The following is a 53,582-nucleotide window of genomic DNA, read 5'->3' on the forward strand; positions in this document are numbered from 1 at the left end:
GATTGGCGGACTCAGTCACCCCACCGCGGAAGACGCTCACAAGCTGTTCACCCCGCGTAAGCGAGACCGAGACCGAGAGATCAAGGAGGGGTGGACGGTGCGCGGCGCAACCCGCTCCGAGCTCGACAACCTTGCCGAACTGTTCACCACGAAGTGCCCCCACAAGGACGACGAGGTTCCCGCATGATCCCCCTCGGCTGGAACAGATCCGACCCGTCCGAGTGGGCCACCCTCCCCGGGCCGTTCACCCGCTGGCTAATGCTCCGCCAGTGGAAGAAGGAGATGCGCACATGGTGAACACACCCACGATCCGGCTGGACATGCCGGACACCGAGTACCACGCCCACCCGGCGCTCAGCTCGACCGGTGCGCGACGCATCCTCGACTCGCCCGCCCGGTTCGACTACTGGCAGAAGCACCCGCAGCCCGGCAAGCAGTCGTTCGATGTCGGCACCGCAGTGCACACGAAGGTGCTCGGTATTGGGGCGGGCACGATCGCGTACCCCGACGAGCACGTCACCGCATCCGGTGCAGTCAGCACGAAGGCCGCGACGGTCGCATGGGCGGAAGAACAGCGGGCACTCGGGCTCACCCCCGTCGCACCTGCACAGGCCGCCCGCATCGACGGGATGGCCGAAGCGGTCCTCAAACACGAGACCGCCGGCCCCCTCTTCGAACGCGGCGGCCACTCCGAGACGTCCGTGTTCTCGACCGACGAGGACACCGGCGTCGACATGCGGGCCCGGTTCGACTACCTGTCGCTCACCGGACAGCCCGTCGCCGTGGACCTCAAGACCACCGCGAAGACCGCATCCGTCGACGGCTTCACCAGGACCGTCGCCGACTACGGCTACGACGTGCAGCAGGAGCACTACCTCCGTGCACTCGGTCAGCGGATCCCGTTCGTGTTCGTCGTTGTCGAGGCCGAAGCACCCCACCTCGTCGGCGTCCACACGCTCGACATCGAATGGGCACGCATGGGTGAAGCGCGCGTGCAACGAGCCCTCGAGCTCTACGCCACCTGCACCGCATCCGGCACCTGGCCCGGCTACCCCACCGAACCGCAACTCATCAGCCCGCCCAACTGGCTCGTCTACCAACACGAAGACGAGTACGGGCCCGTCGAGACCACCACCGTGAGGCACCTATGAACATCTCCAAGCTGCGGCAGTCCAACAGCCAGCAGATCAACGCCGACGACATCCTCGGCGCACCCGTCACCGTCACCATCACCGGGGCCGCCGAAGGCACCGCGGAACAGCCCGTCCTCGTCAGCGTCGCCGAAGTGCAGGGGAAGACGTACCGGCCGTCGCTGACGATGCGCAAGGTGCTGGGGGCCGTGTGGGGCGACGAGACCGACGTGTGGATCGGCAGACGCCTCACCCTGTACCGCAACCCTGACATCAGGTTCGGCGGACAGGTCGTGGGTGGCCTCGAGATCTCGCACATGAGCGGCATCGACCGCCCCGTGGAGGTGTCCGTCCTCGAGAAGCGCGGCAAGCGGAAGACGTTCACCGTTCAGCCCCTCCCCGATGCCGCGCCCGCCCGCGACTGGCTCGGAGAACTGCAGCTCGCCGGCAGCAACGCAACCGCGATCGGTCAGCTCGGGCAGGCAGCACAAGACGCCGGCGCACCCGCCAACGTCATCGCCGCCATCCGCACCGCCTTCAACGAAGCGCAGGCCCCCGCATGAGCCGCAGCAAGCAGAAGGGCACCGCGTTTGAGCGGGCCATCGCCGACTACCTCGCCGAGCAGATGTCCGACGACCGCATCGACCGTGCGCCCCTCGCCGGCGCGAAGGACAAGGGCGACATCTCCGGCGTCGTCTCCCCGTTCGGCCGCGTCGTCCTTGAGCTCAAGAACCACAACCGGCAAGAACTCGCCGTGTGGGTCGACGAGGCCGAAGTGGAACGCGGAAACGCGGACGCGCTCGTCGGTGTCGTCGTCCACAAGCGCCGCGGCAAGGGGCAGCCCGGCGACCAGTACGTCACCCTCACCGTCGATGGGCTCGTGAAGCTACTCGGAGGACCGCTCAAGCTGGCGACACCGCCGGTCGACGAGTCCCTGCCGCAGCCGATCGACCTGTGGGACGGCACCGCGTGAGCAGCGTCGGGCCGGGCGACTGGCTGGTCAGCAAGTCCGACCCGTCCGTGTTCCTCGAGGTCCTCACCGTCGCCCCAGACGGCGGCGTCCGGGTGCGGATCGCCGGGCAGGAAGCGAACACCACGAAACGGTACCTGCTCAACGGGTACGCACACCTCGAAGACGACAGCGCATGAGCGCGGGAAGGAGGAACGATGCCGTGGTTCAGAGTGGACGATGGATTCTGGTCCCACCCGAAGACACTGCAGCTCTCTGATGGCGCTCAAGCGTTGTGGATGCGGGCCGGTTCATGGTCGATGCATCACCTCACCGACGGCGTGATTCCCGCATATGCGCTCCCACTTCTGCGCGCAAAGCCCCGGTTTGTGAACGAACTCGTGGCGGTTTCGCTGTGGTTTTCAGACGAAGACGCGTACCGATTCCATGACTGGGATCGGTACCAGCCGACACGTGAACAGGTTGAGGCTGATCGTGATGCTGCTGCCGAAAGGAAGCGTAGGTCACGGGAGAAGTCACGGCGTGACAGGTCCGGGACGGACGGGCGGAGTTCGGACGACGCCGCGGTCCCCCCATCCCAACCCATCCCAACCCATCCCACTTCTACCTCTAACGAGGTAGAAGAAGACCGTCCGCGCAAGCGCGGATCACGGCTCAACTCGGATTGGGTTCCTGACCGATCAACGATCGAGAAGATGCAATCCGAAGCGCCGGGAATCGACTTCCAGGCCGAGCATCCATCGTTCGTCGACTACTGGATCGCACAACCCGGGCAGAAGGGCGTCAAGACGGACTGGGACGCGACCTGGCGCAACTGGATGCGCCGTGTGGCGAAGGAGTCGAAGGGCCCAGCGTCGCGGCCGTCCGCAGCTCAGCGGGCTTCATCTCTCGTCGGCACGTTCGGCGACGACCAACCCGCATTGGAGGCGGACGGATGGACCTGAACGACACCGCGAAACTGCTCACCGTCATCGCGGCGTACGACAACCGGAACGTGCAACGCGAGACCGTCGTCGTCTGGCAGCAGGCACTCGCGCACCTCACGCTCGACGTCGCACAGGAAGCCGTGGTCCTCCACTTCACGGAGTCGACGGAGTACCTGAAGCCGGGACACGTCAACGCTGCAGCACGACGGATCATCGACCGCCGCGAACGGCAGCAGCGGATGTCACGGCCCGCGTTGGAACCGGCCGCGGTGACACTCGACCGGGCAGCGCATGAAGCCGAGTTCCAGGAAGCGCTCGCCAAGCACCGGAAGGAACGAGCAGATGGATGACAAAGAGCCAGTTGTCGCGCGTGTAGGCGACAGCATTACCTGCCCCGGTTGCAAGGAGCGCGTGACGCTGGACTGGGCCGATGGGTGGCGCAACGACAACGGATTCACGTGTTGGCCCTACCGCACGACACATAGCGACCACATCGAGACGATCACGGTGCGGCAATGACAGGCAAAACGCGTGTCCCTGTACAGATCACCTCATGGCCGGGTAAGCCGACATCGGGCCGGTTCGTGTACCCAGGGCGCGAGTCCGGCGTCTGGTATTGGCAGTGCGACCTGCACAGCGAAGACCCGGTCCTGGATGACCAGTGGGGCATGACGGACACATGGGCTGCAGCGATGTCCGGCGCACTCACGCACGCCACAGCTTGCCCGTTCGTCGCTGTACCAGCAGGTGGCCCGCGTGAACGATGACGCCTGGTCGAATTTCATCGCATCCATCAACCCGGTTGAACTCGAGGCGGAACGGTACCGGCCGCCTGGCCCCGAGGAACGCCCCGGATCCACCACCGACCTGCGGATGAAGGCCGCGCACCAGTTCCTCGCCGACGACTACTGGGCCCGCGTCCGGTCAGGTCACGCACCGCCGCTCCCGGACGACGAGTGGTTGGTACGTCGGGCAGCGCAGAACGCCGACGCGGACGCCGAGATTGCGCGCCGCGGCTACGGCCAGCCGGCAGCAGACGACGACATCGAGGCGGCCATCCGGTCGTACTCGCAGAGACAAGCGGCAACCGCCGCAGAACGGAACGCAGCATGAGCAAGCGCATCGAGCCTGCACTGCAACTGGGACAGCACGTCCAGTTCAGCCACACCCTCAAGCGGCTCCGCGAGAAGCGAGAGGACACCCGCACTGGCTCCAGCAGGAACGTGTCCGGGTACGCACAGTGGCGATTCTGGCGTCCGCAGGCCGCCGCTGTCGACAACGGGGTGATCGTCGGCAAGCGCACGCTGTCGAACGGCTGGTACGAGAACGGCGGATACGAGGATCCCGCGTACCTCCACAGCATCGACTTCTTCCCCGTGTACCTCGTCGCTTTCGACATGAACCAGAACCCCGCGTACGTGCTCCCCGAGCACATCACCGCCGAGGAGGCATCCGTATGAGCGGCGAGACCGTCATCACAGTCGTCGGCAACCTGACCGCCGATCCGGAGCTCAGGTACACGCAGAACGGGCTCGCGGTCGCGGGCTTCACGATCGCGTCGACCCCGAAGGTGTTCGACAAGCAGGCGAACGAGTGGAAGGACGGCGACGCCCTCTTCCTCCGCGCGTCCGTGTGGCGTGACTTCGCGGAACACGTCGCCGGCTCGCTGACGAAGGGATCCCGTGTCATCGCGCAGGGTCGCCTCCGTCAGCGGTCCTACCAGGACCGGGAAGGCCAGCAGCGGACCAGCATCGAGCTCGAGGTCGACGAGATCGGCCCGTCGCTGCGGTTCGCGACCGCCACGGTGACCCGATCGCAGGGCGGCCAGCGTGGCCAGGGAGCGCCGAACACGGCTCCCGCGCCCGCCAAGCCGACCGAAACATGGAACGCACTGCAAGCAGGCGCACAGGACGCATGGTCCACCGCGCCGATCAGTGACCAGGAGACCCCGTTCTGATGGCTGACATCACAGCAGCAACCCGCCGCCGCCTAGACGCGCTACTCCGCATGCTCACCGACTCCGGCGACATCACACCCCACGGCGTCCACATCATCGAACACACCCTCAACGAAGAAGGGATCACCACATGAGCACGTACTGGTACTTCGAGTGCCTGGACCACACGCCAGCGCTGCAGTCGGCCGACGAGTTCACGCAGCACACCGACGACGGCGCGTACCGAGCGGGTGTCGAGCTCGCGCAGCAGCGCCCGGTCGACGCCGACGACTACTCGACCGGCACTGGGCACTTCGAGGGCAACGCACGCTCGTTCCTCGTTCAGCACCCGTCCTGCAGCCTCGGACTGGTCAACGAGTACGGCGAACGACGCGCGCTCCCGGGCCTACAGACGCCGAGCATCGCCGACATGGCACCGGGGACGACGTTCACGGCCTCGGAAGTGTCGATCCGCGACGTGACTCCACCCACCCCGACCACGTGACACCCACCCCGAACAACCAACCCACCCCACCACGGCGAGCCCTCCGACAACGGAGAGCTCGCCGTGGTCGTTCCCAGAGGAGGAACACGAGATGACCGACACCGCCATCGACGCCCACGTCAGCCGATTGGTTCTCGAGGAGCGCTCCCGCCAGGACGCCCGGTGGGGCGAGCCGAAGGACCTGCCGAACGGAACCGGCCCCCGCTGGTACCCGATCAAGGGCATCCACGACGACTACTCGATCAGCGAGGACAACCAAGCCGCTGAGATCGCCGACTGGGCAAAGAGTGAGTGCGACCTCGCCACTGCGGCAGGGGACGTGACCTACCGCCACATCCTCGTAGAGGAGCACTTCGAGGCTCTGGCTGAGGACGACCCAGAGAAGCTCTTCGACGAGCTGATCCAGGTGTCCGCGGTCGCGCAGAAGTGGTGCCGGGCACTGATCGAGCACCAGGGGGTGCAGCGATGACCGGCGGCGTCACGATCTGCTCGATGGAGTCAGGGTCCGGTTGCCCCGGCTCCGACGGCGGCCCGCACTACTTCGCGCACATCGGCCCGACGAAGGACACCCGCATCTGCATCGACTGCGGCGTGGACGAACCAGAAACCAGCGGCAAGCGCCGCGGGAAGGAATAGCCATGACCGACACAATCACCACAGCGCGGCCCCTGGACGCCGACGTGAGCGTCGATCCCACCGTCCTGCTGTCCCTGTCGGCACTACGAGCACGCAAGCGGCTCCACGAGGCTCCTGGGCTCGTCGCGTACGTGCGCACCCTCATGGTCCCCGCCGGTGCGCAACGCAGCGATGGGCAGCCCCGAGGCGGGTCGAAGGAACCACCCGCACCGTTCCGCATCGACGCTGTTGACGAGTCCGACTCCGTGTACGCGCAACTGCTCAACTGGATCGGCTACTGGTCCGTCGAACTCGTCATCCCGGCACCCGTCACCGCGACGTACGCCTGGTCCAACGAACGCGAAGTGCAAGGCTTCCGCGCCGGCGTCACCGCGGAAGGTGCCGGGCTCCTCGTGCAGAACCTCACCACATGGCTGCTCCTGCACCAGGACAATATCCTCCGCCACCAGCAAGCCGGCGAATACTTCACCGACGTGTCGCAGATCATCCGCGACCTGCACGGCAAGTTCCCCCGCACCAGTCGAGGGATGCGCCCCGTGCTGCCCCGCCCCTGCCCGCTGTGCGACGAACCCGAGATGGGCGTCGACTGGTCATCTGACCAACTCGACGACTTCACCCTCACCTGCAACCACTGCGGATACGAAGGCGACACTGCTGCGCTGCTCCGAGACAGAGACGTTCGACGCATCCTCGGCGACATGCGCGTCGAGTACGCACCCGAACCGTCCGAGTGGTGGACGAAGAAGCAAGCCGCCAGTGAGTTGCGCATCACACCGCAGACGCTGAACCGGTACATCCAACACGACCACCTGCCCACGCAAACCGCGGACGGCATCGTGTACGTCAACGCCGACGAGCTCCGAGGGCTCTGGCGTCAGAAGCGCATCCGGGACCACGAACACCGAGCAGAGAAGAGCACACCATGACCGCCCCCACCCCGGAGCAGTACGAGAACCTGGCCGAAGCCGTGGACATGCCCGACACGTGCAACGAGGGCATCACGTTCCACGGCATGTACGAACCATGCGATGTCGTCGCAGTGGCTGTACGCATCGACCCCGACCAGCGCACCGCATACCCGGTGTGTGCGAAGCACTGTCGCGGCGAACTCGTTCCCCTTTCGGCAGTCGTATCGACGGCGAAGGAGCTGGCATGACCCCGGAGCAGATGCGCGCGCTGGCAGACGATGCCGAAAAGCTGCAAGGCGACAGTGACTACGACTACGTGTTCGTCACGGACGTGATGACCGCTCTCCGCGCCGCCGCCGACCAACTCGAAGCGGTGCGGGCCGAGTTGTTCGGTGTGCTCAGCAGCACTGAGGACATGCCTGCTAACGCGTATCGACGTCTGTATGAGTTGCACGCCATCCTCACCGCCGACATCGCACCCCACTCCGACCGAATCGAAGACGTGATGCAGCGCAACTGGAACCGACGCTACGGAGCCGACACCGCACCCCAGGAGGACCGTGATGAGTGACCGCAAGAAATTGGCAGAAAGTCCCGTGTTCGCACTCGGGCTGGTTGCGCTCGTATGGGTCGTCATCTGCGGACTCGCGCAAGCTGCCGCCGAAGTGTGGGGTGCTTCATGACTGACCCGGTGGACACGGACGCGCTGCGAGGCGACGGCGAGACGATGAGGCGGTCCGCTGACGTACTCGACGCAATCTCCGACATCGGCCCACAGCAACGAGCGCGAGCCGAACGCATCATTGCCGCCGCTGACGAGGTGGACCGGTTGCGGAAGGAGCTCGCGAAAAACGATCCGTCGTTCTGGCAGGAACAGTCAGACACCTGGAAGCGGCTCGCGAACGATGAACGCGCCATCACCGACCGGTTGAGTGCCGTGATCGCCGCTCAGCAGCACGACGACCTCTGCGCCGTCTGGGACCTGAACGGCGGGACCAGCGACGAGGGCTGCACCTGCTGGAAGGCGGACGCGCCACCCGACGCCACGCCGATCCGCATAGATGCGCGGATGTTCAAACCGTGCCTATAATGACCGTGACATCGCATGCCCGCCCGGTAGAACCGGCGGGCATTTTGCGTATCCGGGAGCAGGCCAAGAGCCACCCGGATGCTGAGCGAGGCTGGCAGATGCGCCGCCCGCGACAATCAAGGCCGCCAGGGATGGCGCACTGACGCGTCGTCGCGTCCAGGCCTGAACGGCGACCGGACTAGCCCACCGTCAGCGGGGCCCCACCAGCTACCTGGCGCGATGCCAGGTTGCCCCGCGTGATGCGGGCTAGCGAAAGGGGTCAATATGCCCAAGGAAACCTTCTACGGACCGACCGGCACCGAACCCGCCCTGACCATCACCTGGTGGGGAGGCGGGGTCAACAGCGAGTTCATCGAACAGGACGAGCCGGTCCTGATCAACGGCGTGAGCTACGACCGGTCAGGACTGAACCGGCTGATCCGCACGTTCCGACGAGCACGCGACCAGGCCTACGGGTCCGACGAGTAACACTTCCCGGTCGCCGGGAACCACGCCGGCAGGCTGCCGGACCACCCACCCGGTCTGTACTGCTCCCGGGTCACCAAAGAGCGGTTCGACTTCCCCGGCCCGCAGACACGCACCTCATCGTCTTGCTGCGTCGAGCTCGGGGATCCCCTTCCGCATCGAGTCCATTCGGGTTGGCGCTCGATGCGGGACCACTCAGGCCGAGACCCCCGAGGTTAGCCGCGCTGGCATGCGGAGCCCGGACGAGGACGGCCGACCACGTCAACCAGGAGCGTCAACGTGGACGACCCCGGCATCAGCGCACACCGAACCCGATCCAACCGCGCACCCGAACCCATCGGCTACGACAACCACGGCGCACCCATCTACCCCTGGCAAGTCAACACACCAGCACCACTCATCGCCGCAGTCGAAGCCGTGTACGACGCACTCGAAGACAGGAGCTGAGCGTGAAGCTCTCCGAGATCCGCGCGCTGCTCAAGGCCAACGGGTACAAGACCACCGCTGAGGTCGATCGATTCGACGTCAAGCGAACGGCAGGCAAGGTCATCGGCGTCGACGTCATGCTGACCGACGGCACCGTCGCGTACCTGCCGGTCGAGTAGCCGTCATGCCGTGGTCCACCAGCGACCGCCGCTTCCGTCTCCCGCGCAACTGGCCACAGCTCAAGAAGCAGGTCAAGGCCAGGGCTGAGGGCAAGTGCGAAGCGTCGCCCCACGATCGTCGCTGTGACGGCATCGGCACCGACTGCGACCACGTCGTGCAAGGCGACGACCACAGCATCGACAACCTGCAATGGCTGTCCGGACCATGCCACCGAGCGAAGACCGCACGCGAGTCCGCCGACCGCAACCGTGATCGTGCTGAGCTTCGGCACCGTCCCACCGAACGACACCCCGGAAGGAAGTAGCCCGATGGCTGCACCACGCAAGACCACCCAGCCCGTCAACACCGAGAGCGGCGACAACACCACGCCGATGACCGACGAGGAGAAGGCGCAGGCGATCGAGCGGTTCAACCTCGTCGCACCGTCGACCACCGAAGAGGTGACGCTCAGCAAGGAAGTCGGCGGTCACAAGTCGGGTGCCACCATCACCGTCACCCCCGGTGCGGCCGAGTACCTGCGCCAGCAGGGCTACGTCGACAGCGAGGGCGACGACGAGGACTAGCCCTCGGCCGCCTCGGGTCGGTAGGATGGCGCACAGGTCGAAGTGCACGAGCCCCCTCACAGGTCACTCGAAGCGCTCCCTGTGCCCCATCTGCCGCCTCTCTGAGCAGGGGTGGGGGGTACTCCCCTCGCGGAGTTGGCGCAAACCGCCGGATAGCAATTCTCGTCCTGCGTGCGCCGCTTCTCTGTTTTTCGCGACGGAAAAGCCCCGGTCAGAGCCGAAATGGCCCCGAAACTAGCCCCCGACCGGACCCGATCGAGCCTCGGCTCGGGTGCACTCCTTCCGCTTACTTCCGCCATTTATCCGTTTCATCGGGTAGAATCGGAGCATGGTGATCACCGGGTGCGAGGAGTGCGGCGCTTCGCTGCGACTGCTGCGCGAGGGTGCCCGTTTCTGCGGGTCAAAGTGCCGTCTTCGGGCACATCGGCGGGCCAAGAGCGCCGGTGAACTGCCGGCGGAGATGAAGCAGCAGCACCGCTTCGTCCGCTTCACCAGCACCAAGCGACCCATCACCGTCACCGGCCGCGCGGCATCGTCAACGAACGCCGCAACCTGGTCAACACACGCCGAGGCGGCAGCCTCCGCCAAGGGTGAGGGCATCGGCTTCGTCCTCGGTGCGGGCATCGGCTGCATCGACCTCGACCACTGCATCACCGACGGTGGTCTCGCTCCCTGGGCGCAGGAAGTCGTGGATGCCAACCCCGGCACCTACATCGAGGTGTCCCGGTCCGGTCACGGACTCCACATCTTCGGCCGCCTCGACGAGGCCGCCGGCCGCAACTTCCGCGATGGTCAGCGCGCGATCGAGTTCTACTCGACCGGCCGCTACATCGCACTCACGGGCAACCGCTTCGGCACCGCCCCGCTGCGTCTCGCCGCACTCCGCGTGCCGACGCTGTAGCCCGCGCCCTGGTGGCGCACACGCGTCCCCGGAGGGCACCATGACCGCACCAGCCAAGCCTGCCGTGCCCCGCAGTCTCAAGACTGCCGGCCGGAAGCTCTGGAAGGAGACGGTCGCGGTCTACGATCTCCGCCAGGACGAACTCGAGGTGCTCCGCTCTGCGTGCGCCGAAGCGGACCTCATCGTGAAGATGGAGGGTGAGCTCGACGGGCAGCCGATGGTCGTCTCTGGGTCGATGGGGCAGATGGTCACGCACCCGTTACTCCCCGAGCTGCGTCAGCACCGTGCCACGCAGGCGTCCCTCCTCCGCGCGCTGAAGCTCCCTGACCTCGACGTCCCCGCGGGGGCGGAGTCGGCACCGAACCAGAACCGTGCTGCGGCGAACTCGCGATGGGCCGTGCCGTATGGCACGACCGCGTAACGCCGCCGCCCAGCTGACCACCGAGACCAGCGAGTACCGAGAGATCGAGGCTTGGTACCGCGACATGCTCGAGCGGACCCCGCCGCCGGCGGACCTCGACTGGGAGCCTACGAAGATCGGGCCGACCTGGGACTGGACCGACAGCGGCTGGTCGTTGCCGCCGGTGACGCTCGGCTGGGAGTTCCTGTCCTGGTGTGGCGTGTGGCTGCGCGGCAAGAAGGGCCCGTGGCAGTACACGCCTGAGCAGGCTCGGTTCCTGCTCTGGTTCTTCGCCCTCGATGAGCAGGGCGAGTTCAGCTACCACTCCGCTGTGCTGCAGCGCCTCAAGGGCTGGGGCAAGGACCCCGTCGCCGCAACGCTCGGCGTCGGACATCTCTTCGGCCCGACGCTGTTCGACCGGTGGGAGGGCGACCGACCGATCGGCCGCGAGAACCCCAACGCGTGGGTGCAGATGGTCGCCGTCTCGCAGCAGCAGACGCAGAACACGATGAAGCTGTTCCCGTCGCTGATCAGCGCCGAAGCGCGTCGCCGCTATGGGGTCCAGGTCGGCCGGCAGAACGTCTGGGGCATGGGCGACACCCGCCAGATCGAAGCGGTCACCGCGTCGGTCATGGCGATCGAAGGTGGCCGTCCTTCGCTCATCGTCCGGAACGAGACGCAGAACTGGAACAGCTCGAACGGCGGCCACGCGATGGCCGGCGCAATCGAGGGCAACGCGGCGAAGTCGGAAGTTGGCTCGCCTGCCCGCATGCTGGACATCTGCAACGCGTACCGACCCGGTGAGGACTCGGTCGGACAGCGCGCCCGCGAGGCGTATGAGCAGACCGTTGGCGAGAACGCATCGTTCGAGGACTTCGGTGTCCTGTACGACTCGCTCGAAGCCCCGCCAGAAGCGCCGCTCACCCTCGACGCCGCTCCCTCGGTCGTCAAGGCTGTTCGCGGTGACGCGGTCTGGCTCGACGCCGAAGGGCGCATCAAGAAGTCGATCGCGAACCCGGCGAACACCCCAAGCGAGTCCCGGCGCAAGTGGTACAACCAGATCGTCGCAGCCGAGGACGCATGGACAGAGCCGGCGGAGTTCGACCCACTCGGCGACCCGGAAGTGGTCGTCGAGCATGGCGACGAGGTCGTGCTGTTCCTCGACTGCTCGAAGTCCGACGACGCGACTGCGCTCGTCGGATGCCGCATGACCGACGGGCACGTGTTCACGGTCGGCATGTGGCAGCGCCCGCCCGGCAAGCGTGGTGACGGCTGGCTGACTCCCCGCGAGGACGTCGACGCGAAGGTGCAGTTCGCCTTCGATCGGTACCGGGTGATCGGCTTCTTCGGAGACCCCTCGCACACGCTCGACGACGAAACGATGGACCGCTACTGGGACCCGCTGTTCGACGTCTGGCACCAGCGGTACCGGCAGCAGCTGCGCCACTGGGCCTCCGGCACCGCCGGCGGCAAGGGGCACTCGGTCATGTGGGACATGTCCGCCCGCGACAACTCCCGCGACTTCGCCTCCGCCGTCGCGTTCACCCTCGAGGAGATCCGGTCGGCGACGTTCACTCATGACGCCGACGCCCGCCTCCGCCGACACGTCCTCAACGCTCGCCGCTACCCCGTACAGGGGTACGTGTCGATCGCGAAGGACGGCCGCGAGTCCAAGAACAAGATCGACCTCGCCGTGTGCATGGTCGGTGCCCGCATGGTGCGGCGACGCATCCTCAACAGCTCGAACCAGAAGAGAGGCGGACAGGTATGGTGATGGCCCCCGCCAGCGTCGTCGAACTCGCGCAGGGCACCCTCATCCCGGGTGCTCAGCTCGAGTGGCAGCGACTCAAGACCCTCGACGACTGGCTCCGCTGGTCTCCCGAGCAGGTGTCGCTGCCGAACCAGGCGAACAAGGAGCACAAGGAGCTCCGCGACATCTCCGAGACCCCGTGGCTGTCCCTCGTCGTCACCACCGTCGCGCAGCAGCTCGTGGCCGAGTCCGCGCGGTCCACCACGGGCCGCAGTCTCGAGGCGTTCTGGACGCCGTGGCAGAACAACCGCATGCCGTCCCGACAGCGGGCCGTCCACCGTGCCGCGCTCGGCTACGGGTACGCCTACACCACGGTCATGCCCGGCGTCCTCGACGCTGAGAAGGGCAATCAGCAGGCAGCTGTCATTCGTGGCCGCTCCCCTCGGGACATGTACGCGGTGTACCAGGACCCGGTCGAGGACGAGTACCCGATGTACTACCTGCGCAAGCGGGGCGCGCACTGGATCGTCGTCGACGAGGAAGCGGTCTACACGCTCGGCCAGGAGAACACCGGCCTCACCTTCATCGACTACCAGGTGCACGACGTCGGCGTCGCCCCCGCGATCCGCTACTCCAACCAGATCGACCTCGAGGGACGCACCCCAGGTGAGGTCGAGCCGTTCATCAACCTGGCGAAGCGCATCAACAAGGACAGCTTCGACCGGATGACGGCGCAGCACTACAACTCGTGGAAGGTGCGCACCGCCACCGGCCTCGAGGACCCGAAGACGCCGGAAGAAGCCGCCCAACGGAAGCTGGTACTCCGCCAGAACGACATCCTCACCGGCGGGACGGGCGTGGAGTTCGGCACGCTCGACGAGACGAAGCCCGACGGGCTCATCGCCTCCGAGGAACGCGACATCGCCACCCTCGCTGCGGTCTCGCAGACGCCGACGCACTCGCTCACTGGCGACATGATCAACCTCTCCGCGGACGCCATCACCGAAGCCCGCGCGATGCTCGATATGAAGGCCAGCGAGCGGAAGGTCGGCTTCGGCGACTCCCACGCCCAGACGCTGCGGCTCGCCGCACACGTCGAGGGTCGTGCGGACGACGCGGCCGACTTCTCGGTCGTCGTCGACTGGACGGACTTCCAGTCCCGGTCCATGGCTCAGGCCGCCGATGCCCTCGGCAAGCTCGCCACCCAGCTCGGGATCCCACCGGAGAAGCTCTGGGACCGCATCCCAGGAGTCACGCCAGACATCGCTGATTCCTGGATCCGGTACAAGCAGGAGAACCCGTCCGCTGAGGCACAGATCGCCCAGGCGCTTCGAGCGCAGGGCGGAAGCTGATGGCGCTGACGGCGGAAGGGGTCGCACTCACCGAAGCGAACCGCCGCCGTCAGCTCGCCATTGCCGCGCGCGCCGCGTCGGTCGGCATGGTCCTCTGGAACGACCTTGACCCGGCGGACCTCGACAGCTCTGGTATCCGGTGGCTTGCAGAGAACGTTGCCCTCGCGAACCAGTTCCAGGCGCAGTCCGCCACGGCGACCGCGGCGTACATCGACCGCTACCGAGACGCTGAGGGCGTTCTTGGTGCTGGACCGGTGCTCATGCCGACCTTCGACGCTGCACTGACCGCGCAGATCCTCCTCGTCGCTGGGCCTCTCCGGGTGAAGAACCTGGTCGGTGCCGGAATGAGCGGATCCGCGGCCCTTGCCTGGGCGAAGAACGGCTACGGCGGCATGCTGCGCCGGCAGGTGCTGATGGGCGGCCGCGAGACGGTCGACCTGACCACCGGTCAGGACCAGCAGGCGGTCGGCTGGCGACGCGTCTCTGATGGCGACCCCTGCACTTTCTGCGCAATGCTGTGCGGCCGCGGACCCGTGTACCGGTCCTCCGGCACGGCGAATGGCTCTGTCGAACGCGCCAGCCGCGGCGGCGGCACCGGCATGCACTTCCACGCCCATTGCGGCTGCACCTCCGAGATCGTCTACGGCTCCTGGCAGCCGAACGAACAGGAGCAGGGCTTCATCGATGCGTACGACCGCGCCGCGAAGCAAGCCACCGCCGCCGGCGAAGCGCGCACTCAAGAATCGGTCCTGCCACGAATGCGCGCGAACAGCACCTTCCGCGATTCGCCAGCGATCCGCAATCAGACCACCCAGCCCTGATCAGGGCTGGGTACCGCTGCCCTGGTGGCAGCCCGACCGCCCCAGGAGGGCACGCATGAAGAGCACCACCGGAACGACGCTCGCCCCGTGCACGATCGACGGCCTGGCCCGCATCGGCCAGTCCCCGTTCGAGCTGCGCGGCATCCGGTTCATCGACGGCGACGAGGGCGCGAAGCCCGGCGACCCCGCGGATCCTGCGGACCCGGCGGACCCCGCGGATCCTGCAGACCCGGCCGAACCGGCCGACCCGAAGGATCCCGAGGACCCGGACGAGAAGGGCGACAAGTTCGACTCCGACAAGGCGCTCGGCAAGATCCGCAAGCTCAACTCGGAGGCCAAGAACCTCCGTGACCGAGCGACGAAGGCGGAGCAGGCAGCCGAGGCGAACAAGGACAGCGCTCAGAAGGTAACGACCCTGGAGGCCGAGAACCTCAAGCTGCGTGTCGCCGTCAAGCACGGCCTGCCCGAGTCCCTGATGAAGCGCCTCTCCGGCACCACCGAGGAGGAGCTCCTGCAGGACGCCGAGGAGCTGCTGGAGATGTTCGGCAAGGACGGCGGCCGCCCGCCGTCGGGCCAGCCGCGCGAGCAGCTGCGCCCCGGCAGCGGCAACAGCAACGACGCCGGCGACCCGACCGCGGACCTCGACAAGTTCGCCGCGGACGCCTTCCGCCGGTAACCACGCACCCACCCCGGGCGGCGTGACCAACACCACCAGAAAGGGGCCATCGTGGCCAACACCCTCTACACCCCGGAGCAGGCCGCCCGCGCCACGCTGGCGTCCCTGCGCTACCTGACGCTGCTGCCCCGCACCGTCCGGCAGGACTTCTCCCAGGAGTTCGTCGCAGGCGTCGGGCAGACCGTCAACGTCCTCGGCCCGGTCACCGCCGGCAAGGCGAAGGTCTACACCAAGGCCAACCGCACCGCCCGCGACGCGATCCAGTTCAACGACCTCGACCAGAAGTGGTTCCCGGTCACCCTCGAGAACCAGGTCTACAACGCCGTCCGTCTGCCGGACGACTTCGCGACCTTCACCCTCAAGGACCTCACCCAGCAGGTCCTCATCCCGCAGGCCGAGTCCGTCGTCGACGAGCTCGCGGCCCCGCTCGTGGCGGAAATGGTCGCCATCGCCACCGACGCCGCGATCCCGACGGTCGCGCAGGACGGGTCCAACTTCCGCACCGCGCTGATCAAGGCCCGCCAGGTCCTCAACGACCGGAAGGTGCCGGCGGCGAACCGCACCTTCGCCGTCGGCCCGGGCATGGAGGCCGCCGCGCTGCAGGACGAGCTCCTGCAGAAGGTCAACGAGTCCGGCTCCGGGGACACCCTCCGGAACGCGACCATCGGCCGCCTGTTCGGCTTCGAGATCGTCGCTGACCCGACCCTGCCGGACGACTTCGGCATCGGCTACCACAAGGACGCGTTCGCTCACGTGACGCGCCCCTCGCGGCAGCCGGAGGGAGCGGCGAAGTCCGCCACCGTCGCGCAGGACGGCTACTCCCTGCGCTGGATCCAGCACTACAACCCGCTGCAGCTCGAGGACCAGTCGGTCGTGGACACCTTCTACGGTGCCAAGACCCTCGACGCCAAGCGGGCTGTCTCGGCGACCCTGGCCGCCTAATGGGGACCCCGGCGACTCTCGCCGGGGTCTCCGACCTCGGCGACTGGCTCAACGAGACGATCGCCGAGGGCACCGCCGACGCCAAGCGCGCCGCGCTCTGCCTCCGCCTCGCGTCCTCCCTGGTCCGCAACGAGACCGGGAGGACGTGGGCGAAGGAGGACGGCACCCTCGTCGACGACATCCCCGACGACGTGCAACTGGTCACGCTGTACTGCGCCGGCCGTGTGTACGACAACCGCGAAGCGCAGACCACCGGCGGCATCGACGACGCCACCGACGGGTGGAAGGTCGACGAGGCCGGCGCATACCTCACCGCATCAGAACGTCGTCTACTCGCCGCCCACCGCGCCGGGCAGGCTTTCGGCGGACTCGGCACGGTGAGCACCACCCGAGAAGCAGCACCCGCTGCTCCCGGACGGGTACCGACCCCCACACCTGGCGTCGAGTTCCCCTGGTACTGAACGGAGCCCGCTGTGCGCACGACACGGATGACCAAGCGCGGCCGCAAGATGGCCGAAGACCGCATGCATTCCACCTGCCGCGTACAGCGGGCCTCCGGCGACCCCGTCAAGGGCCCCGACGGGGAACTGCACACGCCCCTCGTGACGATCTACGAGGGCAAGTGCCGCCTCCGCAGCAACTCCGCCGTCACCTCCGACATCGACGCCGCCGGACAACTCCTCACCGGGCAGGCATCCGTCCTGTCGCTGCCCGTCGCCACCTCCACCGAGATCCGCATCGGCGACCTTGCACTCTTCATCCCCTCGGCCGACCCCGGCGACGACCTCGACCCTGCACTGCTCGGCAAGACCGTCCGCGTGACCGGCCTGCACTTCGACACCGACGCCACCGCCCGCCGGCTGCCCGTCCAGATGGTCTCCTGATGGGCAACGGCATCACGATGGACGACAGTGCCATCCACGACCTCGCGGCAGCCCTCGGCGAAGTGGCCTCCTCTGCTGGGCTGTACGTCCGCGACGCCGTCGAGACCACCGCGATCGACGTCCGCGACGACTGGCGGGAAGCCGCATCAGGCATCAAGGGGATGGCGTCGTACCCGGACTCGATCGGCTACGACTTCACCAGCTTTCAGGGCTTCGGCTCCACGGTCCTCAGCTGTGAAATCGGCCCGGACAAGAACCGCCGGCAGGGCGCGCTCGGGAATATCGTCGAGTACGGCTCCCCGAAGTTCGCGCCCCGCCATTACGGCGACTCCGCCCTGGAAGCGCACTCCGAGCAGTTCGAGGAGCTCCTCGTCGCGGCGCTCGAGAAAGCCGAGCGCGCTCTGACCTTCGGCGGCATCGTTCGTTCCATCGCCTCTGGGAGGAACACGATCCTATGAGCCGCTCCGCACACGTCGACGCTGTCCTCGGCCACCTCCGCGAGCACCCCGACCTCACCCCACGGGTGTTCCAGGGAAACGCGACGAAGGACCCCGCCGGCAAGCCCCGCACCCGGTACGTGACCGCTTGGGTCGGCACGCCTCGGCGTACCGAAGCGCGCTACGGAGGACGTCAGGACCTCGAGCGGTATCGGTTCACCCTGCACGCCACATCGATCGACCCGAAGGACGCCGGCGAGCTCGACGACGCAATCACCGCGCAGCTGCTCGGCTGGACGCCGACGATCGCCGGACGCACCTGCCGGCCGATGCGAACCGACGACGAGTCCGCCGAGATGCAGTACGACGCCGACCTCGACCCACCGCTCTACTGGATCCCTTCCACCTGGGAACTGGTGACCGAACCCGAAGCCTCCGCCTGACGCGGGGGCTTTCTTCATTCCACCCGCGCCGCGGGTCATGCCGCCGGGCAACCGGCATCCCCAACAGAGCAAGGAGCTCGAATGCCCCCCACCACTGACCCCCGCCCGGCGTCCATCGCATCCGACGGCCGCCACAAGATCACGTTCGTCCCGGCTCCCACGGACGGGAGCACGGTCAACCCGCTCTCGGCCGCCGTGCTGAAGGCGACGACGGCGATCAACATGACGTACTCGTTCACCCCGGACGGCTTCGACCACGGCACCACGCAGGCGACCGTCGAGGACAAGCGGTACACGCTGCCGCAGGACCTGTCTCGGCCGGGCAAGGAGACCGACACCCTCACGAACAAGTACGTCGACTCGACCGACCCGAAGTCGGCCGCGGTGCTGCTGCCGAAGGACACCGCGGGCTGGTTCGTGCGCCGCAAGGGCATCAGCAACGAGGTCGACTGGGCGGCCGGCCAGACGGTCACTGTCATCCCGTTCATCGCCGGTACGCAGCGTGAGGCTGCCCCCACCGAGAACGGCGTCGACCTCATCGAGCAGACGCAGTTCATCAACGACGTCGTCCAGCGGCGCGTCAAGACCGTCGCCTGACGGTCTTCCCCTGATCCCTGACCGGGGCGTCCGCCGCGCCCCGGTCAGGTCCCACCTACGGCGGAAGGAACGGCGGATCCCATGACCACTTTCGAAGAAGACCTCGCAGCTGCGCAGACTCCCGAGGATGAGTACGTCGACGTTCGCGTCCTCCTCAACAAGAAGCCCCACACGCTCCGTTTCCGTGCGATGGATGGCCTGGCTTGGGCGGCGGAGACCGACCGTCACGTCCCGCGGCCCGGCGTGCTCATCGACACGAAGTACGGCTACAACATCCGCACCCTCACGAAGGGCGCTGCGATGCAGTCCGGTGTCCTCCTCGACGGGGATGAGGAGCGCCCGCTCCGCGTCGACCCGTTCGACCCGGAGGACCCGACCGCGGAACGCGTCAATGAGTGGGAGACGCTCTTCAAGGTCGTCACCGGCCACGACTTCAAGCGCATCACCAGCGCGATCTGGTTCCTCAACGAGTACGGCCCGCAGCAGGCGATCGAGGCCGCGGGAAAAGAGCTCGCGGACTCCGCGAACACCTCCAACTAGCCCTCGAGATCGGCGTCGCACCGCGACGCCTCTGGGGGTGGGAGCCGCGCGAGTTCGCTGAGCACCACTACGACGTCGACGGCCGTCTCATCGGCACCACGACGACTCGTGAGCCGGAGTTCGATGCCGAGCAGCGTGAGCTGCTTTTGGCGCACATCCGCGACCGGACCGACCGCGGGCCGCATGGTCAGCCGATGTCCGAAGCGATGGACCCGCAGGGCAGTCCATCCGTCGATGGCGGCTGGCACTACGAAGCGACCGAGAACGGCGTCACCGACTACGCGCAGCTCGCGATCAACACGGCGCGTGACCGCTACTTCGAGCGGTGGGGCAAGCAGCTGAGCGACGCCGAGAAGGCCGCGAAGCACTGGACGGTCCAGAAGGTCGTCGACGACTAGCAGACAACTGAACAAGGGAGCGTCCTGTGGCGAACCGTACGGTCAAGACCTCCCTTGTCGCAGAAGTCTCCGGCTACATCTCCGGTTTTGACCAGGCCGCGAAGAAGACCCGCGAGCTTGGTTCTGAGACCGAGAAGCTGGGCCAGAAGCGCGAGGCCATCGAGGGTCTTGGCCGTGCGTCGCTTGCGTTCGGAGCGGTAGCCGCGGCTGCGGTGGGTCTCGCCGTCGCGAAGTACGCCGAGTTCGACGCCGCGATGTCGTCGGTGCAGGCGGCAACGCATTCGTCCGTGACGGAGATGAACCAGCTTCGCGACGCGGCGATCGATGCCGGCGCGAGCACGGTGTTCACCGCCACGCAGGCCGCGAACGGCATCGAGGAGCTTTCCAAGGCCGGTGTCAGCACCGCTGACATCCTCAACGGTGGACTTTCTGGTGCGCTCGACCTGGCCTCCGCCGGTGAGCTCGAGGTCGCCGACGCTGCGCAGATCGCCGCGACGGCGATGACGCAGTTCAACGAGAAGGGTTCGGAGGTTCCGCACATCGCGGACCTCCTCTCCGCCGGAGCCGGCAAGGCGCAGGGCAGCGTGAAGGACCTCGCGCAGGCACTCAACCAGGGTGGCCTCGTTGCGTCGCAGGCGGGGTTCTCCATCGAGGAGACCACGGGCACCCTTGCAGCATTCGCGTCCGCTGGCCTTCTCGGCTCTGACGCGGGCACGTCGCTGAAGACCGCGATCATCGCGCTGCAGAACCCGTCCGACAAGGCGCGCGGGATCATGAAGCAGTACGGCATCGACGTGTACGACTCGTCGGGCAAGATGCTCTCGTTCGGTGGCATCGCCGCGCAGCTCGAGGACAAGCTCGGCAGCCTGTCCGACGAGCAGCGCAACGCGGCTCTCGCGCAGATCTTCGGCAACGACGCTGTGCGTGCCGCGAACGTCCTCTACAGCGAGGGTGCTGACGGCATCGCTGAGTGGACTGGCAAGGTCAACGACAACGGGTACGCCGCGGAGACCGCCCGCCTCAAGCTCGACAACCTCAAGGGTGACGTCGAGAAGCTCGGCGGCGCGTTCGACACGGCACTGATCCAGTCCGGGTCCGCGGCGAACGGTAACCTCCGATCCCTCGTTCAGACCGCCACGTTCCTCGTCGACGGCATCAACGCGCTCCCGCAGCCCGTCCTCGCCGCTGGCGTCGCCGTGACTGCCCTCGCGGCTGGTGTCGGCCTCGTCGGCGGCGGCGCGCTCATCGCTGTCCCGAAGATCGCAGCACTCAAGGCGCAGCTCGCGACAATGGGCATCAGCATGCGTGGCGCTGCTGCCGCCGCAGGTGTCGCAGGTCTGGCTATCTCAGCGCTCGCGTTCGGTATCTCGTCGGGCCTCGCCATTCTCGCCGAGCAGAAGGCCGCCGCCGACGCGTTCACCGAGACCCTCGATGAGCAGACGGGCGCGATCACCAAGTACAGCCGAGCTGCAGTAGCGAAGCAGCTCTCAGACGAGGGCTTGTTCGACGCGGCGAAGAAGGCTGGTGTTAGCCAGAAGGAGCTCACCGACGCCGTCCTCGCCGGCGGCGATGCGTACGAGAACGTGCAGAAGAAGCTCGGCGGCGACAACGAGTTCCTCAAGGTTGCATCCGGCTTCAACATGTTCACCGGCAAGGCGAACACGGCTGGTCTGGCGCTCGACAAGGTCCGCGGATCAGTCGAGCAGGGGTCTGACGCTTGGGACGATCTGAGTGCCGCGAACGAAGATTCCGGCGAGACCGCGAAGAGCGTCGCTGAGCAGTACCAGGCGGAAGCCAGCCAGGTCGAGGATCTGTCGAACCAGCTGCAGCAGCTGATTTCCCAGTTCGAAGCGGTCAACGACGTCAACCAGGACGCCATCAGTGCGAACGCTTCCTACCAGGAGGCGCTCGCTGGTCTCGCTGGCCAGGTCGCTGAGCAGCAGAAGAGCACCGATGGGTACACGACGTCGCTCAACCAGAACACCGCTATCGGTTCCAGCAACGCGTCGATGCTGGCGGACCTCGCAGGTAAAGCTCAGGAGGCCGCGTCGAAGCAGTACGCCGTCGACCAGTCGACGATGAGCTCGAAGGACGCTGCCGAGAAGTACGCGAGCACCCTCGCGAAGCAGCGGCAGAAGTTCATCGAGTCCGCGACCGCTGCAGGGTTCAACGCCGGTGAGGTGAAGAAGCTCGCCGACCGCGTGTTCCAGCTGCCGTCCGAGAAGCAGATCAAGATTCTCGCTTCGACGGGGCAGGCCGAGACCGCGCTGACAACCCTGATCGGTCGGTACGACGGCCGCGTGATCCGCCTCTCCACGGTGAACAACATCACCGAGGTCCGCACGGGGTCCGGTCCGACGCAGCAGGTCGCCCGCCAGGCGAACGGCGGCGTCATGGACTTCTACGCCGATGGTGGGTTCAGCGAGAACCACGTCGCGCAGATCGCCCCGGCTGGGGCGTGGCGCATGTGGGCCGAGCCCGAGACCGGCGGGGAGGCGTACATCCCGCTCGCCGCGTCGAAGCGGACCCGGTCCCTCGCGATCTGGGAGGAGACCGGTCGCCGACTGCAGGCGTTCGCGGACGGCGACGTACGCGGCGGCACCCCGACGTACGTGCCCACTCCTCCGCAGATCGTCTACGCCCAGGCACCCGGCAGCTCGGGAGGTGGCAACTCGACCACTTTCGCGCCGCAGTTCGTCTCCTCCGGCAACCAGCGGCAGGACTTCGACGACGCCTGGTTCCAGTACAAAGCGAAGATCCAAGGGAGCCACTGATGCCCGGTCCATGGCGGCTCGTCTACCCCGGGGTCGACGTCACGTTCACGAACGAGTCGGGGATCTACCTGCGGACCCCGCCGGAGGTCGCCGACTACGACATCGCGGTCGACGACACCGACAACGCGCGCACGGACGGCACCCAGTTCGGTCAGGACTTCCACGGTGGTCGCACGATCGGACTGTCCTTCGGGATCGTCGGAGCGACCGAGCAGAAGCTCGCTGACCGGGCGGGCATGCTCGGCGCGTACTGGGACGCTGCGGGCCTCCGGGCGGTACCGGGTGCGCTTGCGGAACTGATCTCGGAGCGGGGGCGATCGGCGTTCGGTCGCCCCCGGAAGATCGCACCGTCGGAAGTGCATCCCGAGGCGAAGATGATGACCTTCGAGGCGTCTTTCCGGCAGGCGGACAAGCTGTGGTACGGCCCGGAGGACTACATTCAGGTGCCGCTCGCCATCTCGCAGTCCGGTGGGCTCGTGTCGCGGCAGTACGCCATCGGCGAGAACTACGGCGTCGTCGAGACTGCGCCCGCGTCCGGGCTGTTCGCGACGGGTCAGCTCGTCGAAGCATCGGCTGGGTCTGGTCTGTACTCGCCGGGAGCGCTCACCCCGGTGTCGGGCAGTGGCGGATTGTTCACCGTGAACGGCGGGCAGCTGCTGTTCGACGGGCTGAAGGAGCCGCTGGTCGCTCGCGGGTACACGACCGCAGCGAACACGTTCACCGTCGGTGGTGAGTCGGCGACGTGGCCGGTGGTCACGATTCAGGGCCCGATCCTCAACCCGACAGTTGAGGTTCCCGGCCGGTTCCGGTTCACGTCGGCGGCGTCACTGAAGTACGACGAGACGCTGACGATCGATACCCGCCCTGGCCGGCAGACCGTGCTGCGCAACGGCAACCAGATCGCGGCGCTGACCCGCACGTCGACGCTGCTCCCCGATGCGTCCCTGCCGCCCGGCAAGTACACCCTCATCCTCTCCGGTTCGTCGTCGACCGGCGCACCTACTGCGCGCGCCACGTGGCGTTCCGCGTACTCCACCCCGTAAGGAAGGTGCCCGCATGGCGCTCGATGGTGTCCCTTGGTTCATCGGCGGCGACGCCGAGCACGGCGGCGACGTCGCCCGGCAGCTTGTCTATCTCGCTACCGGTGGCCGGCAGGGTGTCGCTTCACCTGGCGACCTGAAGGTCAGTCAGCTGAACGTGCCGGGTGGCGGCGTTCAGATCGCAGCAGGCGGTGCGGCGATCCTCAACCGGATCTCGCCGCAGCAGTCGTACACGGTCCGGAACCCGACCGCGGATCCGGACTCGGTGAAGACGACCAGCACCGGTTCCTCGGCCACCCGCTCGAGCCTCGTCATCTGCCGGGTCGACAACCCGTACCTCGACAGCAATGCGCAGGCTCCCGCGGACCCCGCGAAGGGTCCGTACAACAGGTTCGACATCATCCCCGACGTGCCCGCCGGCACTCGGTCGCTGCAGGAGCTCGACCAGTACAAGGGTCTCTCCGCGATCGAGCTCGCGCGCATCGATCAGCCGAAGTCGAACAACACGATCACGAACGCGATGATCACCGACCTGCGGTCGCTGGCGAACCCGCGGTCCGCACGGCAGGTGCTGCTCGGGTCCGCGGCCGCGGGCAACAACCTCACCTCGTCGACGTTCACTGCTTGGCCGACCGCCAACGCGTACGACGTCGAGGTGCCGAACTGGGCGACGCACATGATCGCCCGGCTCGAGTTCATGGGCGGGCAGACCGCGGCGCAGGCTGCGGGGTCCCTGCGGCTCATCCTGGGCGCTTCGACCGCGTTCGGGCAGTACGACTACAACTACGCGGCGCAGAACGGGCAGGCACGCCAGCAGGTCGTCGTCGCCGGCGAGCTGAAGCTGCCGGCTACCGTGAAGGGCACCACGCAGACGCTCCGCATCTCAGGGCTGCGCTCGGGTGGCAGTGGCTACCTGTTCACCGTCGACTCGACGTACTACCTCGCGGACGTGCAGTTCGTGGAACGGCTGTCCTGATCTGGTTCGCGTCTAGTGTTGCCGCGCTTCCCTTTTCCATCCGCTGATGGTGCTGGTGGATTTGCCGGTGAACTCGGCGAGGACGCGGACGGACGCACCGTGTTGGGCGGCGGTGAGAACAGCATCACGTACGCCATCACGTGCCGCCCGCTCGGTGTCCATCGCACGCGTGATCGCGGCCTCATCCTCCGGGCTGAGGACACGCTTCGGGTTACCCACCCGCGCAACTGTAGCGGTGGACACGGAGCCGTCACGGTTGCGGCGGGGAGTGACGCTAGCCATCGGCGGCTTCCTCGATCTTGGCAAGCCGCTCTTGCAGCATGTCGGCCTGATGATCGGAATGAGCATGAAATGTGGTGTCGAAACCGCACATGCAGCTACGACCATCGTTGCGCTGGTGCGCGAACAGAATCGTCCGGAAGTCCACGATCCAGGTACGCAGGTCGTCGTCGTTCACAGCTCGGCCTAACTTCGAGATGCTATCGCAAAGCGGACAAGCAACGAGTCGCGCTCAATTGTTAGCGCGTCGAGTTGGTCGGCGGCGGTACACAGAGCAGCACGCATGTCTTTCACATGCTGTCGGTAGTCCATCGCCCCGACGACGTTGTATCGCGCCATCTCCCGCATCTGCTGCGGAGTGAGGGCCGTCATCGCTGGGCCTCCATCCCGCGTGCAATCAGGTCAAGGGCGTAGATGTCGTGCGGTTCGGGGGCCTCAACGCGCCCGATGTATCGCGCTGACACAGGCTCGCCAACTCCGTTGTAAGTGACCACGTAGGCGTACAAGCGGTCTTCCGGCTTCGTCTGTTCATCTGTTTCGTTCATGACAACAGTTTACCTCAACCGTGGCGCGCGACGCTACAGATAGGCGGTCCTGATGGAGCGGTTCGTCATCCAGCGGGCGCTCACCGGCGAGGTGATGTCGTACGACTTCCGTGGGATCAGTGGCGGGCCGAGGAAGCGGCAGCTGTCTGCTGCCGGCAACATGACGCTCAGCGTCGGTGCGGCGCAGGCGAACACGGTGGGCCCGGATGGCCTGCCGCTGTTCCAGGAGTGGGCCACTCTCATCACCATCGATGACGACGGGCAGATCCCGTTCCGTGGCATCGTCACCGAGGTTGAGTACGCCGGTGCCGAGTGGAAGATGACCGTCTTCTCGATGGGGACCTCCATCTACGGCATCCCCTACGAGGGTGACCCGTACTACGGAGCTGAGGTCGACCCCGCGTCGATCGTCCGCAAGCTCGTTGCCTACGTGCAGTCGTTCCCCGACTCCGACCTTGGCATCGCCGTCGTCGGTAGCACACCGGTCCGCGTCGGCTCGTTCTCCACGCAGCGGCGCATCGAAGCCGTCGCGTACTACGAGGAGAAGGTCGCCGATTACAAGGCGGAGAACAAGACCCTGCAGGGGCTTCGGAAGATCGTCGCTGCCACTCGGAAGACGGCGGCGGCGCAGCGCACCAATCGTGCCGCTGCGTCCCGGGAACTGACTGCTACGAAGAAGGCGCTGACAGCGGCGAAGACCTCGCTGACGGCGGCGAAGAAGACGAAGGACCCGGCGAGGATCGCGGCGGCGCAGAACGCTGTCACTGCAGCGCAGGGGAATGTCGATGACTTGCAGGCTGCGCTCAACAGCCGCGACGGCAACATCGACGCCACGAGTGCGCGCATCAAGGCGCAGCAGGCCGACGTCGACGCGCAGGCGGCGATCGTCGCGACGATGAAGGAGCGGAAGGACAAGGCGTCTGAGCTGAAGAGCGAGGCGCAGCAGAAGGAGTCCGAGGACGGCGGTGCGTACGCGCTCGAGTGGTGGGACGGGCCGGACTGCGGGCGACTCATCGACGACCTCGCGAAGGACGCCCCGTTCGACTGGGTCGAGGAGCACTACTGGTCCGGGGACCTGCCGAAGACTCGCATCCGGATCGCGTACCCGCGGACCGGCCGGCGACTCTCCGGCGACTCCGACCCGACGTTCGTGCAGGGTGTGAACATCACCGTGCAGCTGCAGCCCGCAGCTGAGGGTGGCGACTTCGCCAACACGGTCTTCGGGATCGGTGCGGGAGAGGGTGCGGGATCCATCCGCCGCCTCATCTCGAAGCGCAACGGCCGCATCCGTCGCGTCGCCACGCTGCAGTCGAAGGACGTGAAGTCGAAGCAGGACATGGTCACCCGGTTGCAGGCGGAGCTCAACGCCCGGCAGGAAACCCTCGTCGTCGACTCGATCGTCGTGTCGAACCACCCGAACAGTCCGCGCGGTTCCTACTCGCTCGGTGACGACATCAACGTGCGCGGCAACGTGCCGCACTACGGACCTTTCGAGCTGTGGCACCGCATCGTCGGCATCACGGAGCAACCGAACGGCACCACGGAGCTCGACCTCAAGCGGTCCGACTCGTTCACCTACGGATCAGGAGTCGAGGAATGAACCGTGCCAAGCAGATCGGCGACCTCCTCTTCGACATCCAGGAGAAGGTCGCTCAGCTCGGCTCGTCTGCTCAGCTCGCGAACACGACGGTCGGCGGTGAGGCCGCTGTGCCGGTCGCTGACGTGGTCACGGAATCGGTCGTCACGAACGATGCTCTGCCCGACGTTCAGACCGACGTCGCTGACGCCGGCGAGGGCGTCTCGGACCTGCAGTCGAACATCGTGGCCGTGATGGACGACCTCGTTGCGCGCCTCGAGGACGCTGCCGCTGATCTCGGCATCGCAGCGGCGAGCCTCACTGACGCCGACCAGGACGTCAGCGACGCATTCGGACTGCAGCTCGAGGGGCTGTCGGATCGGGTCGACCAGATTGTGGTCGGCGCGGGCGGCACCCTGATCCTCTTCTCCGACGAGGGCCCGGATGGCACAGCGCCGACGGGGTCGACCTGGTTCATGATCAACGAGGCCGAGAACATCGTCGGCCAGTGGCAGCAGACCGGCCCCGAGGACGCTCCCGTGTGGACGCCTCGAGCGATCGAGTCGTCCGTCATCGCAAACCTCGACGTCGGCAAGTTGACGGCCGGCCAGGCTGCGCTCGCGCAGGTCGTGGCGATGAAGATTGCGGCGGCGACGGCGGACATCCAGACGGTGAACGTCGGGAACCTGTTCGTTACGCAGGGCGCGACGATGCAGCAGGCGGTCATCGAGTACCTCTTCGCGAACGTCGTCGCGGCGAAGAAGATCACCGCGGACATGCTCGACGTGAACAGCCTCAACGGTGTCTCCGTGACGGGCCTGCTGCTGAAGACCGCATCGACCGGGCAGCGGCTCGAGATCCTGAAGACCCGCATCGACGTGTACGGCCCGACTGGCGGTTCCCCGACATCGATCCAGGGGTTCGCCGCGGACGCTTCGTTCGGGCAGCTGCAGATCTCAGGCACCACGAACAACGGGTCGGCGTCCTGCTACTTCGGCGGCGTCTTCCCCGTGGAGAGCGCGTCCAGTGATGGCACCCCCGGTCCGCTGCAGCTGAACGTGACCGCCTCCCATGGCGTCGGCGCACCGGCGGGAGGGTTCCGGCAGCTGTACGCGTACAACCCGGACGCGGTGTCGGCATACTGCGTGATGGATGGCTCGAACCTGAACAACATCACGCTGACGTCTCGGCGGGTGAGGTTCCGCCCTGCTGTGTCCGGCGCAGCACCGGTGGACGTCATCATGCCGGCGACGGAGGCTGCAGGGGAATCACGTCCGGTCGTGCGAGCGTACGACTTCCGGTCGCCGAACGGCTACTCGGTCGTGCCCCTCAGCGGATCGGTGTCGTACACGGGACCGTTGGAGGCGCAGACGTCCGACACCATCACCGTGGACTTCCCATCGGGCCGGTTCGCCACAGCGCCGACCGTGATCCCGACGGGGTCGAACTCACGCGTCACCGTCGGCATCAACGCTATCTCGAAGGACTCGGTCACGTTCTCGGTTGGGAACTGGACGTCGGGTAATGCGCCGAGTCTCACGGTGCGCTGGGTCGCAATCCCCACCCCTGCCTGACCCATCATCCTCGGCCGCTCTTCGGAGCGGCCTTCGTCGTACAAGGAGGCCGCATGCCGGTCATCGTCGGAACATCCGAGCTGCCCGGCCGCACGTTCGGGAAGCCCCAGTCCATGTCGAACGTGCAGGCCGGGTGGAACCTCATCGCAGCGCTCGCCGAGCTCGAGCGCGACTTCGGCATCGTCGTCACGGTCAACGAGGGCGATCGGCAACGCCCGGACCAGCTCGCGCTGCGCGCCGCGTACATCGCGTTCATCAACGGCCGCGGCCCTTGGGCCCCGCTCGCAGCGTTCTGTGTCGACCCGCCGAAGCCCGGCACGTACACGTCGACCCACGACCCGTTCAACTACGGCAACGCCGCTGACCTCGGCGGTGCCGGCGGCACGGTCATCTCCGACGCCGCGGTCGCACTGCTCGACGCCGACCACCCGGACGGGCGGATCGGCAAGAAGTACGGCCTCGTGCAGACCGGTAAGCGCTTCTCGTCGTTCGAGAAGTGGCACTTCAACATCTACCCCGAGCGCGCGCAGGTGCTCGCCCCCGACCCCAGCGTCGTGCTGGAGCAGATCATCCCCGACATCACGAAGGAGACGGCCATGGCCATCAAGTGGATCGACGAGTCGAAGTCGAAGGGTGCCCGGCAGGGCATCGTCGGCGAGCCCGGCTCGGGCATCGCTAAGACGTTCACGAACCAGACCGAGCGGGACGCGTTCCTCAACGCGCTCGACTGGGTGTGGGGCATCAAGCTCAAGGCGTCCGACCGGGTGCCGCTGTTCCGCGGTTCGTACAACGCCGCCATGAAGATCGCGAAGGGGGCCTGACCATGCAGAAGCTGCAGCAGTACGCGAAGGCAATCGTCGCGCTCGTCGGCTCGATCCTCACCGCCGGCGCGTTCACCCTGCCGGACGAGGTCCAGCCGTGGGTCGGACTCGGCATGGCGGTCCTCACGGCGATCGCGACGTACGGCGTGAAGAACGGCGCTCACACCACGGTCGGCAAGGACGAGCCCCCGGCATCCGCCGACGAGCCGGGTTCCGGTGACGCGCTCGTCCCGGGTGACGGCATCGGTGACGACGGCCAGCCGAAGCACGCAGCGAACAGCTGAGCATGCAGAACGGAATGGGGGCGGTCGGCGTGCACCTGCTCAGCTGGTTCGCGACGGCCACCTCCACCGCGTCGGCCCCCGACTGGTGGGGGTGGCTCAGCGGCACCCTCTCCGTGTCGGACATCATCTCCGGCAGCGGCCTCGCCCTCATCGTCGGTCTCTTCGCCACCCGCAAGATCATCACCATCGGCGATCACCGGGCACGCGTCGCCGACCTCGAGAAGTTCTACGAAGCGCGCATCGCAGAGAAGGACGCCCGGTACGAGGAGCTGCGCGAGTCGAAGAGCTACTGGCGCGAGGCGCACAACGAGCAGCGCGCCCGCGCGGAGAAAGCCGAAGACGGTGTCCGCGAGTTCGCTGACGAGTACGCGAAGCTCTCCAACCACCTCCTCGGCTCCATCGAGCAAGCCGCTGGAGGACCGTCATGAACGAGCAGACAGCCGGACGCGACGAAGCCCGCCGCGCTCGCGACGAGGCGCGGTCCGCGTCGTATCGCGTCGAGGCGCTCCTCGACAGCGTCCGCAACGGGCCACTCGCGCAGCTGCGGCAGAGCCGTGAGCAGAACCACTTCGCGCAGAAGATGCGCGCGATCATCCGAGGGGAAGACTGATGGACTCGTGGTTCAACACCTGGGCCACCGTGCCGGCGACGTTCGCTGGCGCATTCGCACTGCTGACGGCGGTGCTGTACGGCATCGGGTCACCCTGGTACCGGTCGCTGCTGGGGGCGGTGTTCTTCGCCCTGTTCCTCGGCTCGGTCCCGGTGTTCGCCCTCGTGCTCGTTCGCCGCATCGCTTCGACGATCGCGAACGGCGGCCCCTCCACTTCCGGTGACGGCTTCGGGCTGCTCGCCTTCGCGGTGTACACGTTCGTCGCTCTCGTCTGGGCCGGCGTGTTCTTCGCCGTGCTGTACACCCGCCGTCACACCCCGACCCCGACTCCGCCCATCGGGCGGCAGTGATCTGAGAGGCCATCATGGGCACCCCGCTACTCGTCTCCGCCGACTCCGACAGCAAGCAGCTCCCCGACCAGGTGCGGCAGCGGACCGCCGCGAACCTCGCCGATCCGTCGACCCCGGAGGGTGACGCTCTCGCTGACAAGGTCGCCCCCTTCGTCGCTGCTGACCCGACGACGAAGCAGCTCCCGGATGCGATCCGGGCACGCACGGCCGCGAACCTCAGCGACCCCACCACGGTGGAAGGTGCAGCACTCAACGGGCGGTTCGTGAAGAACGCAACTCGATCGACCCTGCAGACCGTCAAGCGAGCCCTGACTTCCGGTCTCAGCCGACGTGACGTGGCACCGTTCGATTGGGTCTTCTGGGGCACCTCGATGACCGAGGGCGGTCCGGCCAACGGCGCACTCGAGCTCGCGCTCGGCCGGCAGGTCCGGTGGACCGATCGACTCCTCAACACCCTCCGGGGACGGTTCCCGCTTCTTGCGCCAGTTGCAGGCGGCATCGGGTACGTGCCGGCCTTCTACCAGACCTTCTTCGCGGGCGGCACCTCCGCGAACGGACGAGTCACGCCCGAAGGCGTCACCTACTCGAGCAACCTCATCGCCGTTGGGTCTGGCCTCGCGTCCCGCTCGCTCGCCCTCACCACGGCATCCGAATGGATCCAGTTCACCTTCACCGGCGACGGGGTCGACATCCTCGGTGGGACACTCCAGGTGGCTGGCACCTCGGCCACCGTGTCCGTCGACGGCGGCGCAGGACAGGCTTGGACGCTGCCGAACGCGAAGACGACTGCCACCAAGTTCTCGGTCACCGGCCTCACCGCCGGAACGCACACGGTGCGGATCACGGGCGGCACGGCAGGCAACGTCGCGATCGACGGCATCATGCCGTACAACGGCGACCGCGGTAAGGGCATCCGCATCTGGAACGCCGGCAAGGGCTCAGCCAAGATCGCCGACTACGGGTCGGACTCCAGCTCCCTCATCTGGCAGTCGATGGGGACGATCCAGCCCCGCATGCTCACCATCGAGTTCGGGTTCAACGAGTATTTCGCGAACGTCGACCCGGCGCTCTTCCAGACGCAGCTGGCCAACGCTGCTGCGTGGATGCTGGCCCGGTGCACGATCAAGCCGACCGTCCAGTTCATCGTGTTCCCCGAGCCGTCGATCACAGGAGCAGCCCGCACCTACCCGTACCAGGCGTACGTGGACGCCATCTACGCCGCTGCTGCCGTGACACCGAACTCGTTCGTGACCGATCTCCGGAATGCGCTGGAAGCCGGGGTCACAGTCGGGTCCGGCGGCCTCGGCATGTACTTCGACGGCGTGCACTTCAACGCATACGGGCAGGCCGGCGTCGCGGACCTCATCCTCGAGGACGCACTCGCGCGCATGGCCTGACCAACACCAAGAGGCCCCCTGGCTAGAAGTCAGGGGGCCTCTTGCGCCCCCTGCGCTGCGCTGGATGCCCCCGCAAACCGGCGGGCGATCGCATCCAGCCCGCTCTCGTCGCGTCCGTCGGGCTGGTACGCATCTCGGAGCTCGAGCGCGTCCTTCTCGTTCGCGTACTCAACGATCAGTTCGAGTAGCGCCTTCGCTTCGTGTGCCTGCATGCAGGCGATACTAAGCGACCCTCAGAACCTCAACGCCCCGTCTCTCATCTCGAGGGACGGGGCATTTTCGTCGTTGTCGGGTCAGAGGTACGGCGACCAGGCGGCGAGCTGCGAGTCGAGCCGCGTGTACGCCGCGTACCGGTCAGCCAGCGCCGACGAGCAGTCCGGCGCGTCCTTCCACCCGTCGTCACCACACAGCGACGTCAGGTCCGTCCCACTGATCGAGGTCAGCACGTCATCCGTGTCCGCCACCAGGGACTCCATCGAGCTCGGCACGTTCAACTCTCGCAGGTCCCGCAACGCCAGGCCCGCCGTGACCCCGATCGTCTCCTCACGCGTCTTGCACGTGTACTCCGTCGCAGCGTCCCCACCCATCACGTACACGAGCCGGCACTCCGACGCCGTGTCGATGACCTCCTGCCAGTCTGCCGCGTACTCCGCGACAACCGACGCCACCTGCTTCTCCGACGCCACTGCCACAGTCGGCGTCGGCGTCGGCGACGGATCCGCCGGCGCACCACTCGAGCACGCCGACACGGTCAAAGCGGCGAGCGCGACAGCTACTGCGGCGAGGATCTTCACAGGCTGATCGTAGGTCCGCAGAGGACGGACCGGTACACCCTCATCCGCGGGACGAACGCGGCTTCAGCGCTCGCCGAGTGACCCGATCGCGAGGGACCCACACCTTGTGGACAAAGCCCATGAAGACGAGCTGCACGAACACCCGGTCGCCGGCATCCGCCTCGACGAACCCGGGCACTCGCTGCCGACCGCTCCGTGAGAAGACGACGTCGACCCACACCAACGAATGGTCGACCGACTCGGACCACTCCACGCCGTCGATGCCCTGCGGCTGATCCTCCGGCGGGTCCGGATGCTCGGGCGGGGACCACTGGTACTGCGGCATGCGCAGCAGTGTGCCCGCCGCCGCTGACAAGCGCTGAGCTTCACTTCCGCGGAATGAAGCGGTGGGCTTCACGGCGAGCGCTCCCCCGGCGCACGAGAAAGCCCCCAGGTGATCACCTGGGGGCTTGTCTCTTCGGTACTTCTGGTGCTGGGATACTTCCCGGGATACACCCGGACCGTACTTCCTGTGCGCTCGAAGGGACTCGAACCCCCAACCTTCTGATCCGTAGTCAGATGCTCTATCCATTGAGCTACGAGCGCGTGGCCTTGCGGCCGTGGAAGACTCTACAACAGGTGCGGCCCGGGCGCCAATCGAGGCGCTCCGGCCCCCGTGCCCGGCGTGTCGCGAGCAGCCCCCGACGGCCGCGCGGTCACCGTGCCGCGGGCTCCTCGTCGAACACCTCGGCCAGGAACACCCGCAGCGCCTGCCACGACCGGCGGTCGGCGCGCTCCTGGTACTGCGCACCGTGGTCCGGGGCGTCGGTGCCGGGCACCGCGAACGCGTGCATCGCGCCCGAGTACGTCACGACCTGCCAGTCGACGTCCGGCGCAGCGCGCATCTCGTCCTGCCACGCGTGCACGGCCTCGTCCGGCACCACGGGGTCGGCGCCCCCGGTGAGGACGAGCAGCTTCGCCCGGATGTCGGCGGCGTCCGAGGGGTCGTGCGCGATGAGCCCGCCGTGGAACGACACGGCACCGACCAGGTCGGCCCCGGTCCGTGCGAGTTCGAGTGCGGTCGAGCCGCCGAAGCAGTACCCCATGACGACGACGCGGGCGGGGTCGACGTCCGGGTCGGCGAGCAGTCGCTCGAGTCCGGCGGTGGCGCGGGCCCGCAGCAGCGGCAGGTCCTGGTAGAAACCGCCGGCGACCTGGGCCGCGGTGTCGTCCCCGGGGCGGACGCCCGCACCGTAGACGTCCGCGCCGAACGCGACGTAGCCCAGTCGGGCGAGCATGGTCACCCGGGCTTCGACGTGCTCGTTCACGCCGTGCCAGTCGTGCACGACGAGGACGGCCGGACGACGGCCCGCGATCGCGGCGTCCTTCGCGAGCACACCGAGCAGTTCGGTGCCCTCGTGGTCGTAGGAGACGTCATCGACACGGATGTCGGCGCCGGCGGGTTCGGGAACGGTCTGCAGGACGTCGTCGGTGGTGTTCACGTCGCCCGACGCTACGCCGCCCGTCCGGCTCAGGCCTCGATGTTGTCCCAGCCGTCGGGGCCGACCGATCCCGCTGCGTACTCGTCGAGGGGCGCCTTGCCGGCCTTCCACGCGTCGAGGAACGGCCCGACGACCTTCCAGCCCTGCACGGCGCTGTCGCCGCGGACCGACAGCGTCGCGTCACCCTCGAGCACGCCGGCCAGCACCTCGCCGTAGGCACTCAGGCGCCCGGGGTTGAAGGTCACTTCGAGGCTCGTGTGGTCGATCGTGTACGGGTCGCCGGCGCCGTTGACGTTGAGCTCGAGCTGCATCTCGTCCGGGGCGATCCAGATGCGCAGCCGGTCGGGCAGTTCGGTGCCGGTGAGTCCCTCGGGCACGTGCGGGGAGTCCTTGAACGTGATGACGATCTCGCGGCGCTGTGCTGCGAGCGCCTTGCCGGAGCGCAGGGTGAACGGGACGCCGGCCCAGCGCCAGTTCGCGATCTCCAGGGTGAGCTGGGCGAGGGTCTCGGTGCCGAGCGACGGGTCCACGCCGTCCTCGTCGACGTACGACGGCAGCTGGCGGTCGCCGACGGTGCCGGCGGTGTACCGGGCGCGCTTGCCCGCGGTGACGACGTCGCCACCCCAGGGCCGGACGGCCCGCAGCACGAGCTCCTTCTGGGTGCGCAGGTCGTCGGCCTTGATCGAGGCGGGGGCCTCCATCGCGACGACGGCCATCACCTGCAGCAGGTGGCTCTGGATCATGTCGGTGAGCGCGCCGGCCTTGTCGTAGTAGCGCGCACGACCCTCGAGCCCGAGGGTCTCGTCGTAGACGATGTCGACGCGCTCGACGTGCTGCGACGACAGCAGGGGCTCGATGATGCGGTTGGCGAAGCGCAGCCCGAGCAGGTTGAGCACGGTGGAGCGTCCGAGGAAGTGGTCGACCCGGTGGATCCGTTCCTCGGGGATGAACGAGTGCAGCAGGTCGTTGAGCTTCGAGGCGCTGTCGGCGTCGGTGCCGAACGGCTTCTCGAGCGCCAGCCGGGTGCGGGCGGGCAGGTCGAGGTGGGCGAGCTGCTCACAGCTCTTCTCGGTGACGGCCGGCGGCAGCGCGAAGTAGATCGCCGGGTCGTGGTCGCACACTTCGAGCAGTGCCCGCAGGTCGTCCGGGTCGGTGACGTCGGCCTTCCGGTAGGTGGAGGCGTCGACCACGGCCTGCAGTCGCTCCGGCAGCGCCGTGTCGCCGGAAGCGCCCTCGTCCTCCTCGTTCTTCGACGCCTGCGCGTTCTCGAAGGACTCGCGCACCTGCGCCTTCCAGTCGGCGTCGGACAGGTCCTCGACACCGGCCCCGACGAGCTGGACGTCCCAGTCGTCCTTCACCTGGAGCAGGGTCGCGAGGCCGGGCAGGAGCAGGCGCTTGGACAGGTCGCCGCTGGCTCCGAGGATGAGCAGGCTGGTCTGGAGGCTCGACATGCTGCAGACGGTACTCATCGGCCCCGGTGGATGACCGGGCCGCTACGGTGGTGTCATTCCGGCGCGAGGGAGCACCATGAGCAATGGGTACGAAGGGCGACGCCTCCGTGTCGCCGTGGTCGGGACGGGCATGATCGCCGGCGTCCACGCCCGGGCGGCCCGGGCCTCCGGTGCCGAGGTCCTCGGTGTCCTCGGCCGGAACGCCACCCGCTCCGAGCAGGTGGCTTCGCAGCTCGACCTGCCCCGTGGCTATGCCTCGCTCGACGAGGTCATCGCCGACGCCCCCGACGTCGTGCACATCTGCACCCCGAACGACCAGCACCACCCGCAGGCGCTCGCGGTGATCGCGGCCGGCATCAACGTCGTGTGCGAGAAGCCCCTGGCGATCGACCCCGCCCAGGCCGCCGAGCTCGTCGCCGCCGCTGCCGACGCCGGTGTCGTGGCCACGGTGCCGTTCGTGTACCGCTACCACCCGATGGTCCGCGAGATCCGGGCGCGCATCGCCGACGGGGAGCTCGGCCGGCTGCTCGCGGTGCACGGCCACTACCTGCAGGACTGGATGCTCGACGAGGACGCCTCGAGCTGGCGGGTCGACCCGACCTCGAGCGGGCTGTCCCGTGCGTTCGCCGACATCGGCTCGCACTGGTGCGACCTGGTCGAGTTCGTCACGGGTGAGCGCTTCGCCTCGGTGTCCGCGGCGACCGACATCGTCTACCCCACCCGGCCTGCGGCGTCCGGTCCGTCGTTCTCCGGCTCCCCCGACCCGGACCCGGTGGCGGACGCGGCGGAGCGTGCCGAGGTCACCACCGAGGACACCGCCGTGGCGACCTTCCGCACCGCCACGGGCCGCATCGGCAACGTCGTGATCTCGCAGGTCGCGTCGGGCCGCAAGAACCGCCTGTGGTTCGAGGTCGACGGCACCCGCGGCAGCGCGGCGTTCGACCAGGAGCAGCCCGAGTCCGCGTGGTTCGGCAACGAGCGCGGCGCGCAGATCGTCGTGCGCGACCCCTCGCAGGGGTACCCGGACCAGCGCCGGCTGGCGATCGTGCCGGCCGGACACCCGCAGGGGTACCTCGACGCGTTCGCGGCCTTCGTCGCCGACACCTACACCGCGGCCCGCACCGGGGTGGCACCAGACGGACTGCCGACCTTCGCGGACGGCGCCCGCTCCGCCGACATCATCGAGGCCGTGATCGGCAGCGCGGCCGAGACGACCTGGCGGGAGATCCGCTGAAGCTCGACATCGTGGATGTGAACGTCGTGTGACGAGATGCGACGGGGTCTGGCGAGTCGCCTGTGCGTCTTCGTAGGTTCGACGGCGATGAACACTTCCCACACCACCGGATCCGCCGGTGCGACGACCCGACGGCGCCTCGGCGCCGGCGCGGCCCTCGCCACCGCCGGGGTCCTGGTCGCACTGTCCGTCCCGTCCGCAGCCGTCGCCGCCGAGGGCGACACGACGATCGACATCATCGACGTCAACGACTTCCACGGTCGCATCGAGTCCGAGGGCACCGCCGCCGACAAGGCCGCGGGCGCCGCGAAGCTCGCCGGCGTCGTGCAGTCGTACCGCGAGGCCAACCCGAACACGATCTTCGCCAGCGTCGGCGACAACGTCGGGGCCTCGACCTTCACGTCGCTCATCCAGCAGGACACCCCGACGATCGACGCCCTGAACGCCATGGACCTCGACGTCAGCGCGATCGGCAACCACGAGCTCGACAAGGGCCAGAGCGACCTGACCGGCCGCATCGAGGACCGCGCCGAGTGGCCCTACGTCTCGGCGAACATCGTCAAGGCCGGCACCACGGACCCCGCGTTCACGCCGTACTCCATCGTGGAGAAGGGCGGCGTGAAGATCGGCTTCATCGGCGCCACCACCGAGGACCTCATCCCCGGGCTCGTCAGCCCCGGCGGTGTCGAGGGCCTCGCGATGGCCCCGATCGTCAGCCAGGTCAACAAGTACGCCGAGCAGCTCACCGACGGCAAGGACGACAACGACGAGGCCGACGTGCTCGTCCTGCTCGTCCACGAGGGCGCACCGACGAACGTCCTCGCCGACGCCACCGGCTCTGGTGTGTTCGGCGAGATCACCTCGGGTGTCTCGTCGAAGGTCTCCGCCATCGTCTCAGCGCACACCCACGCGACGTACAACCACTCGATCGCGGGCCCCGACGGCACGAAGCGTCCGGTGATCCAGGCCGGGTCCTACGGCGTGGCCTTCGGGCACCTGCAGCTCACGGTGGACGCCGACAAGCAGCTCACCGGCATCACGAGCGAGGTCAAGTCGGTCAACGGCGAGACCCGTGTGCCGACCGACCCCACCTCGGTGAACGCGGTGGCCGACATCGTGACCGCCGCGAAGGCCGTCGCCGACGTCGAGGGCAGCAAGAAGCTCGGCACGATCACGGGTGACCTGCGTCGCGCCGTGCAGTCCGACCGCACGACCGAGAACCGCGGTGGCGAATCCGTCCTGGGCAACTACATCGCCGAGGTCCAGCGCAGCGCCACCGAGCGCAACGGCTCACAGGTCGCCTTCATGAACCCCGGCGGACTCCGCACCGACATGATCGCCGCGTCGAGCGGCGCCGGCGACCCGGACGGCACCGTCACCTACAAGGAAGCCGCGCTCGTCCAGCCGTTCGCGAACACCCTGGTCACCGAGGACATGACGGGCCAGCAGATCAAGAACGCCCTCGAGCAGCAGTGGCAGCCGGACGGTCTGCCGCGTCCGTTCCTGAAGCTCGGCGTCTCGGACGGCTTCGCGTACACCTACGACCCGTCGAAGGGCCGTGGCGACCGCATCACCGGGATGACCCTCGACGGCGAGCCGATCGCGCTGACCGACACCCTCAAGGTGACCGTCAACTCGTTCCTGTCGACCGGTGGTGACAACTTCGGCGCCTTCGCGACCGGCACGAACATCGCCGACTCGGGCCAGGTCGACCTGCAGGCCCAGGTGGACTACTTCCTCGCCAACCCGACGGTCACGCCCCCGACCGACCAGCGCGCCGTCGGGGTCACGGTCACGCCGACCCCGTCCGACGGGTTCCAGCCCGGCGACGAGATCGAGCTCGACCTGTCGTCGCTCGTGTTCAGCAGCGAGGACCCCGCGAAGGCCGGCACCGTCTCGGTCAGCGCGGACGGCAAGGAGCTCGCGTCGGCCGCCATCGACCCGACGATCATCGACACGAACGACGAGCAGGGTCGCGCGACCCTGACCGTCACGGTCCCCGACATCGAGGCGCCGGCTGCACGCGCTGCCGCCCGCACCGCCGGGTCCGTTTCGCTCGCCGCCGTGGCGGAGCCGGTCGCCACGACCGACGCACCGCTCGTGGTCTCCCTGCCGGGTGATCAGACCGTCACCCTCGCCGTGACGATCCCGGTCGCCGCGGCGGTCGACCCCACCGATCCGACGGACCCGACCGACCCCACGAACCCGACGGACCCGGCCGACCCGACCCCGGGCACCGGTGGCGGGGTCACCCCCGGCCCCGGTGCGGGAACCGGTGACGACGCCGGCATCGGCGGCGTCGGCGGGACCGACGACGACCCGCGCGCCGGTGGCGACCTCGCCTACACGGGTGCGGACCTGACCGCTCCGGCGATCGCGGCCGGCCTGCTCCTGCTCGCCGGGACCACAGCACTCGTGGTCCTCCGCCGCAACCGTGCACGACGTGCTGCGATGGTCCTGACGGACTGACCCCGCGCCTCCCGAGCGCACACCGCAACGGGCCGTCTCACCATGGTGAGGCGGCCCGTTCGCGTCGGTCAGGAGGCCCGGGGCGCGTCCGGCGCACGCGTCGCGCGAGCCGGCCGCCACGGTTGCTGTCCCATCCCGGTCGAACACTGCGGATCCGCGGATCCACGCGGTACTCTCGGGGTTGTCGCACCGCGACGCGTCGTGCCGGGTCGCTTTCAGCAAGTCGGCGGTGGTTCCGTTCGACAAGACTCCGCGACGCGGGCGTCCTCCGCCTCCAGGGAAACGGCGGAGGGCGCCCACCCCTTCTGCGTCGGTGGGTCGTGTCGGCGACTCAGCTCAGCGGAACAGCTGCTCGGCGATGTACGACCCCTTGCGCGGTGCCGGCGGCACGGCGAACACCGCGGAGCCGATGTGCGAGACGTACTCGTTCAGCCGGTCCGAGGCGCCGAGCTTCCGCTGCAACCGCGTGAAGTGGTCCGGGTCGTTCACGTAGGCGATGAACAGCAGCCCGGCGTCGAGCTGGCCGTACTCGTTGAGCCCGTCGGTGTAGTTGTACGGCCGGCGCAGGATCTTCACGCCGCCGTTCGCCTCGTGTGCGGCGAGGGCGATGTGCGACGTCGCGTCGATCTTCGTCGCACCGTCGTCGTCCTTCGCGTGGAAGTCCGGGGTGGTGTGTTCCTGTCCGCCGGAGAGCGGTGCCCCCTGGATCTTCGTCCGCCCGAACACCCGCTGCTGGTCGCTGACGACGTCGGCGTCCCAGGTCTCGATGTTCATCCGGATCTTCCGCACCACCTGGTAGCTGCCCCCGGCCATCCACCCGGCGTCGCGGTCGAGCCAGACGAACCGGTCGTGGTCGGCGTCGGTCGTGATGTTCCGGGTGCCGTCCTTGAACCCCATCAGGTTGCGGGGCGTGCTCTGGTCCGGCCCGGCCGATGCCCGACCGAAGCCGAGCACGGTCCAGCGGACGGTCGCGGTGCCGCGGGCCATCCGCGCCAGGTCGCGCACCGCGTGGTACGCCACCTGGGGGTCGTCCGCGCAGGCCTGCAGCGACAGGTCGCCGCCGGTCAGGCCCCGCTGCAGGTTGTCGCTCGGCAGCGTCGGGATGTCGGCGAGCGACGCCGGACGCCGGTCGGCCAGCCCGAAGCGCTCGTCGAAGACGCCCGGGCCGAGCCCCACCGTGACGGTCAGGGACGCCGGACCGAGGTCGAGCGCCTCGCCCGTGTCGGCACCGACCCCGTTGCCGTGGGCGGGTTCGACGCTGCCGACGGTCTTGCCGGCCTGCAGCTGGGCGATCGCGGCCGACCAGCGGGCCAGGAGCACCTGCAGCTCGGTCGTCACGGTCGTCGACAGGTCGAACGTCATGTAGACGCAGTGCCGCTGCGGCGTCGTGCGGATCCCGCCCTGTGGCTGCCGTGCCGCGGTGGCGTAGAACGGGTGGCTCGTGGACAGGTCGATCGACTCGTCGCCGTTCGTCGCCGCCGTGAACGGGTTCACCCCGGTCGCCGCGGTGGCGCCGCCGATGCCCGCGGCTGCGCCGACCCCGGCACCGGCCACGGCCAGGCCGGCGCCGAACAGTCCGCGGCGCGAGACGTTCGCCCGGGGTGCCTCGTCCGCCCGGGGTCCCTCGTCCGGCTCGGTCACGCGGTCGCGACCTTCTCGGCCAGGCGGGACAGCGGGTCCTGCAGCGCCTGGATCTGCTGCGAGATCGTGTTCGCGTCGGACTTCTTGGTGGCGGCGTCCCAGCTGGCGAAGCCGCCCAGGTCGTCGGCGTCGCGGTAGCCGTCCATCAGCGTGTTCGTGGCGTCGAACTGCTTCGCGATCTGCTTCGTCAAGGTCGGGTCGAGCTTGGTCAGGCCCGGCTTGAGGTACGCGAAGGCCTGGCGGGCACCCTCGACGTTGGCGGCGAGGTCGACCAGGTCGATGTGGCTGTACGCCTCTTCCTCGCCGGTGATCTTGTTCGACTGCACCTCTTCGAGCAGCCCGGCGGCGCCGTTGGCCAGGTCCTCCGGCTTGTAGTCGAGCGTCGGCACGAGCTTCGCGAGCAGCTGGACGTCCTCGGTCAGGTCCGCGGCGGTCTGCTTCGTCGACGCGGTGATCTTCCCCGCCTGGAACAGGTCCTTCTCGACGGCGTGGAATCCGCTCCAGCCGACGGCCGGGTCGAGGTTCGAAGCGCGCATGTCGATCAGGTAGTCGAGGTTGCCCGCGTTGTCGGTGGCCTTGAAGCCCTTCTTGACGAAGCCGTCGACGTCGCTCTCGACGTGCTCGTAGAACGGACGGGCGTTCGCGTAGTCGGTCTTCGCCGCGTCGAGGTCGCCGGCGTCGACGTGCTTCTGCAGCTGCTCGACCGCGGCGACCATGTCGGTCACCTGGCCGTCGACGTAGGTCGCGTAGCCCTTCGTCCCGTCACGGAGCAGCGTCGAGGCGCTGCTGTTCGCGGTGGACGCGGCCTTGCCGGTGACGGTGAAGTCCGTCAGCTCGGTCTCGGCACCGGGGCAGTACACCTGGTACTTCCCGCCGGTCAGCGTGGCGGTGAACCGGACGGCGTCGAGGCCGGGTGCTAGGTTCTCCTTCTCGCCGAGGATCCGCTGGTCCTGCAGCAGCTCGACCTCGGTGATCGCGGTCGACGACTCGTTCTTCACCGTGAACGTGACGGGGCCCGCGGGGACCTTCGTCGCGGACACCGCGCAGGCGTCCTGCCCGTCGTTGGTGAGCGTGACGGTGACGCGGGAGACCTTCGCGTCGCTGCCGGAGCCGCCGGTCTCGGCGGACCCGCCGGAGCATCCGGAGAGTGCGAGGGCGGTGACGACGCCGAGGGCGCCCAGGGTGATCAGGGGTCGGACGGGCTTACCGAAGGACATGGTCGGTGCTCCTTGCAGGGTCCGCGGCCGGAGGGCCACGAGCGGGGACGGGTTCGGGGGTGCGGGTCGTGGGGAGCCGCCGACGGCGGCGGTCACGCAGGGCCAGCAGCGCCTGTGCGGCGGCCGCGATGCCGAGGGCGATCGGCAGCCAGGCCTTCCAGAGCAGCAGGTCGGCTGACCGGGCGTCGGCCGCGGCCACCGAGGCGGCCGACCGCTCGACGCGGGCGTCGGGGACGGACCAGACGGTGCGGTCCAGGGTCGTGGTGCGTGCGGATGGGAGGCCCCCACCGCTCAGCGTCAGCACGTCGCGTTCGTCGCGGGTGGCGTCCAGGACCCCACCCCGGACCGTCCACAGGGTCACGGTGTCGCGGACGGCCCAGCGGGCCGCGAACGGGCCGGGGTTCGTCGACGGGGAGACCCCGACGGGCAGTCGGCCGAACAGTGTGACGAGGTCGTCGAGGGTCAGCCTCGACGGACGGTCGGCACCACTCCCCTGCGCACCGGTTCCGTCCTGCACGACGCGCCACCGGTCGGCGGCCACGCCCGCGCGGGTGACGCGGCGGTGGGCCGACGTCGGCAGGGCGAGTCGGGCCTCCTGGCCGGTTCCGGTGCCGGCCACACGGAGGACGCCGGACGCACCGTCGACGCTGGCGGAGACGGAGCTGGCGTCGCCGCTGACCGCGGTGGTGCGGGGCAGGTCGACGCCGCCGGTCGGCACGGCGATCGCGAGCGCCGCTGCCGCCACGGCGAGGGTGCCGGCCACGACGGCGCGCACCCGGGGCACGCCGTCCGGCGACGGACGCCAGGCGCGCGGCCACAGGGTCAGGGCCAGTACCGGGACGACGTAGAGGACCCAGCCGAGCACCTCGATGACCCGTGGGTCCGGCGGGATGCCGAGCACGCCGGTGACCAGGGCGCCCTGCACCGAACCGTTCGGGGCGAGCCACGACAGGTCGACGGTGCGCTGCTGGCCGATGACGATCCAGCCGGCCTCGTGCGCGCGGCGGAGGACGGTCAGCACCAGGCCGCCGGCGACGAAGACCAGGAAGACCCCGGTGCCGGTGAAGAACCGCGACAGGTTGAGGCGGACGCCACCGGTGTAGACACCGAAGCCGACGACGACCGCGGCGGCGATGCCGATCACGGCGCCGAGCGCGGCGAGGCCGGTGTCCGACGACGCCTGGAACGTGGCGAGGAGGAACACCGAGGTCTCGAAGCCCTCCTTCAGGACGGCGAGGAACGCCATGCCGGCGAGCGCCCAGGCGGTGCCGCGGCCGAGCGCGGCGGTCGCACTCGCTTCGAGGTCGGCGGTCAGGGTGCGCGCGTGCGTGCGCATCCAGACGATCATGCCCGTGACGAAGACGACGGCGACGATGCCGATGACCGCCTCCATGCCCTCCTGCTGCGCCTGCGGCAGCGCCTGCTCGACGGCCTGCAGCCCGAAGCCGACGGCGATGCTGAGCAGCACCGCGAGCCCGACGCCCGACCACATCGGGGCGAGCGGGACGCGGTTGCGACGCAGGAACGCGGCGATGATGCCGACGATGAGGGTGGCTTCGAGGCCTTCACGGAGACCGATGACGAGAGTGGCGAGCATGACGAAGGTGAGGCTAACCTAACCGCGGATCGGCCCGCCAGTCGTGCGGCGTGATGTTTGATGGTTCTCATGAACCTGCTGTCCGTCGACGGCCTGGCGTCGGTCACGAACGTGCTCGACCTCGCCGGGGTCTTCGCGTCCGCCCTGCTCGGCGGCTCCATCGCCCGCGCGATGGACTTCGACCTGTTCGGGTTCCTGGTCGTCGGGTTCGTCTCCGGACTCGGTGGCGGGATGCTCCGCGACACCCTGCTGCAGAACGGGCCGCCCGTCGCACTGGTCGACCCGTTGTACGTGCCGGTCGCCGTCGCCGGGGCGCTCATCGCGTTCCTCGTGTCGTTCTCCGAGATCACCTGGGACCGCCTGTTCACCGTGCTCGACGCCGCCGTGATCGGGTTCTGGGCGGTGGTCGGCGTGCAGCGGACCTACGACGCCGGCCTCGACTGGCCCGCCGCGATCATCATGGGGACCATCACGGCGGTCGGTGGCGGGGCCATGCGCGACCTGCTGCTGCGACGGGTGCCGGCGGTGTTCGGCGGGAACGCGCTGTACGCCACCGTGGCCGTCGCCGCGTCGGCCACGATGGTGATCGCTTCGGCCCTCGGGTCGCCCTCGATCGGCATCCTGCTCGCGATCACTCTGTCGCTCGGGCTCCGCTGGGGCGCGGTCCGCCGCGGCTGGGGACTGCCGAACGGTCGTGACTGGCAGCCGAAGTCGACCCTGGGTTCGCTGCTCCGGCGCGGTCGGAGCCTGCGACCGGACGCGCTCCGACTGCTCCGTCGACCGGGGCGTCGGACCGGTGCCGGCAGCGTCCGGGAAGAGCACGAGGACTGAGGGGCTGTCATCCGCGGCTCCGCGACGGTACGATCAGTACCGCCGGGTATCGTCCTGGTGGTTCTGCCGGTGCGATCCCGGTGAACGCTGTCCGCACAGCACCGACGCGACCCGAACGCGGCGGTTCCGAGCAGACGTGGGGATGGGGGCTTCGCTGATGCCGCGCGGGATCAGACGCGCGGCGCGGCAGGTCTCCTCCACGATGCTCTCCCCGACGACCACCAGCACAGGTCGGAGCACCAACCGATGAGCGACGACGCTTCCCCCGCCCAGCGCATCCCGCGCGCCGAGGTCCGAGAACGCCTGCTCGCCGCCGGTGCGGCCGTCTTCGCCGAACAGGGGGTCCACGGCGCCCGGCTCGACGAGGTCGCTGCGCGCGCCGGGTTCAGCAAGGGTGCGGTCTACTCGAACTTCTCGTCGAAGGAAGACCTGCTCGGGCAGGTCATGCAGCGGTCCACCAACGTGGTGCTCGGCTCCCTGCGGCAACTCGTGCACGCCGACATCGACTCCGTCGACGTCGGGAACGTCCTGCGCGTCGCGTTCGGTCAGAACGACCAGAGCGAACAGTTCGCGCTCCTGTCGACGTTCCGCGGGTACGCCGTCCGGCACCCGGAGTTCCTGCCCGAGTTCATCCGGCAGCGCCGGGTGCTGCAGGACGGCGTGCTCGAACTGGTGCGGCTGTGGCTCGGTGGCCACCCCGAGGTCGACGTGGGCATGACGCCGGAGGAGCTCGCGAACGTGCTCATCGCGGCGAACGTCGGCCTGGTGTTCGACGCGCCGGCGCTGCCGGGGGTCAACCCGGGCGAGCTGGTCGCGACCCTGCTCGAGGCGGTCATCCGCCGGCGCTGACGCTGCCGCGGCCCGCGGGCGGGCGCGGCGGTCGGGCTCGGCGGTCGGGGCGCGGCGGTCGGGGCTTCGCACCGTGCGAGGGCCGCGACCCCGTGCCCGCTCGACCGCCCCGTGCACGCCTACAGCCCCGCACCGAGCCACCAACCACGCACCACCCGACCAACCCCCGCACCGTGCAACATCCGCCGAGCCATCGCCCAACGGAGCCCGCACCGTGCGAGGTTCGCGACCCCGTACCCCCTCAACCGCCCCGTGCACGCCTACAGCCCCGCACCGAGCCACCAACCACGCACCACCCGACCAACCCCGCAGCGCCCGACGAACCCCGCACCGTGCGAGGCTCGCACCACGCGCCCGCGCCGGCGTCAGGCCGTACGACGATCTCGACGGCGGGGCTTCGGCCCGTCGTGGGACCAGGCGGACGACGGCAACAGGCTCGGCGGCAGCAGCCGCGACCGCACGACGCGCACGCTCGGCACCGACTCGTCGAGGGCGACACGGGCCTGTCGGACGTGGCTGCCCAGCGCCGCACCGTCCACCGATGCGTCCCCGTCGGCGGCGAAGCGCTCACGGTCGACCGCGTCGACGGCGGCCTCCAGGTGCGGCACGACCGACGCGGGCAGTCCGGGCCGCAGGCGTCCGAGCACGGCTCGGGCAGTCCGGGCCACGGCGGCGGCGTCACCCGGCGGCGCGAGGCCCGGGGCGTACCCGTGGTCGGCGACGTCGTCGAGCAGTTCCCGCCACGCCTGCACGGCGGGTGACCGACCGGCGGCGATCGCCGACAGCCGGGAGCGGCGACGAACGGCCCGCACGAAGCCCGGGGCGACCGTGACCGCGAGCACGAGCAACAGGCCCACCAGCAGACCGACGGGTCCACCGTCGCCACCGGTGCTGGACGCACCCGCGGCACCCGGAACCGGGGACTCCGACGGGGTCGGAGACGCCGACTCCTCCGCCGGGGTGGTCTGCTCGGGCGCCGGCAGCGGGGTCTCCGGCGCCGCTGCCGTCGGGGAGGCCGAGGGTTCTTCGGACGGAGCGGCCTCGTCGGAGTCGGGCGTCGGCTCGAACGCGACCCAGCCGGCGCCCTTGATGTACAGCTCGGGCCACGAGTGCAGCTGCCGGTTCGACACCGCGTACTCGCCGTCGGGCTGCGGCGACCCTGCCCGGTACCCCACCGCGATGCGCGAGGGGATGCCGAGCGTCCGGGCCATCACGGCCATCGCGGACGAGAAGTGCACGCAGTACCCGTCGCGGACGCGCAGGAACGTCGAGACGACGTCCATGCTGTCACCGTCGTAGCCCTGCTCCACCGGAGCGGTCTCGGAGTACGTGAACAGGTCGCTGCGGAACCACTGCTCGAGCGCCCGTGCCCGGCCGTAGTCGTCGGTCGCGGCTGCGGCGACACGGGTGGCGGTGGACGAGATGTTCGCCGGCAGGTCGTCGGGCAGGGCGAGGTCGGTGCGGAGCTGCTCGCGGCTGGGCTCCCGGAAGCCACGGCCGTCGGAGCGCGCGAGCACCCCCGAGGCTGCGACCGCGTCGAGGTAGTCGTTGGCGAAGGTCGAGGCGCCGTACGCCTCGTACATCGCACCCCGGGCCGTCGCGGCGCCGGTCGACCGGACGGTGCTCGAGTTCCCCATCCAGCGCCACTGCGACAGGTCGAGGTTGGTGGACTGCGACTCGATCGAGACCGCACCCGACGGCACCGGCAGGTAGGTGCTCGACAGCCCGGTGATCCGGACCGTCACGTCGCCGCGGCTCGCCAGGCGCGGGTTGACGCCCTCGGCCCACTGCTGTTCGTCGGCGGTGTCGGCTTCGGCCGCGTTCGTCACGGTCGGCACCCAGTCCCCCGTGCCGAACTCGTCCAGGTCGGCGAGCTTGAGGTACTCGGGCTGCCCGTCCGACGAGCGGTACCGGAAGACCTCGAGCTCGCTCGGCCGGCGCAGGTCGTTGCCGAGTTCGAGCAGCGTGCCGGGCCGTCCGGGCTGGATCGGGGACTGGATCGCACCGGTGACACCGGACAGCCAGCTGGCGTTGAGCGGCACGATCGTCGGCAGTCCGATGGCGACGACGAGCCCGATGGCACCGACGACGGCGGCGGGCAGTGCGCGCTGCACGGGGCGCACCGACAACCACAGCAGGGCGAGGAACGCCACCGACGTGGCGATGACGAGCGGGGTACCGGCGGGCTGGCCGGTGATGACGCCCGGCACGATCAGGATCACCAGGGCCGGCGCCGCGGCGAGCGACGGGATCCGCGCAATGGCGGCGAGGAACAGTGCGACCGCCGCCACCCACCCGATCGACGCCGTGACCACGAGCCGGATCGCGTCGGTCTGTGGCAGGGGTGCCGGGTTGAGGCGGATCGCGGCGAGCGTCTGCCCGAGGGCCCCGTCGGCGTCGAGCCACCCGAGCGGCTGGATGTCGTTGACCAGGGCGGCGGCGCACGAGCAGGCGATGACCGTGCCGACCAGGACGACGAAGCGGATGCCGGGCGTCTGCCGGCGCACCGCGAGCATCACCGCGACGAGCACGGCGACGACGACGACACCGGACACCCACCAGGCGATGCCCTGCACGAGCGGCCGGATGGCGAGGGCGGCGAGGAGCACGGGCACCGGCGCGAGGGCGACGACCCAGGCGCTCGGGACGTCACGCAGGTCGTCCCGCTGCAGGATCTCGCGCACGTCGGCGCGGCCACGCGCCGGGGCGGTCGCCCCGGTCACCGCGCTGCTCCGGACGGCGTCGCACCGGCGACCGGCACCACGAGGGTCCGCCAGCCGCCGCGGTCGAGGATGCCCCGGACGGCAGGGTCCGGCGGCACGATGGTCGCCAGGATGCCGCGGCTCGACCCACTCGTCGCGCTGACGAGCTCGGCGGCTTCCTCCGCGGTGCAGGTACCGGTCACGACGGCGGTCATCCCGTGCACGTCGCGGCCGCGGACCTCGGGCAGGACGTCGGTGACTTCGCGGGCATCGGAGCGGAGCCGGACGTCGGCGAGCCCGACGAGCACGTCGGTGAGCCCGCCGACGTCGCCCGCGTGCCGGGTCGCGCCTTCGGGGCCGTCGAACACGAGCACGACGCGGGAGGTCCGGGCGGCGAGCGCGCGGGCGACACTGGCGGCCACCACCACGGCGTGCTCGAAGGCCTGGTCACCGCCCAGGTCGGAGAGCTCCGCCAGGTCTTCCCGACCGAGGCGCTGGTAGGACTCGCGCCGGACGTCGAGCGCGATCACGGCCTCGGGCGGCTGGGCCTGCGTGGTCTGGCGGACGTGGAGTTCCCCGCGGCGCGCACTCTGGGCCCAGTGCACCCGGCGGATCGGGTCACCCGGTCGGTACGGACGGAGTTCGCTGTCGTCGGCCGAACCGCCCTGTCCGACCCGGCCCTCGTCGGCGGAGACGGCACCGGCGAGCGCTCCGGCGTCGATCGCACCAAGCGGCGCCGAGGCCGGCACGACGACGATCTCTTCGGCCGCGACGACGGGACGGTCGATCCGGAGCAGGCCGAAGGGGTCCTCGACCCGGATCGTGACGGGCCCGACCAGCGAGCGGCCGCGGTGCATCGCGAGCGCTTCGACGTCGAGCACCGCCGGCGGCAGGCCCGGTCCGACCTCGGCGTAGGTCTCCGCCTCGGCCAGGCTGGCGAAGGCGTCCTCGAGCTGTTCGCGGACGAGCAGCGTCGCCCGCGGCCCGAACGGCAGGCTGGTGCCGCCCAGGGTGATGCGTTCGCGGTAGACCTCGCCCACCTGCACGATCGCCCGGGCGGTGCTGCGGCTGCCTCGCAGCGGGGTCGCGACGACGAACGCCATGACGATGCCGAGCACGACGAGCACGAGCAGCAGGAGCCCTGCCGTGACCGCGACGCTCGTGGAGCCGACCAGGCCGCCGCCGACCAGGCCGATGCCGACCGCGATGACCGTCCAGCCGCGGACCGTCGGACGCGGGAACGGGGTCCGGCGTGCCAACGAGAGCCCGCGGCGACCGAACCGGGCGGCCGTGGACCGCGCGGCACCGACGCGTCGCAGCAGCGACGGCGGTGCCGGTGGACGCGCCATCAGGAGCGGACGGGGGTGGCCGTGAACGGGATGGCGGTGTCCGAGACGATGCGGACGACGATCTCGCGCACGGTGTCCTCGCCGGTGCCGCCGAGCCCGCGGGCGACCGGCACGAGCCGGTGTGCGAGGACGATCGGGGCGAGCGCTGCGACGTCGTCGGGGGTGACGAACGGCCGGCCGGCCAGCGCAGCGTGCGCACGCGCGGCCTGCGCGAGGTGCAGCGTCGCACGGGGGCTCGCACCGAGCACCAGGTCGGGGTGCGTGCGCGTCGACCGGACGATCGCGATGATGTACGCCTCGACGTCGGGGGCGATGTGCACGTGGGCCACGGTCTCGATGATCTGCCGCAGGGTGGTGACGTCGACGATCGGCCGCAGGCGCGACAGCGGGTCGCTGCCGCCGCGGTTCGCGAGCATCTGCCGTTCGGCGTCGACGCTCGGGTAGCCCATCGCGATGCGCGCCATGAAGCGGTCGCGCTGGGCTTCGGGCAACGGGTACGTGCCCTCCATGTCGATGGGGTTCTGCGTCGCGACGATCATGAACGGACGGTCCAGCTGCCGCGTCACGCCGTCGACGGTGACCTGTGACTCGGCCATCGCCTCGAGCAGGGCCGACTGGGTCTTCGGGCTGGTGCGGTTGATCTCGTCGCCGATGACGACGTTCGCGAACACCGGGCCGGGCGAGAACCGGAAGGTGCCGGACGACTGGTCGAAGATGTTCACGCCCGTGACGTCGGACGGCAGCATGTCCGACGTGAACTGGATGCGGTTCACCGACCCGCCAACCGAGGCGCCGAGCGCCTTGGCGAGCACGGTCTTGCCGACCCCGGGGACGTCCTCGACGAGCAGGTGCCCCTCGGCGAGCATCACCGTCAGGGCTGTTCGGATGGCTTCCGTCTTGCCGTCGATCACCGTGGCGACGGAGGCCACGATGTCGTCGCCCACCGATCGCACGTGTTCGAGCGGGAAGGCGGGGTCGGTCGGTTCCGGCACGCAGGGCTCCATCGTCACAGGACAGGTGTCGTGCATGCTACCCCGGCCCGGTGACAGCACCCGGCACGGGTGCACCGACTGGTCGTTCCGCGCACCGGTGGCCGATCCGCGCAGGGTGCGGCCGGGAGGCACTGCGCACCACGAGCGGATCCGTCACCCCGTGCGCGGAACGGCTCACGGGCCTCCAGGCGGTGTGCGGGTCGGCCGCCGGAGGGTCAGGCCCGGTGCGGCAGTGCCGCGTCCGCGGCGCGCAGCACGCGCGCGGCGACCGCGACGCCGTCTTCGCGCCCGAGCTCGGTGTCCTCGTGCTCGATGTTCACCCACATGTCCGGGTCGATCGCGCGCAGGGCCTCGAGGAACGTCGTCCAGTACGCCTCGTCGTGGCCCTTGCCGAGCGCGACGAAGTCCCACGCCGACGGCTTCGGCCACTCGTTCGCCCACTCGTCGCCGCCCAGGTTCGTGCGTGGCTCGTCGGTCGACAACCGGCGGAACGAGTTGTCGAGTACGCCGTTGATCGCGGCGTGCGGGTTGATCCGGACGTCCTTCGCGGCGGCGTGGAAGACCAGCGGGCCGAGGTCGCGGGCGACCGCCACCGGGTCCATCTGCTGCCAGAACAGGTGCGAGGCGTCGAGCTCGACCCCCACGTTCGTCAGCCCGCCGCGTTCGACGAGCTCGCGGATCGTCGCCGGGTTGAACACCAGGTTCTGCGGGTGCAGCTCGAGCGCGACCTTCACGCCGTGCTCCCGGGCCAGGGCGTCGATCTCCTGCCAGAACGGCACCGCGACGCTCCACTGGTGTTCGAGGACGTCGAGCGCGGCCGAGTTCCACGCGTTCACGATCCAGTTCGGCCGCGTCCCGCCGGACTCCCCCGCCGGAAGCCCGGACATCGTGACGACGCGGTCCTGTCCGAGGCGGGCCGCGAGGCGGATGCTGCGTCGGACGTCCTCGGCGTGGGCGGGACCGATCGCGGGGTCGGGGTGCAACGGGTTGCCGTTGCAGTTGAGGCCGGCGATCGAGACGCCGGTGTCCTCGAACTGCGCGAGGAAGGCGTCACGGGCTGCGTCGTCGACCAGGATCGCGTCGAGGTCGGGCACGTGCACCGGGGGCAGGAAGCCGCCGGTGTTCAGCTCGATGCCGGTCAGGCCGTTGGCCGCGATGACCCGGAGTGCGTCGGTGAGGGGGCGGTCGTGCAGGATCGCGTTGTAGAGACCGAGCTTCATGCGCGGACACCCTCCGTGGTCGGGACGACGGCGTCGGCCACGTCGACGGACGCACCCCCGGCCGCGGCGGACCGTGCCACCGCGTCGAGGACCTCCATGTTGTGCACGCCGTCGTCGAACGTGGCGTTCGCGGGCAGGGCGTCGGGTACGTCGCCGGACAGCCCGGCGACCTCGTCGAGGAACGCCCGCGCCTGGTACTCGAACATCTGGTTCTGCCCCCAACCGACGCCCGGGGCGTCCATCGCCATGCCGCCCGCGACGTAGGGGTGGTCCGGGCCGAGCACGACCTGGCGGTACCCGCCCGTACGCGAGCCGTCGGACTGCAGCGCGAGGCCGATCTCGGAGGCGCGCTCCTGGTCCCACCGGGCGGCCCCGCGCTCGCAGAACACCTCGATGACGAGTCCGTTCGGATGCCCGGCCGCGACGCGGGAGGCCTCGAGCGACCCGACGACCGTGCCGTCACCGAAGCGTGCACTGAACGTGGCGTAGTCGTCGTTCCCGACAGCCGCGGTCGCACCGGTGAGCGGGACCGCCTGCCCCCGCAGGGCGTGTCCGGCGGCCACGGGTCGCTCGGTGATCGACGTGGTGAACGTCCCACCGCTGACGCTCCGGACCGGTCCGGCGAGGAACTCGGCGACGTAGGACAGGTGCGAGCCGACGTCGGCGAGCGCCCCGGACCCGGGCTCCCCCGCGAAGCGCCACGAGAACGGGACGTCGGGCGAGGCGCCGTAGTCGGTCCAGTACCGACCCGAGACGTGCAGGACCCGGCCGAGCGTGCCGTCCTCGACGAGCTCCTTGATGGCCGCGAGCCCGGGAGCGCGACGGTAGGTGAAACCGATGCGGCCGAGGACTCCGCGCTGCTCGGCCTCGGCAGCGGCGGACGCCATGGCGCGGGCGTCGTCGAGCGAGTCGGACAGCGGCTTCTCGCACAGCACGTGCTTGCCGGCGGCGAGCAGCCCCTCGACGATCTCGCGGTGCAGCGTGTTCGCGACGACGACGCTCACCACGTCGATGTCGTCCGCTGCCGCGATGGCCCGCCAGTCGGTGTCGTGCCGCTCGTAGCCGAAGCGCCGTGCGGCCTCGGCGGCGAGGGGCTCGTACACGTCGCCGACCGAGACGAGCCGGACCGGCGGCATCGTCGAGGTGAAGAGGGAGGGTGCGTTCCGCCACGCAGCCATGTGGGCCTTGCCCGCCATGCCCGCGCCGATGACGGCGACGCCGATGCTGTCGCTCATGTTCTCTCCTTCGAGAAGGTCGCTGGATCCGATTCTGGAACGTTCCAGAACGTTTCGGTAGACTGTAGCCGCACCAGCCCATGTCCTGTCAAGCACCGTGCCGGAAAGGCTCAGCGTGACCCCTCGCCCGCCGACGATCATCGACGTCGCCGCACGCGCGGGCGTCTCGAAGTCCCTGGTGTCGATGGTGCTGCGCGACGACCCCGGGGTCTCCCCCGCCCGCCGCTCCGCGGTGCTCGCCGCCGTCGCGGAGCTCGGCTACCGCCCGAACCGCGCCGCCGCGATCCTCGCCGGCACCCGGACCCGCACCATCGGCGTCATCGTCGACGACTTCCGGAACCCCTGGTACGTCCCGATGCTCGACGGCATCCGCGAGGCCCTCGCCCCGCACGGACTCCGCCTCACCCTCGCCGACACC

The 53,582-nt window shown here is 69.0% G+C and carries 67 protein-coding genes and 1 tRNA gene (1 of these 68 only partly in view); 51 read left to right on the forward strand and 17 right to left on the reverse strand.

Translation table 11 applies throughout. The annotated features are described in order from the left end of the window. Positions 1 to 290 precede the first annotated feature (290 nt). The 38 genes from MXD64_RS13780 (at position 291) to MXD64_RS13965 (ending at position 24,666) form a co-directional block, all read left to right on the forward strand. Positions 291 to 1,151, forward strand: a complete 861-nt coding sequence (locus tag MXD64_RS13780; protein WP_263136596.1) for a PD-(D/E)XK nuclease-like domain-containing protein — start codon at positions 291 to 293, stop codon at positions 1,149 to 1,151. Then, positions 1,148 to 1,693, forward strand: a complete 546-nt coding sequence (locus MXD64_RS13785) for a hypothetical protein (protein ID WP_263136597.1) — start codon at positions 1,148 to 1,150, stop codon at positions 1,691 to 1,693. Before MXD64_RS13780 ends, MXD64_RS13785 begins: the two co-directional genes overlap by 4 nt. After that, on the forward strand, positions 1,690 to 2,103 hold the full coding sequence (locus MXD64_RS13790) for a hypothetical protein (protein WP_263136598.1): 414 nt from the start codon (positions 1,690 to 1,692) through the stop codon (positions 2,101 to 2,103). Before MXD64_RS13785 ends, MXD64_RS13790 begins: the two co-directional genes overlap by 4 nt. Next, positions 2,100 to 2,279 carry a hypothetical protein gene (locus tag MXD64_RS13795; protein WP_263136599.1) on the forward strand — a complete coding sequence of 60 codons (180 nt, stop codon included), beginning with the start codon at positions 2,100 to 2,102 and terminating at the stop codon, positions 2,277 to 2,279. The genes MXD64_RS13790 and MXD64_RS13795 overlap by 4 nt, the downstream gene beginning before the upstream one ends. A gap of 516 nt (positions 2,280 to 2,795) precedes the next feature. Further along, entirely contained in the window at positions 2,796 to 3,044 is a 249-nt protein-coding gene (locus MXD64_RS13800) for a hypothetical protein (protein ID WP_263136600.1), read from the forward strand. Beyond that, on the forward strand, positions 3,035 to 3,376 hold the full coding sequence (locus tag MXD64_RS13805) for a hypothetical protein (RefSeq protein WP_263136601.1): 342 nt from the start codon (positions 3,035 to 3,037) through the stop codon (positions 3,374 to 3,376). Before MXD64_RS13800 ends, MXD64_RS13805 begins: the two co-directional genes overlap by 10 nt. Positions 3,377 to 3,782: 406 nt before the next feature. Beyond that, positions 3,783 to 4,139, forward strand: a complete 357-nt coding sequence (locus MXD64_RS13810) for a hypothetical protein (protein ID WP_263136602.1) — start codon at positions 3,783 to 3,785, stop codon at positions 4,137 to 4,139. After that, the gene (locus tag MXD64_RS13815; RefSeq protein WP_263136603.1) at positions 4,136 to 4,486 is read left to right on the forward strand and encodes a hypothetical protein; all 351 of its coding nucleotides are present in this window, start codon (positions 4,136 to 4,138) and stop codon (positions 4,484 to 4,486) included. The genes MXD64_RS13810 and MXD64_RS13815 overlap by 4 nt, the downstream gene beginning before the upstream one ends. After that, positions 4,483 to 4,983 carry a single-stranded DNA-binding protein gene (locus tag MXD64_RS13820; RefSeq protein WP_263136604.1) on the forward strand — a complete coding sequence of 167 codons (501 nt, stop codon included), beginning with the start codon at positions 4,483 to 4,485 and terminating at the stop codon, positions 4,981 to 4,983. The genes MXD64_RS13815 and MXD64_RS13820 overlap by 4 nt, the downstream gene beginning before the upstream one ends. After that, the gene (locus tag MXD64_RS13825; protein ID WP_263136605.1) at positions 4,983 to 5,117 is read left to right on the forward strand and encodes a hypothetical protein; all 135 of its coding nucleotides are present in this window, start codon (positions 4,983 to 4,985) and stop codon (positions 5,115 to 5,117) included. Before MXD64_RS13820 ends, MXD64_RS13825 begins: the two co-directional genes overlap by 1 nt. Next, on the forward strand, positions 5,114 to 5,467 hold the full coding sequence (locus MXD64_RS13830; RefSeq protein WP_263136606.1) for a hypothetical protein: 354 nt from the start codon (positions 5,114 to 5,116) through the stop codon (positions 5,465 to 5,467). The genes MXD64_RS13825 and MXD64_RS13830 overlap by 4 nt, the downstream gene beginning before the upstream one ends. Positions 5,468 to 5,558: 91 nt before the next feature. Next, positions 5,559 to 5,936, forward strand: a complete 378-nt coding sequence (locus tag MXD64_RS13835) for a hypothetical protein (protein ID WP_263136607.1) — start codon at positions 5,559 to 5,561, stop codon at positions 5,934 to 5,936. After that, the gene (locus tag MXD64_RS13840; RefSeq protein ID WP_263136608.1) at positions 5,933 to 6,103 is read left to right on the forward strand and encodes a hypothetical protein; all 171 of its coding nucleotides are present in this window, start codon (positions 5,933 to 5,935) and stop codon (positions 6,101 to 6,103) included. Before MXD64_RS13835 ends, MXD64_RS13840 begins: the two co-directional genes overlap by 4 nt. 2 nt (positions 6,104 to 6,105) lie before the next feature. Continuing rightward, positions 6,106 to 7,029, forward strand: a complete 924-nt coding sequence (locus MXD64_RS13845) for a hypothetical protein (protein ID WP_263136609.1) — start codon at positions 6,106 to 6,108, stop codon at positions 7,027 to 7,029. Beyond that, a complete protein-coding gene (locus MXD64_RS13850) occupies positions 7,026 to 7,259 on the forward strand; it encodes a hypothetical protein (RefSeq protein WP_263136610.1) in 234 nt (77 codons plus the stop codon). The genes MXD64_RS13845 and MXD64_RS13850 overlap by 4 nt, the downstream gene beginning before the upstream one ends. Beyond that, on the forward strand, positions 7,256 to 7,582 hold the full coding sequence (locus MXD64_RS13855) for a hypothetical protein (protein WP_263136611.1): 327 nt from the start codon (positions 7,256 to 7,258) through the stop codon (positions 7,580 to 7,582). The genes MXD64_RS13850 and MXD64_RS13855 overlap by 4 nt, the downstream gene beginning before the upstream one ends. A gap of 108 nt (positions 7,583 to 7,690) precedes the next feature. Continuing rightward, positions 7,691 to 8,101, forward strand: a complete 411-nt coding sequence (locus tag MXD64_RS13860) for a hypothetical protein (protein WP_263136612.1) — start codon at positions 7,691 to 7,693, stop codon at positions 8,099 to 8,101. A 264-nt stretch (positions 8,102 to 8,365) separates the two neighbouring features. Continuing rightward, entirely contained in the window at positions 8,366 to 8,569 is a 204-nt protein-coding gene (locus tag MXD64_RS13865; protein ID WP_263136613.1) for a hypothetical protein, read from the forward strand. A 446-nt stretch (positions 8,570 to 9,015) separates the two neighbouring features. Then, complete coding sequence (locus MXD64_RS13870; protein WP_263136614.1) at positions 9,016 to 9,171, forward strand: hypothetical protein; 156 nt, start codon at positions 9,016 to 9,018, stop codon at positions 9,169 to 9,171. Between the two features lie 5 nt (positions 9,172 to 9,176). Then, a complete protein-coding gene (locus tag MXD64_RS13875; protein WP_263136615.1) occupies positions 9,177 to 9,476 on the forward strand; it encodes an HNH endonuclease in 300 nt (99 codons plus the stop codon). 4 nt (positions 9,477 to 9,480) lie between these two features. After that, a complete protein-coding gene (locus tag MXD64_RS13880) occupies positions 9,481 to 9,735 on the forward strand; it encodes a hypothetical protein (RefSeq protein ID WP_263136616.1) in 255 nt (84 codons plus the stop codon). Positions 9,736 to 10,063: 328 nt separating this feature from the next. Beyond that, positions 10,064 to 10,636, forward strand: coding sequence for a hypothetical protein (locus MXD64_RS13885; RefSeq protein WP_263136617.1), 573 nt, complete (start codon positions 10,064 to 10,066; stop codon positions 10,634 to 10,636). Between the two features lie 40 nt (positions 10,637 to 10,676). Continuing rightward, positions 10,677 to 11,057: a hypothetical protein gene (locus tag MXD64_RS13890; RefSeq protein ID WP_263136618.1), complete on the forward strand. Its 381-nt coding sequence runs from the start codon at positions 10,677 to 10,679 to the stop codon at positions 11,055 to 11,057. Further along, a complete protein-coding gene (locus MXD64_RS13895) occupies positions 11,041 to 12,810 on the forward strand; it encodes a terminase (protein ID WP_263136619.1) in 1,770 nt (589 codons plus the stop codon). Before MXD64_RS13890 ends, MXD64_RS13895 begins: the two co-directional genes overlap by 17 nt. Beyond that, positions 12,810 to 14,138: a phage portal protein gene (locus MXD64_RS13900; protein ID WP_263136620.1), complete on the forward strand. Its 1,329-nt coding sequence runs from the start codon at positions 12,810 to 12,812 to the stop codon at positions 14,136 to 14,138. The genes MXD64_RS13895 and MXD64_RS13900 overlap by 1 nt, the downstream gene beginning before the upstream one ends. Beyond that, a complete protein-coding gene (locus MXD64_RS13905; protein WP_263136621.1) occupies positions 14,138 to 14,959 on the forward strand; it encodes a VG15 protein in 822 nt (273 codons plus the stop codon). The genes MXD64_RS13900 and MXD64_RS13905 overlap by 1 nt, the downstream gene beginning before the upstream one ends. A 55-nt stretch (positions 14,960 to 15,014) precedes the next feature. Continuing rightward, positions 15,015 to 15,635 (forward strand): hypothetical protein, encoded by a 621-nt coding sequence (locus tag MXD64_RS13910; RefSeq protein ID WP_263136622.1) that lies wholly within the window; start codon positions 15,015 to 15,017, stop codon positions 15,633 to 15,635. A gap of 51 nt (positions 15,636 to 15,686) precedes the next feature. Continuing rightward, positions 15,687 to 16,577 (forward strand): P22 phage major capsid protein family protein, encoded by an 891-nt coding sequence (locus tag MXD64_RS13915; protein WP_263136623.1) that lies wholly within the window; start codon positions 15,687 to 15,689, stop codon positions 16,575 to 16,577. Beyond that, complete coding sequence (locus tag MXD64_RS13920) at positions 16,577 to 17,038, forward strand: hypothetical protein (RefSeq protein ID WP_263136624.1); 462 nt, start codon at positions 16,577 to 16,579, stop codon at positions 17,036 to 17,038. The genes MXD64_RS13915 and MXD64_RS13920 overlap by 1 nt, the downstream gene beginning before the upstream one ends. A gap of 12 nt (positions 17,039 to 17,050) precedes the next feature. Beyond that, positions 17,051 to 17,461 carry a DUF6093 family protein gene (locus tag MXD64_RS13925; RefSeq protein WP_263136625.1) on the forward strand — a complete coding sequence of 137 codons (411 nt, stop codon included), beginning with the start codon at positions 17,051 to 17,053 and terminating at the stop codon, positions 17,459 to 17,461. Beyond that, positions 17,461 to 17,919: a hypothetical protein gene (locus MXD64_RS13930; RefSeq protein ID WP_263136626.1), complete on the forward strand. Its 459-nt coding sequence runs from the start codon at positions 17,461 to 17,463 to the stop codon at positions 17,917 to 17,919. The genes MXD64_RS13925 and MXD64_RS13930 overlap by 1 nt, the downstream gene beginning before the upstream one ends. Next, complete coding sequence (gene gp17 / locus MXD64_RS13935) at positions 17,916 to 18,341, forward strand: tail completion protein gp17 (protein WP_263136627.1); 426 nt, start codon at positions 17,916 to 17,918, stop codon at positions 18,339 to 18,341. Before MXD64_RS13930 ends, gp17 begins: the two co-directional genes overlap by 4 nt. 81 nt (positions 18,342 to 18,422) lie before the next feature. Next, positions 18,423 to 18,938 (forward strand): phage tail tube protein, encoded by a 516-nt coding sequence (locus MXD64_RS13940; protein ID WP_263136628.1) that lies wholly within the window; start codon positions 18,423 to 18,425, stop codon positions 18,936 to 18,938. Positions 18,939 to 19,019: 81 nt separating this feature from the next. Continuing rightward, positions 19,020 to 19,478 carry a hypothetical protein gene (locus MXD64_RS13945; RefSeq protein ID WP_263136630.1) on the forward strand — a complete coding sequence of 153 codons (459 nt, stop codon included), beginning with the start codon at positions 19,020 to 19,022 and terminating at the stop codon, positions 19,476 to 19,478. Positions 19,479 to 19,672: 194 nt separating this feature from the next. After that, positions 19,673 to 19,876 carry a hypothetical protein gene (locus MXD64_RS13950; RefSeq protein WP_263136631.1) on the forward strand — a complete coding sequence of 68 codons (204 nt, stop codon included), beginning with the start codon at positions 19,673 to 19,675 and terminating at the stop codon, positions 19,874 to 19,876. A gap of 26 nt (positions 19,877 to 19,902) precedes the next feature. Beyond that, positions 19,903 to 22,650 (forward strand): phage tail tape measure protein, encoded by a 2,748-nt coding sequence (locus MXD64_RS13955; RefSeq protein WP_263136632.1) that lies wholly within the window; start codon positions 19,903 to 19,905, stop codon positions 22,648 to 22,650. Beyond that, the gene (locus MXD64_RS13960) at positions 22,650 to 23,693 is read left to right on the forward strand and encodes a hypothetical protein (protein WP_263136633.1); all 1,044 of its coding nucleotides are present in this window, start codon (positions 22,650 to 22,652) and stop codon (positions 23,691 to 23,693) included. The genes MXD64_RS13955 and MXD64_RS13960 overlap by 1 nt, the downstream gene beginning before the upstream one ends. Before the next feature lie 13 nt (positions 23,694 to 23,706). After that, positions 23,707 to 24,666, forward strand: coding sequence for a hypothetical protein (locus MXD64_RS13965; protein ID WP_263136634.1), 960 nt, complete (start codon positions 23,707 to 23,709; stop codon positions 24,664 to 24,666). 12 nt (positions 24,667 to 24,678) lie between these two features. Here the strand turns inward: MXD64_RS13965 and MXD64_RS13970 are convergent, their stop codons facing one another. The 3 genes from MXD64_RS13970 to MXD64_RS13980 form a co-directional block, all read right to left on the reverse strand. Beyond that, complete coding sequence (locus tag MXD64_RS13970; protein ID WP_263136635.1) at positions 24,679 to 24,885, reverse strand: hypothetical protein; 207 nt, start codon at positions 24,883 to 24,885, stop codon at positions 24,679 to 24,681. A gap of 55 nt (positions 24,886 to 24,940) precedes the next feature. Next, on the reverse strand, positions 24,941 to 25,123 hold the full coding sequence (locus MXD64_RS13975; protein ID WP_263136636.1) for a hypothetical protein: 183 nt from the start codon (positions 25,121 to 25,123) through the stop codon (positions 24,941 to 24,943). A gap of 190 nt (positions 25,124 to 25,313) precedes the next feature. Then, positions 25,314 to 25,490: a hypothetical protein gene (locus tag MXD64_RS13980; protein ID WP_263136637.1), complete on the reverse strand. Its 177-nt coding sequence runs from the start codon at positions 25,488 to 25,490 to the stop codon at positions 25,314 to 25,316. Between the two features lie 52 nt (positions 25,491 to 25,542). On the opposite strand from MXD64_RS13980, the gene MXD64_RS13985 reads away from it, so the two are divergent. The 8 genes from MXD64_RS13985 (at position 25,543) to MXD64_RS14020 (ending at position 32,102) form a co-directional block, all read left to right on the forward strand. After that, on the forward strand, positions 25,543 to 27,090 hold the full coding sequence (locus MXD64_RS13985; RefSeq protein WP_263136638.1) for a PspA/IM30 family protein: 1,548 nt from the start codon (positions 25,543 to 25,545) through the stop codon (positions 27,088 to 27,090). Further along, on the forward strand, positions 27,087 to 28,640 hold the full coding sequence (locus MXD64_RS13990; RefSeq protein WP_263136639.1) for an H-type lectin domain-containing protein: 1,554 nt from the start codon (positions 27,087 to 27,089) through the stop codon (positions 28,638 to 28,640). Before MXD64_RS13985 ends, MXD64_RS13990 begins: the two co-directional genes overlap by 4 nt. Before the next feature lie 113 nt (positions 28,641 to 28,753). Then, positions 28,754 to 29,461, forward strand: a complete 708-nt coding sequence (locus MXD64_RS13995; protein WP_263136640.1) for a hypothetical protein — start codon at positions 28,754 to 28,756, stop codon at positions 29,459 to 29,461. A 2-nt stretch (positions 29,462 to 29,463) separates the two neighbouring features. Then, complete coding sequence (locus tag MXD64_RS14000) at positions 29,464 to 29,745, forward strand: hypothetical protein (RefSeq protein WP_263136641.1); 282 nt, start codon at positions 29,464 to 29,466, stop codon at positions 29,743 to 29,745. Between the two features lie 2 nt (positions 29,746 to 29,747). Further along, complete coding sequence (locus MXD64_RS14005) at positions 29,748 to 30,173, forward strand: hypothetical protein (protein WP_263136642.1); 426 nt, start codon at positions 29,748 to 29,750, stop codon at positions 30,171 to 30,173. Continuing rightward, on the forward strand, positions 30,170 to 30,355 hold the full coding sequence (locus MXD64_RS14010; protein ID WP_259572675.1) for a hypothetical protein: 186 nt from the start codon (positions 30,170 to 30,172) through the stop codon (positions 30,353 to 30,355). The genes MXD64_RS14005 and MXD64_RS14010 overlap by 4 nt, the downstream gene beginning before the upstream one ends. After that, entirely contained in the window at positions 30,355 to 30,705 is a 351-nt protein-coding gene (locus MXD64_RS14015) for a putative phage holin (RefSeq protein ID WP_263136643.1), read from the forward strand. Before MXD64_RS14010 ends, MXD64_RS14015 begins: the two co-directional genes overlap by 1 nt. Positions 30,706 to 30,719: 14 nt before the next feature. Beyond that, entirely contained in the window at positions 30,720 to 32,102 is a 1,383-nt protein-coding gene (locus MXD64_RS14020) for an SGNH/GDSL hydrolase family protein (protein ID WP_263136644.1), read from the forward strand. A 29-nt stretch (positions 32,103 to 32,131) separates the two neighbouring features. Here MXD64_RS14020 and MXD64_RS14025 read toward each other — a convergent pair whose 3' ends face one another. The 6 genes from MXD64_RS14025 to MXD64_RS14050 form a co-directional block, all read right to left on the reverse strand. Further along, positions 32,132 to 32,314: a hypothetical protein gene (locus MXD64_RS14025; RefSeq protein ID WP_263136645.1), complete on the reverse strand. Its 183-nt coding sequence runs from the start codon at positions 32,312 to 32,314 to the stop codon at positions 32,132 to 32,134. A gap of 81 nt (positions 32,315 to 32,395) precedes the next feature. Continuing rightward, on the reverse strand, positions 32,396 to 32,896 hold the full coding sequence (locus MXD64_RS14030; protein ID WP_263136646.1) for a hypothetical protein: 501 nt from the start codon (positions 32,894 to 32,896) through the stop codon (positions 32,396 to 32,398). Between the two features lie 40 nt (positions 32,897 to 32,936). Next, on the reverse strand, positions 32,937 to 33,293 hold the full coding sequence (locus tag MXD64_RS14035; protein WP_263136647.1) for a hypothetical protein: 357 nt from the start codon (positions 33,291 to 33,293) through the stop codon (positions 32,937 to 32,939). A 115-nt stretch (positions 33,294 to 33,408) separates the two neighbouring features. After that, positions 33,409 to 33,481, reverse strand: a tRNA-Arg gene (locus MXD64_RS14040). Between the two features lie 110 nt (positions 33,482 to 33,591). After that, positions 33,592 to 34,377 carry a dienelactone hydrolase family protein gene (locus MXD64_RS14045; RefSeq protein ID WP_042540609.1) on the reverse strand — a complete coding sequence of 262 codons (786 nt, stop codon included), beginning with the start codon at positions 34,375 to 34,377 and terminating at the stop codon, positions 33,592 to 33,594. A 29-nt stretch (positions 34,378 to 34,406) separates the two neighbouring features. Beyond that, entirely contained in the window at positions 34,407 to 35,828 is a 1,422-nt protein-coding gene (locus MXD64_RS14050; RefSeq protein WP_017888348.1) for a glucose-6-phosphate dehydrogenase, read from the reverse strand. Between the two features lie 76 nt (positions 35,829 to 35,904). Between MXD64_RS14050 and MXD64_RS14055 the strand changes: the two genes are divergently transcribed. Next, positions 35,905 to 37,062, forward strand: coding sequence for a Gfo/Idh/MocA family protein (locus MXD64_RS14055; RefSeq protein ID WP_042540607.1), 1,158 nt, complete (start codon positions 35,905 to 35,907; stop codon positions 37,060 to 37,062). An 87-nt stretch (positions 37,063 to 37,149) separates the two neighbouring features. After that, entirely contained in the window at positions 37,150 to 39,531 is a 2,382-nt protein-coding gene (locus MXD64_RS14060; protein ID WP_140448852.1) for a bifunctional metallophosphatase/5'-nucleotidase, read from the forward strand. Between the two features lie 336 nt (positions 39,532 to 39,867). On the opposite strand, the gene MXD64_RS14065 is transcribed toward MXD64_RS14060, so the two are convergent. The 3 genes from MXD64_RS14065 to efeU are packed head-to-tail and all read right to left on the reverse strand — an operon-like array spanning position 39,868 to position 43,986. Then, positions 39,868 to 41,172: a Dyp-type peroxidase gene (locus MXD64_RS14065; RefSeq protein ID WP_263136648.1), complete on the reverse strand. Its 1,305-nt coding sequence runs from the start codon at positions 41,170 to 41,172 to the stop codon at positions 39,868 to 39,870. After that, on the reverse strand, positions 41,169 to 42,389 hold the full coding sequence (efeO, locus tag MXD64_RS14070) for an iron uptake system protein EfeO (RefSeq protein ID WP_263136649.1): 1,221 nt from the start codon (positions 42,387 to 42,389) through the stop codon (positions 41,169 to 41,171). Before efeO ends, MXD64_RS14065 begins: the two co-directional genes overlap by 4 nt. Then, positions 42,376 to 43,986 carry an iron uptake transporter permease EfeU gene (gene efeU / locus MXD64_RS14075; RefSeq protein ID WP_263136650.1) on the reverse strand — a complete coding sequence of 537 codons (1,611 nt, stop codon included), beginning with the start codon at positions 43,984 to 43,986 and terminating at the stop codon, positions 42,376 to 42,378. The genes efeO and efeU overlap by 14 nt, the downstream gene beginning before the upstream one ends. A gap of 69 nt (positions 43,987 to 44,055) precedes the next feature. Between efeU and MXD64_RS14080 the strand changes: the two genes are divergently transcribed. Then, positions 44,056 to 44,817, forward strand: coding sequence for a trimeric intracellular cation channel family protein (locus tag MXD64_RS14080; protein WP_056070282.1), 762 nt, complete (start codon positions 44,056 to 44,058; stop codon positions 44,815 to 44,817). A gap of 246 nt (positions 44,818 to 45,063) precedes the next feature. Continuing rightward, positions 45,064 to 45,666 carry a TetR/AcrR family transcriptional regulator gene (locus MXD64_RS14085; RefSeq protein WP_017888341.1) on the forward strand — a complete coding sequence of 201 codons (603 nt, stop codon included), beginning with the start codon at positions 45,064 to 45,066 and terminating at the stop codon, positions 45,664 to 45,666. A gap of 365 nt (positions 45,667 to 46,031) precedes the next feature. Here MXD64_RS14085 and MXD64_RS14090 read toward each other — a convergent pair whose 3' ends face one another. The 5 genes from MXD64_RS14090 to MXD64_RS14110 form a co-directional block, all read right to left on the reverse strand. After that, positions 46,032 to 48,389 carry a transglutaminaseTgpA domain-containing protein gene (locus MXD64_RS14090; RefSeq protein WP_263136651.1) on the reverse strand — a complete coding sequence of 786 codons (2,358 nt, stop codon included), beginning with the start codon at positions 48,387 to 48,389 and terminating at the stop codon, positions 46,032 to 46,034. Beyond that, positions 48,386 to 49,717 (reverse strand): DUF58 domain-containing protein, encoded by a 1,332-nt coding sequence (locus MXD64_RS14095; protein WP_071251942.1) that lies wholly within the window; start codon positions 49,715 to 49,717, stop codon positions 48,386 to 48,388. Before MXD64_RS14095 ends, MXD64_RS14090 begins: the two co-directional genes overlap by 4 nt. Then, the gene (locus MXD64_RS14100) at positions 49,717 to 50,721 is read right to left on the reverse strand and encodes an AAA family ATPase (RefSeq protein ID WP_056071020.1); all 1,005 of its coding nucleotides are present in this window, start codon (positions 50,719 to 50,721) and stop codon (positions 49,717 to 49,719) included. Before MXD64_RS14100 ends, MXD64_RS14095 begins: the two co-directional genes overlap by 1 nt. Positions 50,722 to 50,924: 203 nt before the next feature. Beyond that, positions 50,925 to 51,929 (reverse strand): sugar phosphate isomerase/epimerase family protein, encoded by a 1,005-nt coding sequence (locus MXD64_RS14105; protein ID WP_263136652.1) that lies wholly within the window; start codon positions 51,927 to 51,929, stop codon positions 50,925 to 50,927. Next, complete coding sequence (locus tag MXD64_RS14110; RefSeq protein ID WP_263136653.1) at positions 51,926 to 53,164, reverse strand: Gfo/Idh/MocA family protein; 1,239 nt, start codon at positions 53,162 to 53,164, stop codon at positions 51,926 to 51,928. The genes MXD64_RS14105 and MXD64_RS14110 overlap by 4 nt, the downstream gene beginning before the upstream one ends. A gap of 115 nt (positions 53,165 to 53,279) precedes the next feature. On the opposite strand from MXD64_RS14110, the gene MXD64_RS14115 reads away from it, so the two are divergent. Continuing rightward, positions 53,280 to 53,582, forward strand: the 5' end (the start) of a protein-coding gene (locus MXD64_RS14115; RefSeq protein ID WP_263136654.1) for a LacI family DNA-binding transcriptional regulator. 702 nt of this gene lie beyond the right edge of the window; only the first 303 of its 1,005 coding nucleotides appear in the window; the start codon lies at positions 53,280 to 53,282; the stop codon falls past the right edge of the window.

The organism is Curtobacterium sp. Arg-1, from assembly GCF_025643395.1.
In the GTDB taxonomy this organism is placed as follows: Bacteria; Actinomycetota; Actinomycetes; order Actinomycetales; family Microbacteriaceae; genus Curtobacterium; species Curtobacterium poinsettiae.

What these genes read in the sequence shown, in the direction of transcription:
- MXD64_RS13780 (WP_263136596.1), top strand. Translation starts at nt 291, where the DNA reads ATGGTGAACACACCCACGATCCGGCTGGACATGCCGGACACCGAGTAC.
- MXD64_RS13785 (WP_263136597.1), top strand. Translation starts at nt 1,148, where the DNA reads ATGAACATCTCCAAGCTGCGGCAGTCCAACAGCCAGCAGATCAACGCC.
- MXD64_RS13790 (WP_263136598.1), top strand. Translation starts at nt 1,690, where the DNA reads ATGAGCCGCAGCAAGCAGAAGGGCACCGCGTTTGAGCGGGCCATCGCC.
- MXD64_RS13800 (WP_263136600.1), top strand. Translation starts at nt 2,796, where the DNA reads ATGCAATCCGAAGCGCCGGGAATCGACTTCCAGGCCGAGCATCCATCG.
- MXD64_RS13805 (WP_263136601.1), top strand. Translation starts at nt 3,035, where the DNA reads ATGGACCTGAACGACACCGCGAAACTGCTCACCGTCATCGCGGCGTAC.
- MXD64_RS13815 (WP_263136603.1), top strand. Translation starts at nt 4,136, where the DNA reads ATGAGCAAGCGCATCGAGCCTGCACTGCAACTGGGACAGCACGTCCAG.
- MXD64_RS13820 (WP_263136604.1), top strand. Translation starts at nt 4,483, where the DNA reads ATGAGCGGCGAGACCGTCATCACAGTCGTCGGCAACCTGACCGCCGAT.
- MXD64_RS13825 (WP_263136605.1), top strand. Translation starts at nt 4,983, where the DNA reads ATGGCTGACATCACAGCAGCAACCCGCCGCCGCCTAGACGCGCTACTC.
- MXD64_RS13830 (WP_263136606.1), top strand. Translation starts at nt 5,114, where the DNA reads ATGAGCACGTACTGGTACTTCGAGTGCCTGGACCACACGCCAGCGCTG.
- MXD64_RS13835 (WP_263136607.1), top strand. Translation starts at nt 5,559, where the DNA reads ATGACCGACACCGCCATCGACGCCCACGTCAGCCGATTGGTTCTCGAG.
- MXD64_RS13840 (WP_263136608.1), top strand. Translation starts at nt 5,933, where the DNA reads ATGACCGGCGGCGTCACGATCTGCTCGATGGAGTCAGGGTCCGGTTGC.
- MXD64_RS13845 (WP_263136609.1), top strand. Translation starts at nt 6,106, where the DNA reads ATGACCGACACAATCACCACAGCGCGGCCCCTGGACGCCGACGTGAGC.
- MXD64_RS13850 (WP_263136610.1), top strand. Translation starts at nt 7,026, where the DNA reads ATGACCGCCCCCACCCCGGAGCAGTACGAGAACCTGGCCGAAGCCGTG.
- MXD64_RS13855 (WP_263136611.1), top strand. Translation starts at nt 7,256, where the DNA reads ATGACCCCGGAGCAGATGCGCGCGCTGGCAGACGATGCCGAAAAGCTG.
- MXD64_RS13860 (WP_263136612.1), top strand. Translation starts at nt 7,691, where the DNA reads ATGACTGACCCGGTGGACACGGACGCGCTGCGAGGCGACGGCGAGACG.
- MXD64_RS13865 (WP_263136613.1), top strand. Translation starts at nt 8,366, where the DNA reads ATGCCCAAGGAAACCTTCTACGGACCGACCGGCACCGAACCCGCCCTG.
- MXD64_RS13875 (WP_263136615.1), top strand. Translation starts at nt 9,177, where the DNA reads ATGCCGTGGTCCACCAGCGACCGCCGCTTCCGTCTCCCGCGCAACTGG.
- MXD64_RS13880 (WP_263136616.1), top strand. Translation starts at nt 9,481, where the DNA reads ATGGCTGCACCACGCAAGACCACCCAGCCCGTCAACACCGAGAGCGGC.
- MXD64_RS13885 (WP_263136617.1), top strand. Translation starts at nt 10,064, where the DNA reads ATGGTGATCACCGGGTGCGAGGAGTGCGGCGCTTCGCTGCGACTGCTG.
- MXD64_RS13890 (WP_263136618.1), top strand. Translation starts at nt 10,677, where the DNA reads ATGACCGCACCAGCCAAGCCTGCCGTGCCCCGCAGTCTCAAGACTGCC.
- MXD64_RS13895 (WP_263136619.1), top strand. Translation starts at nt 11,041, where the DNA reads ATGGCACGACCGCGTAACGCCGCCGCCCAGCTGACCACCGAGACCAGC.
- MXD64_RS13900 (WP_263136620.1), top strand. Translation starts at nt 12,810, where the DNA reads ATGGCCCCCGCCAGCGTCGTCGAACTCGCGCAGGGCACCCTCATCCCG.
- MXD64_RS13905 (WP_263136621.1), top strand. Translation starts at nt 14,138, where the DNA reads ATGGCGCTGACGGCGGAAGGGGTCGCACTCACCGAAGCGAACCGCCGC.
- MXD64_RS13910 (WP_263136622.1), top strand. Translation starts at nt 15,015, where the DNA reads ATGAAGAGCACCACCGGAACGACGCTCGCCCCGTGCACGATCGACGGC.
- MXD64_RS13920 (WP_263136624.1), top strand. Translation starts at nt 16,577, where the DNA reads ATGGGGACCCCGGCGACTCTCGCCGGGGTCTCCGACCTCGGCGACTGG.
- MXD64_RS13930 (WP_263136626.1), top strand. Translation starts at nt 17,461, where the DNA reads ATGGGCAACGGCATCACGATGGACGACAGTGCCATCCACGACCTCGCG.
- gp17 (WP_263136627.1), top strand. Translation starts at nt 17,916, where the DNA reads ATGAGCCGCTCCGCACACGTCGACGCTGTCCTCGGCCACCTCCGCGAG.
- MXD64_RS13940 (WP_263136628.1), top strand. Translation starts at nt 18,423, where the DNA reads ATGCCCCCCACCACTGACCCCCGCCCGGCGTCCATCGCATCCGACGGC.
- MXD64_RS13945 (WP_263136630.1), top strand. Translation starts at nt 19,020, where the DNA reads ATGACCACTTTCGAAGAAGACCTCGCAGCTGCGCAGACTCCCGAGGAT.
- MXD64_RS13950 (WP_263136631.1), top strand. Translation starts at nt 19,673, where the DNA reads ATGTCCGAAGCGATGGACCCGCAGGGCAGTCCATCCGTCGATGGCGGC.
- MXD64_RS13960 (WP_263136633.1), top strand. Translation starts at nt 22,650, where the DNA reads ATGCCCGGTCCATGGCGGCTCGTCTACCCCGGGGTCGACGTCACGTTC.
- MXD64_RS13965 (WP_263136634.1), top strand. Translation starts at nt 23,707, where the DNA reads ATGGCGCTCGATGGTGTCCCTTGGTTCATCGGCGGCGACGCCGAGCAC.
- MXD64_RS13980 (WP_263136637.1), bottom strand. Translation starts at nt 25,490, where the DNA reads ATGAACGAAACAGATGAACAGACGAAGCCGGAAGACCGCTTGTACGCC.
- MXD64_RS13985 (WP_263136638.1), top strand. Translation starts at nt 25,543, where the DNA reads ATGGAGCGGTTCGTCATCCAGCGGGCGCTCACCGGCGAGGTGATGTCG.
- MXD64_RS13990 (WP_263136639.1), top strand. Translation starts at nt 27,087, where the DNA reads ATGAACCGTGCCAAGCAGATCGGCGACCTCCTCTTCGACATCCAGGAG.
- MXD64_RS13995 (WP_263136640.1), top strand. Translation starts at nt 28,754, where the DNA reads ATGTCGAACGTGCAGGCCGGGTGGAACCTCATCGCAGCGCTCGCCGAG.
- MXD64_RS14000 (WP_263136641.1), top strand. Translation starts at nt 29,464, where the DNA reads ATGCAGAAGCTGCAGCAGTACGCGAAGGCAATCGTCGCGCTCGTCGGC.
- MXD64_RS14005 (WP_263136642.1), top strand. Translation starts at nt 29,748, where the DNA reads ATGCAGAACGGAATGGGGGCGGTCGGCGTGCACCTGCTCAGCTGGTTC.
- MXD64_RS14010 (WP_259572675.1), top strand. Translation starts at nt 30,170, where the DNA reads ATGAACGAGCAGACAGCCGGACGCGACGAAGCCCGCCGCGCTCGCGAC.
- MXD64_RS14015 (WP_263136643.1), top strand. Translation starts at nt 30,355, where the DNA reads ATGGACTCGTGGTTCAACACCTGGGCCACCGTGCCGGCGACGTTCGCT.
- MXD64_RS14020 (WP_263136644.1), top strand. Translation starts at nt 30,720, where the DNA reads ATGGGCACCCCGCTACTCGTCTCCGCCGACTCCGACAGCAAGCAGCTC.
- MXD64_RS14025 (WP_263136645.1), bottom strand. Translation starts at nt 32,314, where the DNA reads ATGCAGGCACACGAAGCGAAGGCGCTACTCGAACTGATCGTTGAGTAC.
- MXD64_RS14050 (WP_017888348.1), bottom strand. Translation starts at nt 35,828, where the DNA reads ATGTCGAGCCTCCAGACCAGCCTGCTCATCCTCGGAGCCAGCGGCGAC.
- MXD64_RS14055 (WP_042540607.1), top strand. Translation starts at nt 35,905, where the DNA reads ATGAGCAATGGGTACGAAGGGCGACGCCTCCGTGTCGCCGTGGTCGGG.
- MXD64_RS14060 (WP_140448852.1), top strand. Translation starts at nt 37,150, where the DNA reads ATGAACACTTCCCACACCACCGGATCCGCCGGTGCGACGACCCGACGG.
- efeO (WP_263136649.1), bottom strand. Translation starts at nt 42,389, where the DNA reads ATGTCCTTCGGTAAGCCCGTCCGACCCCTGATCACCCTGGGCGCCCTC.
- efeU (WP_263136650.1), bottom strand. Translation starts at nt 43,986, where the DNA reads ATGCTCGCCACTCTCGTCATCGGTCTCCGTGAAGGCCTCGAAGCCACC.
- MXD64_RS14080 (WP_056070282.1), top strand. Translation starts at nt 44,056, where the DNA reads ATGAACCTGCTGTCCGTCGACGGCCTGGCGTCGGTCACGAACGTGCTC.
- MXD64_RS14085 (WP_017888341.1), top strand. Translation starts at nt 45,064, where the DNA reads ATGAGCGACGACGCTTCCCCCGCCCAGCGCATCCCGCGCGCCGAGGTC.
- MXD64_RS14095 (WP_071251942.1), bottom strand. Translation starts at nt 49,717, where the DNA reads ATGGCGCGTCCACCGGCACCGCCGTCGCTGCTGCGACGCGTCGGTGCC.
- MXD64_RS14100 (WP_056071020.1), bottom strand. Translation starts at nt 50,721, where the DNA reads ATGGAGCCCTGCGTGCCGGAACCGACCGACCCCGCCTTCCCGCTCGAA.
- MXD64_RS14105 (WP_263136652.1), bottom strand. Translation starts at nt 51,929, where the DNA reads ATGAAGCTCGGTCTCTACAACGCGATCCTGCACGACCGCCCCCTCACC.
- MXD64_RS14110 (WP_263136653.1), bottom strand. Translation starts at nt 53,164, where the DNA reads ATGAGCGACAGCATCGGCGTCGCCGTCATCGGCGCGGGCATGGCGGGC.